We start from the raw sequence: 55,841 nt of genomic DNA, 5'->3' as shown, positions 1-55,841 counted from the left end.
CGTACGACGGGAAATACCGGTCGACGACGGCGTCGATCGCACACTGGTACGCCAGGATCGGCCGCGGGGCAAAGGGATCGGCGGTGTTGGGCAACAGCACGGTGGTCACCGCGGCGTCGGGCTGCCGGTTCAAATCACTACTGCGGTACAACAACTGCCACGCCGACACCTTCTGCAGGACCAGGCCGAACAGGGCCAGTTCCACTTCGCGGGCGCGCAGCACTGTGCCCGGGGGCAGAGATTCGAACCCGGCGGGCGGGCGGTGGAACGGATCAGCTCCGGGCAGCAGCGGCCGGCCGCGCATCCTCACCGGAACTGGCCGTTTTCGTAGTCGTCTCGAGACCGCTTGTCGACGCTGGCGACCTGATTGGGCACCATGCGGGCCAGCAGGAAATCGCGGGCCGCCTGGGGCAGCAGCTCGACGATGGCCGTGAGCGGGCCGATGAAACGCGGCACCGTCACCTCGAAGCGCGGGCGCTCGATCACCGAGACGACCACGCGAGCCACGTCGGCGGGCTGCAGCAGCCGGGCCGCTCCGGCCGCCGTGCCGCGGGCCAGTTCGGTGTCGACCACGCCGGGCATGATCACCGACAACTCGACTCCGCTGCCGGCAAGTTCGGTCCGCACGGCCCGCAGGTACCCGAGGACACCGTGCTTGGTGGCGGCGTAGGTGGCCTCCCCGGGCGGGGCCACCTTCGACGCCGCCGAGGCGATCGTGACGATGTGCCCGTTGCCGCGGGCCCGCATCAGGGGCGCAGCCGCCTTCACACCACGGATGACGCCATGCAGGTTCACATCGAGTTGACGCCGGGCGGCTTCCTCGGGTTCCGCGTCGAACGGACCGACCCACATCACACCCGCGTTGTTCACCAACACATCGACGCGGCCCCATTTCGCTTGCACCGCATCGAGAAACGCGGTGAACGCGGCGGTATCGGTGACGTCGAGATCGAATCCCGCCACCTCGCCGGCGATCTCGGCGGCCGCCCGGCGGGCACCGATGCCGTCGCGATCACCGATGGCCACTTTCGCGCCGGCCGCCGCCAACTGCTCGGCGATGGCGCGCCCGATTCCGGCGGCTCCGCCGGTGACCGCGACAACACGGCCCCGCATCGGCCGGCTCACCGGGCGCCGGCCTGCAGTGTGCGGTGGGTGAATGTCGGTGCGGTGCCCGGCGTGAAGGGGCTCGCGGTCAGCTCGCTGGTCGGGAAGAACTGCAGGAACCGTTCGTCGGCCTGGCTGCGATCAACCAACGTCTTCTCCAGGACACACGAGGTGTATTGGGTTGCGGTGGCTTCGATCGTGTTGGCGTTGAGGATGAGTTCCTGGCCCCACCGACGGGACCAGCCGGCGACGCCGGGGATGCGGCTGTGTTCGGGGGTCAGCAACTCGGTGGCGACGACGTTCTCCGACATGGCCCAGATACCGGTCTCGGTGTTGAGCACCAACGTCTGGTTGCCGGTCGCGTGCCCGGGGGTGCGCACGATCGCGACCCCGGGGCCCAACAGCCGATCGCCGTCGATCGGCGCGATCCTGGCCGGGTCGAGATCGACCATCGTCTCCGGTTGGTACCAGGGCCGCTGCAGGGGATGCAGATCGCGCATCGCCTCCAGTTCTTCGCGCTGCACCACCAGCTTGGCATTGGGGAACAGCGCGGCGATCGCCGACGGTGAGATGTCGGCCTGCGGTTTCACGGTGCCGATCAGCCGCCGCACATCCTGGGTGTGCAGGTGGTCGAAGCCGATGTAGTCGACATCTGCCGGCACGATCCCGGCCTCGGCCAACCGCTCGGCCACGGTCGCGTACTCGCGCACCATACGGTTGCGCACGACAGTGGGCGAGGACCGGTCCAGCGCCGCGAAATACGGTGTGTTGGCGTCGAGTTCGACATCGCTGGGCTCCCACAGCAGCGTGCGCCGACGGCCGTCGGCGTCGTCCCACTGCACGATCACCAGGCGGTTGGTGATCAACAGGAACGGCGCGGGCGTCACTGCGGCCCGCCACAGTCCGAACCTGGTCGGGTACGGCAACGTCACCAAGTCGTGGGTCGAGACCCGGGCGGCGCGCCCGGATGCGGCGAATTCTCGCCGGAAATCGGTGCCGGCCGTCCGCGCCATCCGCAGCGCCGCGCCGGGTCCGCCGGCCGCGCGATGGATCCGGTCGAGAGTGTCAATCGGCGCGCCGAGGTCGACGACATCGGGGATCGGGATGTCGAACGGCCCGGCGGCGGTGACCAGGGAACTCGAATCCAGGGCGGGGATCAGCCGGATCGCGGCGTCTTTGACAGTGGACAACACCATGGTGGCTCCTGACTTACCTGGGGCGATACCCGAACCCTAGGTTTGCCGACGCCCAACCAACAGTCGATGCGGGGCCAGGAATATAGGATTTTCGGACAGGAGGTGGCCCCGGCCAGATGCCCGATCTCGACTTGCCTCGCCCGTCCGCGAGCGCGCTGCTGCTGACCACTCTCGGGTCCGAGCACGGGCTGCCGGCCGACGTGGTCCTGCAGGGAACCGGACTGGAGGCCGGACCGCTGGCCGATCCGCAGACGTCGGTGTCCGGCCGGCAAGAACTGCGTATCGTCCAGAATCTCATTGCCGGGCTGGGTGATCGACCGGCACTGGGCGTCGAGGCCGGCATGCGTTATCACCTGACGACTCACGGCATCTGGGGTTTTGCGCTCTCGAGTTGCCCGACCGTGCGCTCGGCGATCGAGGTCGGACTTCGCTACGTGGACCTGACGTTCGCCTTCACCGAGATGTCTCTGGTCCCCGGGGACGATCACGTCCGCCTGGTACTGGATGCATCACGCCTACCGGTCGACGTGCGCCGGTTCTTCGTCGAACGGGAAACCGCGTCGATCGCCAATCTCGGCCGGCAGGTCACCGGCGATCCGGCGCCGCTGGGCCGGGTGCACTTCGCCTTTCCGACACCGGTCTCGCTCGAGCCCTACCGGGTATTCGGGCAGCCCCCGGTGTTCGATGCCGAGGCGAATTTCATCGAGGTACACCGCGACGCCCTCGACCTCCCCATACCGCAGGCCGACCCGCACGCGGCAGCCGCCACCGAGGAACAGTGCCGGCAGCTGCTGGCCGAGCGTCTGGCCCGGTCGGGCTACGCCGGCCGGGTCCGCGACCGGCTGGTCCAAACACCAAGTCAGCCACCGGCTCTGGAGGTCATCGCTCACGAGCTGCACATGAGCTCGCGCACGCTGCGCCGCCACCTCGAACGCGAGGGAACGTCCTATCGGAGCCTGCTGGACGAGGTACGGGAACGTCTGGCCGAAGAACTCCTGGCGATCGGCGCGCTCAGCGTCGCCGAGATCGGCCAACGGCTGGGTTACGCCGACACTCCCACCTTCACCGCCGCGTTCAAGCGGTGGAAGGACGGGACGCCGCCGAGCACCTATGCCGCACAGCGACGAGCCGACTAACCGCCCGCGGCGGCCAGGCGAGCCCGCTCCCGCATCGAGGCGACGACGCCGCCGTCGTTGAGAATGTCGGTGCCGGTGAGGTAACCCGCCCGGTCACTCGCGCAATAGGCCAGCAGATCGGCCATCTCCTCGGGCTTGCCCCAACGCGGCACCGCGGCGTCGGCGACCATGGCGCCCGCTCCGGCCTGTTCCTCCAGCCGGCCCATCTCGGTGTCGATCGACCCCGGGGACACCGAGACGATCCGCATGCCGCGGGCGTTGAACCGCTCGGCCTGCGACGAGCTGTACCACTTCACGAAGGCCTTGCTGATGGCATAGGACAGGCCCGAGCGCATCTCCTCCGGGGCCAGCTCGCAGGCCGCCAACATTTCGGTGAGGAAGCGGTCCTGATCCTGCAACGCCAACGGAAAGTGTTGCGCCGGAATGATTTCCTCGGGCAGGAGGTGCGCCGCCATCGAGGCCACGTTGACGATCGCCGAGCCTTCGCCGCCGGCGGCGAAAAACGCCTCGTTGACGTGCAGCGTGCCCAGCGCGTTCGTCCGCATGACGTATTCGGCGTCCCCCATGCTCGGGCTGACCCCGGCCGCGTGGATGACGGCGCGCACCGTGCCCACCTCCGCCGCCGTCTTCAACAACCGGTCGACAGCGTCGGGATCGGTGACGTCGGCGTTCACGATCGTGGCCGCGATACCCAGCTCGCTCAGCGCGGCGGCCGCGCCGTCAAGCCGCTCCTGCCGCACATCGGCCAGCACCACCGCCTGGTCGCGGCCGACAACCTTGGCCGTGGCCAACCCCATGCCACCGGCACCACCCGTGATCACCGTCACTCGAGTCATATTCCGCACGGTAGCGGTGAACGATCGGCAGCGTCCGGGTGGGGGTGGTGCGGGTGCTCAGCACCTCACCACGGCGACGGCTCGTGGTGACGAATCCTGGTGATCTCGGCCCGGGCGAACTGCACCCGGCCGGTCTCCGCACCGCGCGCCCGGGCCAGCTCCTGCGCCAGATCGTAGGCAGCGTCGATGATCTGCCTGGCATGGCGACGTTGCCGTCGCGGGCGCCGATTGGCCTTGCGGTACGCCCGACGAGCTTTCCGGTTCCCGGTCATGGCATCGAGTTCGGCCTCGGTGAGGACGCCCGCGGCCGCCTCGGGGGCCATGACGTCACGCAACAGGGCCCGTTCGCGCGGCACCGCCCACGCGAAAACCCGGCCGAACACGGTCAGGGTGACAGCCACGATGAGCAACCAGAACACGAGCAGCAGCAGTACGTTTCCACCGACGAGCGTTCCGGCTGAATCCCACAACCCATGCAGCACAGGTGCTGTCACGACAAGGGCCAACCCCCGCCGGATGTTGCGCGGTTCAGCCGGGCGGCCGATCAGATAGACCAGACCCGCGCAGAAGATCGCACTGTAGGCGAAATGACCGCTGACCCCGGTGACCATGCGCAGCACGATCGTCGCTCCCATCGCCGGCGCATCCCGCAGCGCGTAGGAGACATCTTCGAGCACCTGAAAGCCCAGACCGATCAGCAACCCGACGATGAACCCGTCGAACGCGGTACGAATGATCCGCCGCGCCAACGCGATCAACAGCAGCAGGCCGGCCCCTTTCGCCAACTCCTCGGTGACGGGTGCCGACAATCCGGCAGACCAGTCCAGGGCCCAGCGCTGGCCGAGCTCCTTTCCATAGAGGTCACCCAGCGCGGAATTGGCGACCGCCGCCATCGCCCACGTCGCGGCGAACCCGCCCCACAACAGGGCTGCGACCATCAGCTTGCCGGGTAGTTCGGTGTACCGGTCGGCCCGCTGGGTCAGCCACCAGAACACCGCTGCGTAGATGCTGAACACCACCACCGCACTGACCACCGATGCCGAGTCGTAACCGCCGACCAGATCGATGAAGCCGGCGATGCCGCCGCCGACCAACAGGGCGTACACCCAGAATGCGAGGTTGCGCGGCTGGAACAGCACAAAGGGTCGTTGCCATCCGGACAGGTCGATCGCCCGGGTCCGGGCGGCCAGCAGATCGCGCTGCGCCGCCTGAGTTTCAGTCATTGCCGACCGCCTCTCGCCGGACGCTTCGGATCATGCGGCCCACGGCGTCGCGGTCATCGTTGGTGGCGTCGGGCGGTGCGATCGCCAGCACCCTGATCCCGATTCCGTCGATGACGAAGGCACCCAGCACCTGCCGAGAGACCGCGTCGGTGAGCTCCACCGTGACGCCCGTGCGGCCCTGGTCGGTGATCACGGTGCTACGCGGTCCGCTGCCGATGTCCGCATCGTCGGACGTGCGGGCCGCTTCCATGTGGGTCAGCAGATCGTCCTCGTCCCCGTCGAATTCCTTGGCGACCACCGTCATCGACGTGTCACCGTCGACGACGGTTGCCGTGTCCGGATAGCCGGTCGCCGGTGCGTCGCCGCGGCGCACGCCGGCGGTGATGCCCCAGCCGGGCTCCGGCACGAACGTGACGTCGTCGGAGAGTTGGATGACGTCCCCGGCGGTGACCTGCTCGGTGTACTCGGCCGAGTCGTTGACGACGGGGATCACGACCGCCATCAGCACCCAGAGAGCGAGCACTGCGACGGCCGGCGCGAGGGTCACCCGATCCAGACCACACCAGCGGCGGTCGACGGGGACCCATCGGGGATCCGGCTCATAGCCCGCGGTGGGCCCACCGGTCGGGGTTGTCATCGGTGTCGACACCTCTCGCCTCACATTCGAAAGACCTACATTGTCTTTTCGAATGCAAATTATCGGCAAACGGACCGCTTCGCGCCCGAAAGACGCTCTGACTTGAGGCGAAAGCCCGATAATCCAGTTCTGTACCGAGGACGGTGGTGACAAGAAATGGCGCGCGGATGACGTGCCCGTATTGCGGCTCAGATCTCGACGCAGCCGGCACCTGTAGTCGTTGTGGCCAGGTGCACGGCTCGGTGTCCACCGGATGGCGCCCCGACCCCACGGCCCGGCACGAGGGCCGCTACTTCGTCACCGGGCATCCGACGAACCGGGTTCGCGATGGCCGGGCCACGACGACCGATCCGGTCGGCGGTCGGATGCTGCCGGACTATCTCGAACTGCCCAGATCGAGCATCCGCTCAACGTGGCTCGGCACCGGCGCGGCGACCGCGATCATCGTGATGACCGCCGCGGTGGTCTGGGTCCTGTTGGTGGCAGGCCGGCGCCCACCCCCGCCACCGGAGGCCGGTTACCTCTCGGCGCTCAAAGATGCCGGGCTGAGCGATCAGTTCAACTCCGACGCCAACGCCGTCGCCCACGGGCGGCAGGTCTGCCGGCACCTCGAGGACGGCGACCCCCAACAAGGGCCGATGGCCGACAAGATCGCCGTCGACACCTTCTGTCCACATTTCTCACAGGGCTTTCGCGTGCTCGAAAAGGTCACGGTCAACGGGACTTTCATACTGCTGGACAACGCCGGCCTGGACGGCATCGCGGTGGACGGAACATCGTGCCAGGGCGCCAACGGCTATTCCGACGTCAACCCCACCACCCCCGTCACCGTCAAGAGCGGCAAGGGCGAAGTCCTGGCGGCCACCACCCTGGGGCCCGGCAAGGCCGGCCCGGCCAACTGCACCTTCTCCTTCACTGTCGGGCTGACGGAAGGCCAGGACCACTACGTGTTGACCGTCGGACATCGTGGCGAGTTCACCTACACGTTCGAACAGCTTGTGGCCAAAGGTATTCAGGTTCGGCTCGGACAGTGAGGTTTGCGAGAGCGACCCGTCTTTGCAGTTCGGACGGTCGGTCCGGGTGATCGCGCCGTGACGGAGCTCACCGGTTGAAAACGGACCGGTCACGAGTCCGGCTCGCTCACATGTCAACCCGGCAACCATCTCACAACATGCATGGACACCGATTCCGGGCAGCTCTACGGTTCAGCTCTGCACAATTTTCACCGCTGTAATTTTCCAGCCCGATCAAGGGAGCTCGTCGGGGATGACTACATTTGCTCGAATCCCGGTCAAAACAGTTGTCAGTGCCGGCCTGTGCGCGACGGCATTGGCGGCTGCAGTCGCAATGAGCCCGCATGCGGCAGCTCTGAACTTCAACACAGGCGGTTACAAGTGCCTCGAGGGCGCTGCCGGTGCCGCTCCCGGCGGGCCGGTGTGCGCGGCGGCGGCAGTCGAAGCCGCCGGCGCCGTCCCCGCCGCACCGGTGGCCGTGCCGCCGGTGCCGGTGGTCCCACCCGCCGCGGTGCCGCCGGTGCCGTTGGCCCCACCCCCGGTCGGCCTTCCCCCGGTCCCGTTGGCACCCCCGGTGCCCGTGGTGCCCGCCGCTCCGGTCCCCGCCGCGCCCATCGTCCCGGCCGCGGCCCCTGCCGCGCCGATCGCCGTCGCCGCGGGTACCGGCAAGGGCGTGCCGACGGTTTCCCCCGGAGGCGGACCGGTCGCCGGTGCACCGACCCTGCCCGGACCCGAAGCTGGGGCCACCGGATAGGCGGCTCCCACAGATAGCGTCGATTAAGGCGCCTGGCTCGTGAGCCAGGCGCCTTAATTGTTGTCCGAACCGTCTTCTGTTGTCGAACCCTTCAGACCCGTTAACCCGTTGCCCCACAGCGGGGTTCGTTACTCCGGGTTCGTTACTCCTGCACGATGACCGGGTCGCCGATGTTGACGGTGTTGAAGTACCACTCGGCGGCTGCCGGAATGAGGCTGATGCAACCGTGGCTGGTGTTCTCCAGGCCCATCGACGGCACCGCCCACGGCGCCGAGTGCACGAAAATGCCCCGCCGGGTGATCCGAACGGCGTAATCCACCTTCAACAGGTACCCGTCGGACGCGTCGACGGGAATGCCGACGCTGCTGGAATCCATGGTCACCGTGCGGTCTTTCGCCAACACGGTGTAGGTGCCCACCGGCGTCGGGTACTCCGGGCGGCCCATGGAGGCCAGCAGGACCCCGTCCTCGCCCGCGTGCGGTAGGTGGTGTGGGGCCGGCAGCGGAATCGGTGGTTCCTCGCCGATCCCGTCGATCGTCACCGTGAACGTGTGATCGGAGATGTCGGCGACCCCGATGACGGCTGGGCCGGTTTGGAATTGCGTCCGCATACCGCCGACCGACAGCATCACGGTGCTGTGCGCCGGCCAGAACTCAGCCGGCGTCCACTGCACGACCTTGTTGTCGAGCCATTCGTAGGTGCCGGTGCGCGCCGGTGTGGTCTTGAGGCCGATGGCCCGTTCGACCGCTGCGCGGTTGCTCACCGGATTCTTGAAGGTCACCACCACGGGATGGCCCACCCCGACGGCGCCACCTTCGGTCGGCGCGATCGATTCGATGGTTGACGTCAGCGGCAGGCTGACTGCCGCGGTGTCGACCCTGTCGGCACCACCAGAGAAGTAGGTCATGGCGACCACGACCACTACGAGAACACCTTGAACAGCCGCGCGCATCCAACCGATTCCCTCTGCGATGCCCCCATGGTCTTGAACGTTGTCATGGTATGGGGCCGCAGGCGCCCGAATGTGTAGTTACACGGGGCAATTCGGTCAAGTGTTCATCACGGTTCGGCCACGGCACGGACGGCCTTCAGCCGTGCACCGCGCGCACACGCAAGCGTGATCACCCGCGCACCGGCCCGCTGGCTCGACGACAGCTGCGAATCGAGCCCGTCGGCTTCGGTGTCGTGGGTTTCCGTATCGAGTCGATACGACGAGGGGTGGCGGCGACGGGCTTCGGCGAGCTCGCGGGAGTACTGCTGCGACGAACACCAGACGGGGTGCGTTGCCAACTCGATGACAGTCGAGCCGACAGCATTAGTCGTCATTTTCGATGACCTCCAGCAGAGCTTCACGAAACATCGCCTCTGTGCCCAGCATGTCCGGCCAAACTGAGGCGGCGCTTCGAGTTGGCCGTGGACACATTAAGGATCACTCTTAGAGAGCTTTTCCACATCGAATGTGCTTCAACAGAGACGCAATTCACATTTCTCACATGAGGCCATTCTTTGCTGTGCCCGTCGTGGCCACCCCCGGAAGACAGGTTGGATCAGGCCAAGATCAGTCCGTCGATCTGGTTGATCGCCGATGAGGCGCCCTCGACGACGCCCATGTCCAGCACTTGCTGGAGTGCTTCGGCGGTTGCGTAGGTGCTGACGTAGACCGCGCGCGTACCGCCGTCGTGCTCGGTGAACGTGAAGACGTTTTTGGACACCGGCATGTCGGGATTCGCATTGAAGTCCAGGTCGGCGAATCCGTCGTCGAAAGCGAAGCTTCTCGGCTCGTCGACCGCCGTGACATTCCAATATCCGGCGTGCTTGTCACCCTCCGGTCCGGTCATGAAATAGGTGATTCGGCCGCCGGGGGTGAGGCTGTGGTCAACCACCGTCGCCGGGTAGCTCGGCGGGCCCCACACCCTCTCCAACTGCCGGGGATCGGCATAGATTTGCCAGATCCGCTGCACCGGTGCCGCGAACTCGGCGGTGATGGTCAGGGTCAGGGCGTCGATGTCGTGTTTGACGTCGGTCACGGGCATGGTGGGTTCTCCTTGTTCGGATCAGATGCGATGAGTTCGTCGATACGTGCGATGCGTCCACGCCAAACCTGTTCCAGCTCAGTCAGCATGGCCGCCACCGACCGCACCGCCTCGACGTCGCCGCTGGCCAACTGCTCACGACCATTGCGCCGCTTGGTGATCAGGCCGGCCTTCTCCAATACGGCGACGTGCTTTTGCACCGCGGCGAAGCTCATGTCGTACTTCGCCGCGAGTCCCGAGACCGAATGCTCCCCGGCCAGGACCCGGCGCATGATGTCGCGCCTGGTCCGGTCGGCGAGCGCGTGGAACAGGGCGTCGGCCCGGTCCTCGTCGCTTTCGGTCACCACTCCAACATACAACCATTTGGTTGTATGTTGTCAAACGCTTCGCCTATGAGCGGACCCGTGTCCGGGCGTAGCCTTCTCAAGAAGTGGCCCTGGAGGTGCAGCGTGACGGGATTGGCCGAATTGCCCCGTGACCTGGTGACGCTCGAACAGTGGGACGCACTCGAACTCGACGAGTCGCGGCGCTGGGAGCTCGTCGAGGGGGGCATCGTCATGACACCGCGGCCACGTCCGCTTCACCAGATCGTGTCCAAGAACCTCACTCGACTGCTCGACGAACACCGACCAGACTCACTCGTAGTCCTGCAGGAAGTCGAGATCACCGTGGAGGCGCGTTTCCCGCCGACGGTGCGCGATCCTGACCTCGTCGTGGTGAACCGCAGCGTCATGGACCGCAATCCCGTGCGAGTAGATGCGGCGGATGTCGCGCTTGTCATCGAGATCGTCTCACCCGGGTCGCGCCGTACCGACCGGGTGATGAAGCTCTACGAGTATGCGAAGGCCGGAATCGAGCACTATTGGATCGTCGACCTCGACGCGGACGCAGATGAGCGCTTCCTTGCCCACGTGCTGTCCGATGACACCTATCAGCGCACCGAAAGCCTTGTGGCCGAACGGGTACGAACCACCGAGCCGGTGGCACTCGACTTCACGCTCGACGAGCTCACCCAACCCTGAGCGAGCGGATCGCTAACCCAGCGCTAACCCTGCCGCGCGATCTCGTCCGCGGCTTCCTGCTGAATCCGTTCGAACTGAGCACCCATGGCCTCGGCCAACGCGGTCGCGCCCGACAGCGGCCGCACCATCACCATGAAATCGTCGATCTTGCCGTCGTCGTCGAGATGCAGGAAGTCGCAGCCGGTGATCTTCTTGCCGGCCACCGTCGCCTGGAAGACCAGCGCGTGGTCGCGCCCTGAGGCGTCGGCAATCTCACGGACGTACTGGAAATCCTCGAAGACCCGCATGACCCCGCGCAGGATCGCCGCGGTGATCGGCTTGCCGGCGTACGGCTTGAACGCGACCGGGCTGGTGAAGACCACGTCGTCAGCCAGGAGCGCTTCGATCGCCGCCTCGTCACGGGCCTCCACGGCCTCTCGGAACGGATGCACGCGCTGATGCTAGGCCCGGCCCGTCGCGATAGTCAATCTTTTGATTATTAACTTCGCTGATAGCATCCACGCATGGCGCTTCGTGACGCGGTGCTGGCCGCGCTCCTCGACGGCGAGGCCTCCGGCTATGACCTGGCCAAGGGGTTCGACGCGTCGGTCGCCAACTTCTGGATGGCCACGCCGCAACAGCTCTACCGCGAACTCGAACGCATGGCGGCCGAGGGACTCATCGCCGCACGGCTCGTCGAACAAGACCGGCGACCGAACAAGCGCCTGTACTCGTTGACCGACGAAGGCCGCCAGGCCCTGCTCACGTTCACCGAAGTACCGCCGAAACCCGGCGCGATCCGCGAAGACCTCCTGGTTCAGATCCAGGCCGTCGATTCGGGCAACATCGAGGCGGTTCGCACGTCGCTCACCGAACGCCTGCACTGGGCGACGGCCAAGCTGGACCGGTACCGGCGCGTGCAGGAACATCTGCTCGCCGGGCGCACCGAAACCGACTACCTCACCGAGGCCGAGCGCATCGGCCCCTACCTGACGTTGCTGCGCGGAATCCGGTTCGAGGAAGAGAACATCGACTGGGCCCGCCGTGCGCTCGATGTCATCGAGCAACGAATGGCGGTGGGCCGGCCGCGTCGGTGACTGCCGAAACGTTCCCGGGCCGGATTCGCGGGCAACACCCACCGACGTGGATTGTCGCGTGGTGCAGACGTTAGTGTGCATGCGTCGGCCTCAGCGACCAAGCCGATAGAAAAGTTGAGCAGATTCATGACCGCAGCAGCAGAAACGTCGACACTCGAATCCCGGGTCGGCCACTACTACCAGATGAAGGACACCTATCTGGTGGGCCGCGAGAAGGTGCGCGAGTTCGCCCGGGCCGTGCAGGACTACCACCCCGCACACTGGGACCTCGCCGCTGCTGCCGAGCTCGGCTATCCCGACCTGGTCGCGCCGCTGACGTTCACCTCCGGCCCGGCGATGGCGTGCAACCAGCGCATGTTCGAATCGGTCGTCGTCGGTTACGACATGTACCTGCAGACCGAGGAAGTCTTCGAGCAGCACCGCCCGATCGTCAGTGGCGATGAACTGCGCATCGACGTCGAGCTGACCTCCGTACGCCGGGTCGCCGGGCGCGATCTGATCACGGTCACCAACACGTTCACCGACACCGCCGGCGAGCGCGTCCACACGCTGCACACCACCGTCGTCGGCGTCACCGGCGACGAGGTCGATCCGGCCATCAGGCAGGCCGTGCAGGGCGTGATGATGCACGACGTGAACCTCCTCGGCGTCGAGGAATCCGGCTCGTACCACAAGACGGTTCGCCCCGAGGACGAGGCGCACATCGCCCAGGACGGGACGACCCGCACACCCAAGTCACCGTCCTTCGACGACGTCAAGGTCGGCGACGAACTGCCGGTGCATCACACCCGGTTGTCCCGCGGAGACCTGGTGAACTATGCCGGTGTCGCCGGCGACGCCAACCCGCTGCACTGGGACGAGAACATCGCCAAACTGGCCGGGCAACCGGACGTGATCGCCCACGGCATGCTGACCATGGGGTTGGGCGCGTCGTTCGCGTCCTCCTGGTCGGGCGACCCCGCCGCGGTGACCCGCTACGCGGTCCGGCTCTCGCAACCCGCGGTGGTGCCGGCCGCCGAGGGTGCCGACATCGAGTACAGCGGACGGATCAAATCCCTGGACCCCGAGACCCGCAGCGGCGTCGTCATCGTCGGCGCAAAAGCCGGTGGCCGCAAGATCTTCGGGCTCGCGACGCTGAACGTCCGCTTCAGCTGACCCTCGCCGCCCGGTCCGGCTCACGCGTCGCCGCCCGGGCCACGAAGTGCAACACCACACCGACCGCGAGCAGGATGGCACCGAAGAGCCACACCTTGGCGGTCTGCTGGGTCAGCAGCATCACGCACGACGCCACCCCGAGCACCGGCACGGCCGTCCACACCTGAAAATGACTGTGCTCCACCCGGTCTCGGCGTAGCACCAGCACGGCGACGTTGGTGGACACGAACACGAACAACAACAGCAGCACCACCGTCTCGGCCAAGGTGGACAGATCGCCCACCACCGTGAGCAGCATCGCGACCGCCGTGGTGGCGACGATCGCCACCCACGGGGTGCGCCGCCGGGGCAGCACCCGCGCGAGAACCGTTGGCAGCAGCCCGTGTTCGGCCATCCCGAAGGCCAGCCGGCTGGACATGATCATGGTCAACAATGCGCCGTTGGCGACGGCGACGAGCGCGATCGCGCTGAAGACGCGCGGGGGTACGGCCAGCCCGGAGGCCGACACGACCTCCAGCAACGGCCCTGACGATCGGCGCAGCTCATCGGCCGGCAACGCCACCGCACTGGCGATGCCGACGAGCACGTAGACGACACCGGCGGTGATGAGCGCGCCGAACAACGCCGCGGGGTAGACCTTGCCCGGATCACGGATCTCCTCGGCCACATTCGCCGACGTCTCGAATCCCACGAACGAGTAGTAGGCGATGATCGCACCGGCCAGAATCGCCAGGGCCGGGGCCGATCCCTCGGGGAACTGGGTCAGCCGGCCGGCATCGCCACCGCCGCTGCCGAGCAGGACCGCGCCGGCGATGATGACGATGAGCAGACCGCTGAGCTCGATGACCGTCATGACGACGTTGCTCTTGACCGACTCGCTGATCCCCCGGGCGTTGAGGGCAGCGACCAGCGCGAGGAAGACGATGGCCGCAGGCACCATGGGCACGTCGACGAACGTCGCGAGGTAATCGCCGGCGAACGCGAGCGCCAAGCCGGCCGCGCTCGTCATCCCCGCGGCGAGCATTGCGAACCCGACCAAAAAGGACAGCAGCGGTGTGCCGAAGGCACGTTCGGCGAACACGGCCGCGCCGCCGGCCTTGGGGTACTTGGTGACCAACTCGGCGTACGACCCGGCGGTCAGCATGGCCAGCACCAGCGCCATCAGCAGCGGCGCCCACAGCACCCCGCCGACTTTTCCGGCCAGCACCCCCATCAACGCATAGACACCGGCTCCCAGGACGTCGCCGAGGATGAACAAGAACAGCAGCGGCCCGGTGATCTTGCGTTTGAGCTTGCCCTCAGCCTGCTCATCTTGTTGTCGGCTGGCGCCGGCCTCCGCGGTCATGCCGTGCGTCATACCCCCCGGGGCTTGGTGCGCAAACTCAATCCGGCACTGCGGCGACGTCGGGGACGACGACGGCGAACAGGTCGGCGACGGCGGCCAGGCTCGCGGCCTGCACGGCGGACGACGGCACCGGCCCGTCCACTCCCGGCAGTGATCGGGTGGCGGTGGTGGACGCGACGATGGTCGGCGCGTAGCCCAGGTTGAACGCCCCGCGTGCGGTCGAGTTCACGCACATGTGCGTCATGAATCCGGCCAGCAGCAGGTTCTTGGCGTCGAGCCCCTTGAGCTGCTCGTCAAGATTGGTGGCCACGAAGGAATTCGGATAACCCTTGACCACGACAGGCTCGTCGCCGCGAGGCGCCACCCGATCGACGATGGCGCCGGACTCACCCCGGATGTCGTAAGCCGATCCCGGGCCCATGTCGTGCTGGATGTGGATCACCGGAATGCCTGCGCTACGGGAACGGTCGAGCAGTGATGCGGCCTCGTCGAGTGCCGCCTGCACTCCGTCGAGCTCCATCACACCTTTGGTGTAGGTGACCTGGCAGTCGATCAGGATCAATGCAGACTCTCGAAGGCTCGGCGGTTGTGCGGGTAATCCGGCCAGAGCGCGCAACGTTTCACTCATCCGACCATCGTGGCGGTGTGGGCGGTCTTTTGCCAGTGGTATCGCGGCCGAATTTCGTGGCCACCCGGCGACCCGGTCATCGCTTTCTACCGCAGGGCTGCGATATGGCGGCGACCACGACCCAGGCGTGGAAATCGGCGTAGGGACACGATGCCCTGAACGTCACAGCAGGCAGAGCGTGAAGGCCAGACCGGGGGTGGCAAGCGTGGCGACGAGAACAGCCGACGTCGCCAACGCCTGGAAATGCCAACGGTTCTCACCCGCTGGTTGCGTCAGTCGCAGCGCCCGCTGCACCACCGCCGTTCCGGCTGCCGCCAACGCCCCGTCGGGAAGGCGGTGTCGGGTGCTGAGCGCCACCAGGCTCGTCAGCAGTGGCGCCCGGCCGTAGCTGCGGGTCGCCGCGTCGTCGGCGCACATCTCCAGTAGCGGCGGGACGGCGTGCGCGGCGGCGCGGAGCAGAGGTAACCGCGGGAGGGCCGCGGACAGCGCGCCCAGCAGCGCCACAATGTGGTGGTGCCGCCCGCGCAGGTGCGCCCGCTCATGGGCCAGCACCGCGGCCACCTGGGGCGGATTCAGCAGTTCCAGTGCCGCTGAGGTGACGACGATCGTGCTCCGCGCACCGCCGGACACACAGTATGCGGTCGGCTGATCGGCGGTGATGACGACGACGTCCTTGTCCCCGGTGGCTCGCCCGACGATCCGGACCGCTTCTGCGTGTTCACAATTGGAGCGTCGCACCCTGCGCAACGTGCCGACGACGCGTCGCCCGGTCTGGATCGTGGCGGCACCGGTGAGCATCAGCAGGCCGAGCACCACAACCGTGGCGGCGGTGGGCGGTAACGTCACCGCGTCGGCGATGCCCAACGTCTCGACGCAGAAGGTCAGCTCGGTGTGGGTGAGCAGGCTGCGGGTCGCGCCCACTACGAGGATCACCAGGGCCCCGGCCCAGGCGATCAACGCCGTGGCGACGGCCGTCAGCCACGCCGACACCGCCAGCCGAGGGCTGATGCCGGTCGGCAAGTAGCCGGTGAGCAGCCCCGGTGCCAGCCAACTCAACGCGACCGCATACGCCAGCAGGAACGTCACCGCGTTCATCGTGACTTCTCCTCGGTGAACCGCTGAAGCATCTGCCGCAACTTCACCGAGTCGTCGTCGGTGATCTGCTCGAGGAAGAAGTTGAGGATCAGCTCGCTGTCTCCACCGGATTCGAACACCGTGCGCATCAGCTGCGCGGAGTGTTCCTCCCGGGTCATCACCGGCCGGTAATGGTAGGCCAGGCCGACCTTGTCCCGGAGCAGCCATCCTTTGCGGAACAAGTTGTCCATGGTCGACATCACGGTGGTGTAGGCGATCTGGCGGCGGCTGACGAGCTCATCGTGGACACTACGCACCGTCGACGGCTCCGACCGTGACCAGAGCACATCCATCACCACGGCCTCGAGATCACCAAATCCTTTTATTCCCACGCCCATTACCGCCTGTCGAGGCACGTCGCCACACGTACCGTCGTCTCGTTGGTCAACCTATGTAGCGCGATAGTAGCTTCTTCTCCGCTCGAGGCGTGTCGGCCCGCCGTCGCATCCTGACCAACCGCCACCCGATCAGCGCGAGCACGAGGCCCAGGACCACAGCGACGTCGCTTACGTGCGCTGACAGCGTGCTGAGCCAGACCTGCACGTCGTACTGCTCATCGACGGTCAGCACACCGCCGAGGCTCGCGGTGCCGTCCGTGAGCAGGAACACCGCGCCGAGAACGATGAAGACCGTCCCGGTGAGCAGTGAGGTGGTGTGAGTCTGCAACGGCCCCAGGCGGATCGGCCGTCCCCGCAACCAGGACCGTCGGGACAGATCGAAGCGCTCCCACAACCAGGCGAGGACGAACAACGGCGCGGCCATACCGAGGGCGTAGACCGCCATCAACATGGCCCCGTAGATCGGATCGGCTCCCATCGCCGACATGGTGAGGACAGCCCCCAGCAGCGGGCCGGCGCAGAAGCCGGCCAGCCCGTACACCGCGCCGAGCGCCAACACCGAAACGGTGCCGGAGATGTTGATCCGGGCGGTGATCCGTTGCACGGCCGGTATCCGAAATCCCTTGCCCACCAGCGTCATCAACCCGAATCCGATCAAGACCAGCCCGCCGATCACGGTGACTTCACTTCGGTAACGCGTCACCACGGTGCCCACCGCCCCGACCCCGGCACCCAACGGAACCAGCACCAAGCACAGTCCGACCCAGAAGGCCACCGTCCGAACGATCAGCAACTGCACCCGGTCGAAGGCGTAGGCGAAGAACGACGGCAACAGTAAGGCCGAACACGGGCTGAGTAAGGACGCCAGACCCCCGAGAAAGGCACCGAGAAGGCCGATGCCGCTCACCGGCCGGCCAACGCTGCGTCGATGGCACGGACGAATTCTTCGGTGGGCTGCGCGCCGAGCAGGGGTACGTCGTCGATCAGGAACGCCGGTGTGCTCGGTACGCCGATGCCGGTGCCCTGGGCCAGGTCCGCATTGATGACGGCGTCATAGCTGCTCCCCCGCATCCCGGCGGTGAACTTCTCGATGTCGGGCACCTCTGCCTGCTCGGCGAAACCGATCAGGGCTTGCTCGGTCAGGTTGGCTTTCGTGCGCTCCGGCGCGGCGGCATAGACCGCGCGGTTGAATTCCCAGAACCGGCCCTGATCAGCGGCGGCCCGTCCGGCGCGAGCGGCTAGCATCGACTGTTCACCGAAGATCGGAAAGTCCCGCCACTCGATGCGCAGCTTGCCTGCCTCGACGTATCGCCGGATGAGTTCAGGTTCGGTGTCGCGGCTGAACTTGGCGCAGAACGGACAGCGGTAGTCGGAGAACACCACCACTCCGACCGGTGCATCCGGGTCACCCAGGGCGAGCGGGTCCCCTGGCACGCGGCGCTCCATTCCGCGCGCGCCGGTCTGCTCACCGCCACCGGCGGTGGCACTTGCCGATGCCTCCGGTTGCGACGCCGGGGCGGCGGACGCCGCATCGTTGCCTGAACCCGTCGTCAAGTACAGGACCAGCGCGGCCGCAACCAGCACCAGGCCCCCGATGAAGACGATGTCCCGGCGGAGACTTTCGCGTCGACCACTCATCGTCACCTCCGTGCTAGCCTCGTACGTATCTACGGCGTAGGTACGTAGCTCTGTTGTAGCACACCTGACGGCCGGATCACGAGCGCCAGATAAGCGCCAGATGAGGAGGACCGTGTTGACTGGCTGGCCGGAAAGATGCTCTGCGCCAAGGCACTTTGCGTCCGCGTCACGGTTACGTGCGGGGCTGACCGTCGGCCTGGTGCTTGTCCTCACCATCGCGGCCGCTTTCAGTTGGCTGCTGACCCGGGAGTCCGTGGCCCACGCCGCAGCAGCACCGTCGGCAGGTCCACCGGCCACGCCCGTGCCCACGTTCATCGGGTCGAGCCAGGGTCACACCGGGATACCCCATACGCAGCCGTCGACCTTCACCACACTCACCACCCGCGAGCAGACGCGCGTCACCTTCACGTCGACCTCAGGTGCCGCACTCGTCGACGGTGGCACGTACGGTGTGGGCACCGTCATCGTGGCCAGCTTCGACGAACCGATCTCCGACCGTGCCGCAGCCGAACGGCGACTCTCGGTCAAAACCACTCCACCGGTTGATGGTTCGTGGTTCTGGATGGACAGTCAGCACGCCCACTGGCGCCCACAAAGCTATTACCGCCCGGGCACCCAGGTGGTCGCGAAGGCGGACAGCTCCGTCGCGTTCCGCATCGGCGACGCGCACGTGTCCATCGCCGACGACACCACCAAGACGATCAGCGTCTACCGCAACGGTGAGCTGGTGCGGACGATCCCCACGTCGATGGGCATGGGCGGCTCGGAAACTGTTGGTGGAACGAAGATTTCGTTCTGGACGCAGCCCGGGGTCTACACCGTGATGGACAAGGCCAATCCCGTCATCATGGACTCCTCCAGCTATGGGCTGCCCGTGGATTCCCGGTTGGGATACAAGCTGTCGGTCAACTACGCCGTCCGCCTGACGAACAGCGGGATCTACGTCCACCAGCTCGACAGCACGGTCTGGGCACAAGGCAACACCAACACGAGCCACGGATGCCTCAACGTCAACGCCGACAACGCGCGCTGGTTCTACGAGTTCTCCCAACCCGGGGATGTGTTCGAAGTCCGCAACACCGGGGGCGAGCCCCTGCCGATCTGGCAGAACGGCGATTGGGGTGCGTCATGGGATCAGTGGCTCGCCGGAAGCGCACTGCGTTAGGTCTTCTCGCGCGGAGTGGGTATCCCTGCCCCATGACGAACACTGATGCCGTCGTGATCTTCGCCCCGCTGCCCGTGTTGACCGTGACCGTCGAGGACCGCTCCGGCGAAGCCGACATCCACGTCCACGCCGGTGGCCAGGGTGTCTGGCAGTCGCGGATGATGTCCTCGCTCGGCGTGCCGGTGGTGCTGTGCTCGGCCCTCGGCGGCGAGACGGGCGACGTCCTCGGCCACCTGCTGCCCATCCAGGACGTCACCGTGCGCACCGTGCGGGTCAGCTCCCGCAACGGGGCCTACGTGCACGATCGCCGCAACGGAAACCGGGAGGTGATCGCCGAGAGCGCAGGCAATCCGCTGGACCGCCATGAACTGGACTCGCTTTACGAGCTCACCTTGACCGAAGGCCTCACCCACGGCCGGGTGCTGTTGTCCGGGCCGCAGGATGACCGGGTATTGCCCGCCGACCTCTACCGGCGGCTGTCCACCGACCTCGGCTCCAACGGCTGCGACGTGGCGGCCGACCTGGCCGGCGAGCGGCTTGAGGCCGTGCTCGCCGGACGGCCACGCCTGGTCAAGGTCAGCCACGAAGAGCTCCTCGCCGATGGTCGGGCGAAATCCGACGATGCCGAGGATCTGGTAGCGGCCATGCACGCGCTGCGCGAAGAGGGCGCGGGCACCATCGTCGTGTCACGCTCGGGTGCCGCCCCGGCCCTGGCCCTGCTCGACGAGCAGGCACCCGGCGGCGACGGGACGCGCGGCGGTGACATCGTCGAGATCGGCATGCCGAAGTTGCAACCGGCCGACCCGGCCGGCGCCGGGGATTCCATGACGGCGGGCATCGTCGCCGCCCTGGCCAAGGGCCGCCCGCTGCGCCGGGCGTTGCAGATCGGCGCGGCGTGTGGCGCGCTCAACGTCGTCCGGCACGGACTGGGCACCGGTGGGGCGCGGGCGGTGGAGACACTCGCCGAACGCGTCGAGCTACAACCGTGGCAGGCAGAGAAAGGCGCCCACGCATGAGACGTGCCCTGATCACCAACGACGACGGAATCGACTCCCCCGGCCTGCATGCGCTGGCCGCGGCCGCTCGGGATACCGGCCTGGACGTGATCGTGGCGGCACCCGCGGAACAGTCCAGCGGTGCCAGTGCGGCGTTGAGTGCGGTCCGGAAACAGGGCCGCACGATCGTCGAGCGCCGGGAGCTGCCCGGGCTCGACGGCGTCGAGGCCTGGGCGGTGCATGCGCAGCCCGGACACATCGTGGTCGCCGCGCTCAACGGCTGGCTGGATCCGCGGCCGGACCTGGTGCTGTCCGGTATCAACCACGGCGCGAATGTCGGTCGGGCCGTGCTGCATTCGGGCACCGTCGGCGCTGCGCTGACCGCCATGATCAGCCATACCAGCGCGCTGGCGGTGTCCTTGGACGTGGCACTGCACCCTACCGGTGAACGGCACTGGAACACCGCCGCGGACCTCCTGGCACCGGTGCTGGAGCTCCTGCTCGACGCACCCGAGGCCACCGTCCTGTCCCTCAACGTCCCCGACCGGCCGGCCGCACAGGTGGGTCCGTTGCGCCATGCGCGGCTCGCACGCGGCGGGACGGTGCAGGCGCGTGTCGACGACGTCGGCGGCAGTGACCTGCGTTTGGGCGAAGTCGAGGTGACCGACGAGCCGGAGCCGGGCACCGACAGTGCCCTGCTGGCCGCGGGTCATCCAACCCTGACGTCACTGCGATCCGTGGAAGCCGACGACGGGAAACTGGTTCAGGATTGGCTGGATTCGCTGGATCGCTGACCGGGCGCCGCACCCACGCGGATGCCCTCCTCGGCGAGAAATTCGCGGGCGCGGCCGAATTGACGGTCAGCGGCGAAGGCGTGCCATCGATCGACAAGTCCCTCCCGATGGACAAGATCGCGAAACTGGCGGAACGCGCCCTTCCCCGTGATCGCCGTCTCCAACCGCTCCCGCAGCGCCCTATCACGTTGGCGCGCTGCGAAGTCCGCCATATCGAGCCAGCCGTCACGGGAACCCACACGATCGAGCCGAAGCCAACGGTCGGGATCGTCGTCCACGTCGACGGCGGCGTCCTCCCCGACCATCATCGGATCCGTGCTCTCCTCGTCAATGACCTCCCCCGTCTGCAGGTCGAGGTAGCCACCGCCCGACATGCCCTGATCCCCCTCCAATTCGAGACCGAGCGACTCAAGATCGACCGGCACCGCACGACCGGCCAGCGGCTCATCGCGTAGACATGCGAGCAGGTCCTCGATCAGCACCTCGTCGCCGGCGCCGGCGCGCTGCGTCAAACGGGTGATGATCGACACTGTCACCGGTTCGGCCTGATCTCGTCGTTGTTTCAGCGCCATCGGCAGACCCGCGCCCACCTGTTGCAGGACGTCGTCGACATCCTTTCCCCGCACCGCGGCGAGGAAGCGGTCCGCGTCGTCGGTCGCGATGGCGGCGCGAAGCTCGGTCAGGTCGATCGGAGCCACATCCACCGGCGCCGGCCAGGTGTGCAACAGCATGGGGTGCCGCTGGGCTGGTCTACTCGGGACACCTCCCCGCCCGTCGTCGTCGGCCCACCGGCGTCCGTACTGATCGGGGATGTTGCCCCACCCCCAATACGGCAGCGGCTTTCGTGGCGTCACCCCCAACACGTGGAGGGGATCGACCTTCTCGGCACCGACCACACAGCGGTGGACCCAGTCATCACCCAAGTCAAAGGTGAACTGGAACTCCGCCCCCGCCCCCACGATTCGAGCGACCTTGGCCACCTCGATGTCGACTGCCTCCGCGATCGGTCCACTGAACGATCCAACGATCTCGGCACCCGTCTCCGCATCTGTGACGACTCGTCCGTCGGCAAGGGTGAACAGCGACAGGTGGGCTCTGTCCCAGCGGGCGAACGCGTCGTTGATCGCGTCCGCGAGGTCGGCGAAGGTGTGCGACGGTCCGACGGCAAAGACCCGCCCCGGCCAGGGCCACAGATCCCCACCACGCCCGCCGAGCAACTCCACCGTCACCGACAACCATGTCCGCGCCATGTCGTGAGGATGACACGAACGCTCAGCGTCGTGCAGGAGTTGGCTTCGACCTCGCCGCCGGCATCGGGTGATCTGTGAATCGACTCACTGCCGTGAAAGCCCGACCAGCGTGTCTGTGGTTCCAGGAGCTGCGGTTGCGGGCTTGGAGCCGTGGCGATAGCGGTGACTGTCGGCGGCTCAGGAGACAATGCGTACGCTACCCGCGCGATCGGGTGGCCGCCGATTGCTGCGGCATCGGCCGTGACGGGAAAGGACCAGCAGTGAGTTACAACGCCGCCGACATCACCGAGCTCGACGATGTCCAGCACACACGGCTGCGGCCGGCGGTGAATCTCGGCCTCGACGTGCTCAACACGGCGCTGCGCGAGCTGGTCGACAACGCGATCGAAGAGGTCGCCGACCCCAGTCACGGCGGGTCCACCGTGACGATCACCCTGCACGACGACGGCTCGGTCAGCGTGGCCGACGACGGCCGCGGCCTGCCCGTCGACTCCGACCCGGTGACCGGAAAGAACGGCATCGTCAAGACGCTGGGCACCGCGCGCGCCGGTGGCAAGTTCTCGGCGCACGCCGACGCGACGAGCACCGGAGCCGGTCTGAACGGAATCGGCGCCGCCGCAGCGGTCTTCATCTCGGCGCGTACCGATGTGACGGTGCGCCGGGCCGGGAACACCTACCTGCAGAGTTTCGGTCGGGGCTATCCCGGAGTGTTCGACGGTAAGGAGTTCGATCCGGACGCACCCTTCACCCGCTCCGACACCCAGAAGCTTCGCGGCGCCGGCAACCGTAAGCCCGATGCGCACGGCACTACGGTGCGCATCCTGTTCGACCCGGCCGTCGTCCCCGATTCCAGCGTCGACATCGGCGAGGTGCTGCTGCGGGCGCACGCTGCCGCGCGGATGTCTCCCGGGGTGCACCTGGTGGTCGTGGACGAGGGTTGGCCCGGCGAAGAGATTCCATCCGCGTTGTTGGAGCCGTTCAGCGGTCCGTGGGGCACCGACACCCTGCTGGATCTGATGTGCACCGCCGCGGGCACCCCGCTGCCCGAGGTACGCGCCGTGGTGGAGGGACGCGGTGAGTACACCACCGGCCGCGGCCCGACCCCGTTCCGGTGGTCGCTGACCGCCGGGCCCGCCGAGCCCACGACCGTGGCGGCGTTCTGCAACACGGTGCGCACCCCGGGCGGGGGCTCACATCTGACGGCCGCGCTGAAGGGGTTGTCCGAGGCCTTGGCCGACCGCGCCTCGCGCATGCGCGACCTCGGGCTGGCCAAGGGCGAAGAAGGCCCGGAGCCACAGGATTTCGTCGCGGTCACCGCCCTGGCGGTGGACACCCGCGCACCCGACGTGGCGTGGGACTCACAGGCCAAGACCGCCGTGTCGTCGCGGTCGTTGAACCTGGCGATGGCCCCGGACGTGGCGCGCAGCGTCACCATCTGGGCGGCCAACCCGACCAACGGCGACACCGTATCGCTGTGGACCAAGCTGGCATTGGAATCGGCCCGCGCCCGGCGCAGTGCCGAGGGCGCGAAGGCACGATCCCGCGCGGCGTCGAAAGCCAAGGGCCTGGGGACCAACCTGTCGTTGCCGCCGAAACTGCTGCCCAGCCGGGAGACCGGACGTGGCTCGGGCGCCGAGCTGTTCCTGTGCGAGGGTGACTCGGCGCTGGGCACCATCAAAGCCGCCCGCGATGCCACCTTCCAGGCCGCGTTCCCGTTGAAAGGCAAGCCGCCCAACGTCTATGGCTTCGCCCTGAACAAGGCCCGGGCCAAAGACGAGTTCGACTCGATCGAACGCATCTTGGGCTGCGGTGTGCGCGACAGCTGCGATCCCGAGCAGTGCCGGTATGACCGCATCCTGTTCGCCTCCGACGCCGACCCCGACGGCGGCAACATCAACTCCAGTCTCATCTCGATGTTCCTGGATTTCTACCGGCCGCTGGTCGAGGCCGGGATGGTCTACGTGACGCTGCCGCCGCTGTTCGTCGTCAAGGCCGGTGATGAGCGCGTCTACTGCCAAGACGAGTCCGAGCGCGACGCCGCGGTGGCCGAGATGCGCGCCACCTCCAAACGCAAGGTCGAGGTGCAGCGCAACAAGGGTCTGGGCGAGATGGACGCCGACGACTTCTGGAACACCGTGCTGGATCCGCAGCGGCGCACCGTGATTCGGGTCCATCTCGACGACGGCGAGAGCAAGCTGCACCACACGTTGTTCGGCGGGCCACCCGAGGGTCGGCGCACGTGGATGGCCGATGTGGCCGCCCGCGTCGACACCGCTTCCCTCGACCTGGACTAGGAGTACCCGATGACCGCCACCCTGGACGTTCCCGAGCAGAACGCCGACCTGGTGCTCGACCAGAGCGCCGACGACTACTGGAACCGTTACCAGCTGACCTTCGCGCTCTACAGCGTCAGCGACCGCGCCATCCCGTCGGCGTTCGACGGGCTCAAGCCGGGTCAGCGCCGCCTGCTCTACCAGATGCACGATTCGCGGCTGCTGCCCGGCAACAAACCGCAAAAGTCCTCGAAGGTCTGCTCCGCAGTGACCGGCAACCTGCACCCGCACGGCGGCGCGTCGATGTACGGTGCCGCCGCGCTGATGGCCGCCGAGTTCCAGCGGGTGAAAGTCATTGACGGCCAAGGTGCTTTCCCACGCATCCAGGGCGACATCCCGGCCGCGGACCGCTACACCGAGATGCGGTTGTCGGCGCCCGGTGCGGCACTGACCGCCGAACTCGAGGACCACGCGGTGCCGATGGTGCCGACGTTCGACGGCGAGTGGATGGAGCCGACGGTCCTGCCGGCCCGCTGGCCGGTGCTGCTGTGCAACGGCGCCGTCGGCATCGCCGAAGGGTGGGCCACCAAGGTGCCCGCACACAACCCCCGCGAGGTCATGGCGGCCTGCCGAGCCCTGCTCAAAACGCCGAACATGACCGACGACAGGCTGGTGAAGCTCATCCCCGGCCCGGACTGGGGCTGCGGGGCCACCGTGGTCGGCACGGCCGGGCTGCGGGACTACATCACCACCGGCAAGGGCACGTTGACGGTGCGCGGCACAGTGTCCGTCGACGGGAAGAACTGCGTCATCACCGAGCTGCCGCCGGGGGTCGCGAGTAACACGGTGCAGGACCGGATTCGGGCCCTGGTCGAGTCCGGCGAGATGTCCGGTGTGGCGGACATGTCGGACCTCACCGACCGCCGCAACGGGCTGCGCATCGTCGTCACCGCCAAACGCGGCCACAGTGCCGAGCAGATCCGTGAGCAACTGCTGGCCCTGACCCCGCTGGAGTCGACCTTCGCCGCCAGCCTGGTCGCGCTCGACGAGAACCGGGTGCCGCGCTGGTGGTCGGTACGCGAATTGATCTCCGCGTTCCTGCATCTGCGGGATTCGGTGGTGCTGCACCGCAGCGAGTACCGGCTGGAGAAGGTCACCGCCCGCCGCCATCTGGTGGCCGGCTTGATGAAGATCCACCTCGACATCGACGCCGCCGTCGCGGTCATCCGTGGCTCCGACACCGTCGACGATGCCCGGCGCGGCCTGCAGGAGCACTTCGCGATCGACGAAGAGCAGGCCAATTACGTTCTGGCGCTGCAACTTCGACGCCTGACCAAGCTCGACGTCATCGAGCTGCAGGCCGAGGCCGACAAGCTGGACGCCGAGTTCGCCGAGCTCACCGAGCTGGTGTCCAATCCAGATGCGCGCCGCAAGGTGATCGACGAGGAACTCGTCGAGACGGCAAAACTGTTCAAAGGCCCCGAGTTCGACCGTCGCACCGTGTTGGATGCCGAGGCCACACCCGTGACGTCGGGTACGGACGACGACGGGCCGCGGGAGCGGAAGGTCAACACCGCCTGGCGCCTCGACGACCGCGGCGTGTTCTCCGACAGCCACGGCGAACTGCTCACCTCAGGTCTGGGGTGGGCGGTGTGGACCGACGGGCGCGTGAAGTTCACCACCGGTGGCGGGCTGCCGTTCAAGATCCGCGACATCCCCGTGGCCCCGGACATCACCGGGCTGCTGGCCTCGGGCGTGCTCGCCGAGGGGTACCACCTGGCCCTGGTGACGCGACGCGGGAAGGTGTTGCGCATCGACCCGGCCGCAGTGAATCCGCAAGGCGTGGCCGGCAATGGCGTGGCCGGGGTGAAGCTGGTGGCCGGCGACCCGGAAGACGCCGTGATCGCCGCACTGCCGCTGACCTGTGGCAACGGGGAAGCTCTCCTTTCGATCTCCGAGAAGGGTTGGAAGGTCACCGAAGTCGCCGATATCCCGGTGAAGGGCCGCGGCGGTGCCGGCGTCGGTTTCCATCCGTTCGTCAACGGTGAGGATGCGTTGCTCTCGGCGACTGTGTCGACAACGGGCTTCGTGCGCGGCAAGAAGACGGTGCGGGCCGAGAACCGGGCGAAGGCCTCGGTGAAGGGATCGGGGGCGGACGTCACGCCGGCGCCGTAGCCTGACCACAACACTTCGAGGAGGCTCCATGGTCAGCGCGGAACCACACATCTACGTCACCGTGCCGTCGGTGCGGATCTGGGCCAAAAACAACCGTGGGGCGGCAGTCGGCCTGGCGTTCCTTGCCGTGGTGGTGCTGGTAGTGGTGGTTGCGGTCTTCTTGCTGTCCTGATCGGCCGGGTAACGGTTCGACATCCGACGCGGTTCGCCCCGCGAGGCACCATCGTTAACAGCCGCCACATTGTTAACATCGCGCCGTGCAGGTATCCCGACGTGACGCGCTGCGCTATGCCGCCACGGCGTCGGCGTTGGCAGGCCTCGGTGCGGCCGCCGCAGCCATCGGTGCGCCGCCGGCGTTGGCCGCCGCTCCCACCCTCATCGACTTCGCCATGCGCCAGATCCCGGCCGGCGACATCCGGGCGGCCGGGCACTCCGGGGTGATCAACTACGTCTCGACCTCGCGTCCCGGCTCGTCCTTCGGCGCCAAGCCGATCACCCTGCCCTACGCCCGCCAGTTGACGGCGGCCGGACTGGTGATCGTCAGCAACTTTCAGTACGGCAAACCCGGCGGGACAGCGCCATCGGACTTCACCCGCGGGTACGCCGGCGGTGTCGCCGACGCGCGCACCGCCTGGCAACTGCACACCGCGGCAGGAGGCGGCCAGAGCGCGCCGGTCTTCTTCAGCGTCGATGACGACATCGACCGCAACACCTGGAACTCCGTTGCACTGCCCTGGTTTCGCGGAATCAACTCGGTCATCGGTGTCCAACGCACCGGCATCTATGCGGGCGTCAACCCATGCCAGTGGGCCATCGAGGACGGCGTCATCGGCAGATCTGGTACGCCCGGCCGTGCGTGGATCTGGCAGACCCGGTCCTGGTCTGGTGGAAAGATCCACCCAGCCGCAGTGCTCTACCAGCGCGTCATCGACACCGCGTCCAATCCCGGACCGGTGGTCGGGGGCATCCGCGTCGACGTCAACGATGTCCTGGCCCAGGATTGCGGCCAGTGGAACATGCATCCCTGAGCGAGATCCTCAGCTCGCCGAAGGTGTCGGCGACAACGCGGCCAGTGCGGCAACCGATTTACGCACATCGGATTTCAACACGCCGGCGACCACCCGACCGACCGGACCGTTGAGCAGGCCGCCAGACAGCGTGGCGACCACATGGAACAACGATCCGGGTGACTTCTCCCGCACACGCAAGTCAAGGCAGATGTGCACACCACCGCGGCCCTTGCCGCGCAGTTCGATCCGGTTGGGCTCGTCGTATTCGGTGACTTCCCAATGGATCACATTGCGAAAGCCCTTCACCTTGATCAGGGACGAAACAGTAGTGCCCTTCTGAAGCTTTTCGGGAAGCCTGCTGCGCCATCCGCCGAAGATCGTCAGCCATTCGTCGAACCGCGACAGGTCCGACGCGAGGGCCCACGCATCTTTCGGTGAAGCTGGGGAGGATTCGGTTACGTCGATACTCGCCATGGCGGACCTATACCCGAATCTCTACAGCCCGAACAGTGGTGGGAGCGCGAGCACCATCACCAGCCCCCACACCAGGTGGGTCAGCACCGGCGCCAGCACGCCGCCGGTCACGCGGCGCTCCCACGCGCACACCGTTCCGAGGATGACGGCAGCGAACCCCAGCATCGGATTCCCGGACGCCGAGGTGGCGACGATGTAGAGCAGCGTCGAGATCAGCACCGGACGGTGGCCTGACAGCGCGGAGTAGAGCGCACCGCGGAAGAACAGTTCCTCGGCCACGCCGTTGACCAGGGTGATCGTCACGATCAACAGCAACGAGCCGTGGTGGGCGAAGGCGAGGACCCGGGTGATCAACGCTGCGACGACGTCGATCTCGCGCGCCACCAGAGCGCCGACGACAAACGCCGCACCGAGGAGCACACCGGTCGCGATCCCGAGTAACGCCGGCCGCCGATACGGCGGGCCCCAAGACTCGGTGCCCAGGTGCAGCGGGCCCGACAGAAAGGCACCGCCCGCCCACGCCGCGGCCAGGCCGAAGGTTAACCAATAGAAGGTCGGGTCACCGGGGCGGCGAGTCAGCGACACACCGAGTAGAACGGCTCCGAGAATCAGGACAGCCACCACGAAGCGCCGACGTCGGCGGATCACCGACGGCGGTTCCGGCGGGGCTGTCGCGCTGGTGCGCATGAGGTCGAGCAGGTTCGTCATGACGCATGCATCCCGGGTTTGAGAGCGCCGAGAACGCCCAGGCCGGTCCGGACCGCACCGACCACCGGTTTGGGGATGGCCGCCAGCACACCCAATACCCGTCGGGTCTGGCGCGGCGTGACGGCGCCTGCCAGGCGCCGCAACCACAACGCGTCACCACCGGCCCACCTGGGGTCGGTCGTGGCCAGGCGGTGCGGATCCCCCAGAACATCGACCGGCGTCGGCGCGGAATACGCGACGGATCGGGCGAGGGCGTCGTCGACAGCCACCAGGCCTCCGGGCGGGTCGGCCACCGTCGCACTCAGTCTCCGGCCCGAGGTCGTCATCGGATATTCCAGGGAGGCAACAAGATCAGCGGACAATCCACCCGGCAGCGGCAGCACGGCTGCGGTCAGTCGACCGACCAGTCCGATCGGCACACCTGGCAGCGGAAGCGACACCCGGGGGCGGCGACAAATCCGAGCGTAACGCTGTAACAACTCGCCGTAGGTGGTGCGCTCCGGTCCGGCGACGTCGTAGGAGCCGGCCGGAACCTGCTCGGCGTCCGCGGCGGCCACCAGGTAGTACAGGAGGTCACGAATGGAAATCGGGTCGATCGGATTACCGGCCCAGCCCGGCATGGGGAGCGCGACGAAGCGGTCCGCGACATAACGCATCATTTCGAACGAGGTGGACCCGGCACCGATGATCATCGCTGCACCCAGCCAGACGAGCTCGGGACCATCGGGCACCTGCAGTGCCGCGGCCACCTCTGCGCGGCCTTTCAAGTGCTCCGACAAATTTCGCGCGTCGGGGACGAAACCGCCGAGGTAGACGATGCGCGACACTCCCGCCGCCGCGGCAGCCCGGGCGACGTTTCCCGCCGCCTGATTGTCGGCTTCGCGAAAATCGGGTTCGCCGATGCCGTGCAGCAGGTAGTAGAGGACATCGATACCGTCCTTCCGCGATGCGGCCGTCAGCGCGCGGCCCACCGAGTCTGCATCGCCGGCGTCCATGACGACGCACCGGACGTCATCCACCCAGCCGAACCGCGCGACTTTGTCGGCGTCGCGCGCAGCCACGGTGACCTGGTGACCCTCCGCCAGCAATGCCGAGACCAGGCGGGAGCCGACATACCCGGTGGCGCCGGTGACCAGAATGCGCATAGCCGGTTCGATACCCGGCGAGCTCCGAACCCACACCAGGAGTTCCCTGGGTGCGACATCGTGTGGCCGGATCGACCGCGGCTAGGCTGGGACGACCGCCGGGCGCAGAGTCCATCGCAGCTCCCCTGGCCCCGGATGATGTGGAGGATGTATGCGCAGGCGGCTGTCGAAGGCGGCGGTGACCGGCACGGCGATCGTCAGTGTGGCGATGCTCGTCGGTTGTGAGGCACAGGTCTCGGCCACGCCGATCCAGGACATCGCCCAGGATCCGGTAGTTCAAGAGCCGACCGGCCCGGCGGCGGCGCCCTTCGACGGTCTCGACGCCCGCACCCGCCAAGCCACCGCCGACGCAGCCAAATCCGGCGCCGACATCACGGTGTCCGTGCTGGACCGCAACACCGGCGCGGTGGTCTCCAGCGCCGCCAACCAACCGTTCCCGATCGCCTCGGTGGTGAAGCTGTTCATCGCCGACGATCTGCTGCTGCGGGAATCGACCGGCGAGACGAAACTGACTGCGGCCGATCGCAAGTCGCTCGACATCATGCTGCGCTCCTCCGATGACGGTGCGGCCCAGACGTTCTGGGACCGCAGCGGAGGCAACGCCGTCATCTCACGCATCGTGGCGCGGTACGGGTTGACGGGCACCACCGCGCCCTACAACGGGCACTGGGACGTCACGCAAAGCACCGCAAGCGACCTGGTTCGCTACTACGACATGCTGTTGGACGGCAGCGGCGGGCTGCCTCCCGAGCAGGCCAACGTGATCATGAGCAACCTCGCCCAATCCACCCCGACGGGCACCGACGGATACCCGCAACGCTTCGGCATCCCCGAGGGGCTGTACGCGGAGCCCGTCGCCGTCAAGCAAGGTTGGTTCTGCTGCTGGAACGGTGGCAATCAACTTCACGTGTCCACCGGCGCGATCGGGCCGGACCGCCGCTACGTCATGGCGATGAGCTCCCTGGAACCCGGTGATGCCGCATCTGCCCGCAACACCATGACCCAGGCCGTCAAGACCATGTTCCCCGGCGGGCACGTCTAACGGGTCAACGACGTGGCGTCGTGGTGATGTGCACGTGGTCGTAATGGCCGTAACCGGTGGCCTGCGGTCCGGACGGCGTGTAGTAGGTGCCGCGCCAGATCACATCCTGCAACCCGAACCGGGCGGCATTGCTCAAGGCGAAGGCGAGAATCTCATCGCCGAGCGCGATGCCCTCGGGGCTGCCCGAATTGGGGATCATGATGTCGATCGCCAGGCCGCTGGGATGCCATGGCTTGGAGTCTGGCCGCACCCCGCCGATCTCGGCGATCTGGGGGAACGTGGCGCTGACCGCCCGCGCCGCCAAGATCGAATTGGGCTGCAGCCCAACCTCGGAGGCAACGCCCACGGGTAACGCCTCCGGGATGTCGACCCGGGCAGCGGCCAGTGACGCATCTTTTCCCGGTGGTGCGCTTGGTGGGGCGTTGTCGATGATCGCCTGCTGTTGGGGTGTCAGCGCACCGTACTGCGCCTCCGCGGCGGAGATCTGTCGCAGCAGCTCCGTCCACTTGCGCTGCAGGTCGGCGCGCACCGCGGCGGCCTGCTCGGCCTTGGTCCGGGCGTCGGCGGCCGACTTCTCCGACGCCGCCGCGGCCGCGGCGGCGCGCTCCCGGGCTACGCGTGCCCCCTCCAGTTGGTCGGCGATCCGGCCGGCGACCGCCCGATCCAACGACAGTCGATCGATCAGCTGTCGTGGGGACGTCGCGGTCATCACCGCCGCCAACTGACCCCGGCCACCGCTCATGTACGTCATCGCCGCCACTTTGTCGGCCGCCGCCTGATGAGGACCGAGTTCGGTGGTAGCCACCGTGAGGGCTTCCTCGTCGGCACGGTGGCGGTCCACGGCGGTGGCGTGCTGGGCCTGGGTGGCGTCGACGTCGCGTTGGGCTGCGGTGACGGCCTCACGAGTTTCGACCGCCTGGCGGGACAGCTCGTCGAGCTTGGAGAGCGCGTCGGCCGCCGGGTCGGCATGGACGTTGGTTACCGAGGCGGCCAGAACCAGGGCTGCGACTGCCGAGCCGTGCGCCGTTCGCCGAAGTAAACGGCGCACTCCGGTCATACGGATTCTCACGGTCCTTCACTGCAAGGACCGATCTTGGTCCGGCTGTCGATGTTCTCGGACAGGCTACGAACTGGGTCGGACGATGTCCACCTGTCCGCGGTGGGCGCCGGTCTGAATGAGGTAGCTGCCTACGCTACGGCTCCATAGCGTCCGTCAATAGCATCTCCTTCAGCTGCCGACAGAGGAGCGGACATGGCCAGAAGCGAAGACGACAGCTGGGACATCGCCGGAAAGGTCGGCAGCACCGCGCTGGCCACAGCCATGGTCCGGGCCGCCGAAACACTGCGCGACGACCGACTGTTCACCGACCCGTTTGCACAGCATTTCATCGATTCCGCCGTCGCCAAGGGCTGGCAGAACCCCTACGGCACCCAGGACTGGCACTCTGCGGACTACGACGATCCCGCAGTCGCACAATTTCGGCAGGCCTCGACCAACGGGGCCGCTTGCCGGACCCGATTCATCGATGACTTTCTCCGGGACGGTTCGGCAAACCAGGTCGTCCTGCTGGCCGCCGGACTGGATGCCCGAGCCTGGCGGCTCCCTTGGCGCACCGGCGTCGTCGTCTACGAACTCGACCAACCGGGCGTGCTCGAGTTCAAGTCCGACACCATGCAGGGCGAGCGGCCGTCAGCCCGACGATGCCCGGTGCCTATCGACCTGCGGCAAGACTGGCCGGCCGCACTGAGTGCAGCCGGCTTCGAACCCGACGAACCCACCGACTGGGTGGCCGAAGGACTCCTGCCGTATCTGCCACCTAACAGTCAGGACCAACTGTTCGAGCGAGTTCACCGGCTCAGCGCGCCGGGCAGCCGACTGGTGGTCGACATCTATCCGCCCGACTTCTATAACCAGGAGAATCTGCGCGCAATGTTTGCGCGGATGAACGAGACGACCCGCGCAGAGGTCTATTCCAGTGACGAACTGTTCTTCACCGAGGGCCACCGTGCCGACATTGCCGAGTGGCTGACCGAACGTGGATGGACTACCTCCGGCAAGGTCACCGCCGAGGTGATGGCCGAGTTGGGCCGCCGACCACCTGAGAACCTTCCCGTCGGCACGCTGAGTTACCAATACCTGTCGGCCCACCGCGGGTGACGCCGCACGGCATACGCCTGGTTGGCCGTTGCGTCGACGAAACCTAGTGTGGGGTCTGAGATTCCGTGACATCTGCCGATCCTCTGACCTGCGGCGATGCACGTTGTCTCACGTGATGTCACCAGGATTCTGTCTCAGAATTTCGGCATTTCTTCAACACGTACCTCAACCGAATCGAGCGCTCAAGCCGGCAGGCCATCTCCGTGGCAGCGCCCCACTTGTGTCCTGCGACGGGGACGATCCCCACCGCCGATTGCTAGTCAGCCCCCAAGCGATTGATGCCAGCAATCGCTAACACGGGTCTGCTGCACGATCATGTGACAGTTTCGGTCGCGCGTCCTGACTGGCGGGTGTGGTTACGGTGGCTTCGATTTCGACCGGCTCGTCTGCCCGAGGACGGCCTGGTGGCAGCGCCTATATGGCGGTGTAGCGCCACTGCGACATATGGCGATCAAACGTCACGCGCAGCACGGTTTCGGTGGGGTAGCGCTCGGCGACGACTCTCATGTCTTCGATGAGGTCGGCGGCCATCGTCGCCAATTCACTCGGGTGCTCGACGACGGCCGCCCACTGGGTGAAACCGAGGTGTGATCGGCAGGCCACAATCAGATCCTCCGGCGAGGCGGCAACGTCACGTACCTCGGCCTCGGTTGAGTACCCATGCGAGACGATGCCCTGGTGTACGTGATCGCAATCGCAGCCGTTGTCATGGCACACAAATGGGGCGACGACGATCTCGCCGTGCATTGCTGACCAGACATCGCTCTCCCCGCGCGGCGGTGAAGGCCGCCTGGCAACAAGAACATTCACCCGACGCCACCTTTCCCCGCGCTGGCAGGTCCGCCCACATCGAGCATCTCGGGCGAACATCGTTGTAGACGTTGCACAGCCCGATCTGTCCGCCGGCGCGCCGCGTTGGAGATCATTCGACGAGGTCGTCGGCTGGAGGTCGTAAGCCGCCGTTGGTGAAAGCAGGAAGCACGTCGGCGAAGAGGGGCATTAAGTTCGTCGGATCGCCGCCCCACGGGAGTGCCAGCAGTTGCCGGACGCTGCGTCGACCACCGAACGAACGCAAAGCCTCAAAATCCGAGATGCCGAGTGCGACGTTACCGCGGGCAGTGTGTGGGTCACCGAGTTGTACGGAGCCGATGGTGGGAGTGCGCAACCACAGCGCGGGCAGTTGCGCTTGCCGGATGAATTGGTCACCCATCGTCGTCACGAACCCCAGGGCCGCCTTGAACGCGAGATCGCCGTCACGAGAACCCGGCTCCCTAAGTGCACCGCGGATGTCGTGCTCATGGGTCAGGGTGTCGAAGACGAGCTGGCATACCCCCGTATTCGATGAAAAGGCCAGGTTCGCCGCCACCTCGTCGAGCGACTGTCGCCACAGGTCGAGTAAGTCATCGACGCTGCGTCCACCCAGGCGCGCGACCTGGGCGTCCACCCACGGGCTGGTGCCCTTCTTCTCCAAATTCAGCGCAACGATGTCCTGGGCAACACCGGCCAAGTGCGCCACCACCTGTTGGATATTCCAACCGGGACACGCCGGTACGGCCAGCTCAGCGATCCCCGCACGCCCGCGAACCAGCGCATCGACACGTTCGAAGACCAAACGATATGCCGCGCCCGCGTCGCCGATCGGCAGGAGCTGAGGCGTTTTGTCACACTGCTTCCTGTCGTCGCCCTCTCCATTGCTTGAGTCCATGACCAGCGACCCTACACAAAATATAAGAGAAATAAGAGATTCTTAAGATTAAAGTAGGGCGCTCTAGACTGCGCGGTCCGTCCTCACGCCACCCGGACACGCGATCTCATTACAAGCGAAACGAGGCTGTTCACATCCTGTCTCCCGGCGGAAATGCGTTTGAAGCCTGCACACTCGTGCTGCCACGATCAGCCCATGCCCGTCAAAGAATCGTTATATGTAAGGCCGGCTGCGGCCGAGGACTCGATGGCCGTTGCGCACGCGCATGTCCGGTCGTGGCAAGTGGGCTACCTCGGCTTGCTTCCGAGCGACTATCTAGATGCCTTACGGCCTGAAGACAGGGCTAGCCGATATGGGTTCGACCAGATGAACCCGGATGGTCCCTTCACCCAGGTCGCCATCGACGGGGTGACGATCTGCGGGCACGTGACGACGGGGCGGTGCCGCGACGCCGACTTGCAGGGCAGTGGGGAAATCTGGGCGCTATATGTCGATCCTGCCAGGTGGGGCTCCGGAATCGGGCGCTGCCTGATCACCGCTGGTTGCACACAGCTGAGCAGTCAGGGTTATGCCATGGCGTCTCTGTGGGTGCTGTCGGGTAACGATCGCGCTCGACACTTCTACGAACGTGCCGGGTGGCACTGCGACGGCACCGAGCGAACTGACTCAATCGGCCACTATGCCGTCCACGAAGTCCGCTATCAGCGGTCACTCCTGACCTCGCAGTCTCATTCTTAAGATTCGAGGGCGATCAGATCCCGTCTCGATTCTTCGCGGCTGCGCTGGGTTGGGCCGCCGGTAGCGTGGTTGGTCGTGTCTGAACTCCAACCGTTTCCGGAACCGCACGTGTATGACCACGGGCTGCTCGACGTGAGTGACGGCAATCTCGTGTACTGGGAGACCAGGGGCAATCCCAATGGCCGGCCAGCGCTCGTCGTGCACGGCGGGCCTGGATCTGGCAGGACACGGGGCGCCCACAAGGGGTTCGACCCCGAAGCTTTTCAGGTCGTGTTGTTCGACCAACGTGGATGCGGTGACAGCAAGCCTCATGCCAGCAACCCGGCAACGGTCATGGCGCACAACACCACCGAACACTTGCTCGCCGACATGGAAGCACTACGCGAGCACTTGGGCATCGACAGTTGGCTGCTCTACGGCGGTTCCTGGGCGTCGACGCTGATCCTGGCTTACGCGCAACGTCACCCCGACCGGGTGATCGGCATCGTCCTGGTCGGAGTGACCATGACCCGCCCCCAAGAGATCGACTGGCTCTACGGCGGGGTGCGTCTGCTCTTCCCGGTCGAATGGGAGCGGTTCCGCGCGGGGGCTTCCCACCGAGGCCGCGGCGGGAACCTCGTCGAGGCCTACCGGCAGCTGATGGAAAACCCCGACATCGCCGTGCGGGAGCAGGCTGCTCGCGACTGGTGCGCATGGGAGGACGCCGTCATCTCCCACGAAACCTTGGGCAGCCCCGGTCAGTACAGTGCAAAACCCGACGCCGCGAGACTGGCATTCGTGCGGATATGTACGCACTACTTCGCCCATCGCGCGTGGCTCGAGGACGGTCAGTTGCTGCGGGACGCGCACCACCTCAAGGGAATCCCCGGAGTCCTGATCCACGGACGTCTCGACCTGTCAGGACCGCTGCTCACCGCTTGGGAACTCGCTCAGGCTTGGCCAGACGCCGACCTAAGAATCATTGAGGACTCCGGTCACACCGGCAGCCCTGCCATGAAGGCCGCAGTCACTGACGCCATCGCTCGGTTTCACCCGTCGCGTTCTCATCACTAGAGAAACGAGAGCGATCAGATCTCGTCTCGGTTGGTAGTCGCCTCGCTGCTGGCTACTCGGCGCGAGGTTTCCAGCTTTCTGACCAATCCCACACAGGTGTCAGGGCCGCACCGAGTGCGTGCCCGGTGAAGGTGAGTTCCCAAGCGCCCGTGTCGGACTTGGCGGTGACATTGGCAGCGGAGAGTTGTTGCAGCCGCTCGGACAGCATGCTCGATGAGCAATTTCCCATCCGTCGGCGCAATTCGAGAAACCCCAGAGGGCCGGGTTCGAGTTCCCACACGATGCGCATCATCCAGCGCTGTCCCAGTAGGTCCATCGCCGCCAGCATGGGGGCGTTAGCGGGATCCTCGGCACGCTGGGCAAACTCAGGACCATTTGCACTTCTCATTTAGAAGCAGCATAGTTGATGCTAAATCAGAAGTGACCGAAGGAGGGGCTGGATGCGGAAAAGCGAACCGGGGCGGCGGATCGCGCTCGTCACTGGCGCCTCGCGCGGCATCGGCGCCGAAGCGGCTGTCCAGCTGGCAGCGCTGGGATTTCACGTCGTCGTCAACTACCGCGAGAAAGCGAAAAGGGCTGACGCAGTCGTGGAGGCGGTACGAGCCGCTGGCGGGTCAGCGTCGAGCGTGCGGGCCGACCTGGTTGATGAGTCGGCGGTAGTCGAGATGTTTGCCGGCATCGAAGCGCAGTTTGGCCGGCTAGATGCTCTCGTGCTCAACGCATCCGGTGGCCTAGAACGGGGCGCAGACCCGGGATATGCCCAGCGGCTCAACTGTGACGCCCAGGTGCGCCTAGCGCATCTAGCGTTGCCATTGATGCCGGTACGCGGTCGTCTGGTCTTCGTCACCAGTCACCAAGCCCACTTCCACGGCGAGAAGCCAGTTCCTCCTGATTACGTCCCCATCGCTGCAAGCAAACGCGCCGGAGAAGACGCCCTGCGGCGCATGCGTCCATTACTCACTGAGCGCGGGATCAAACTCGTAGTCGTCTCTGGGGACATGATCGAGGGAACAATCATTGTCCGCCTACTCGAACGCCGCAATCCCGCAGCGGTCATCTCCCGTCGAGCGGCGGCGGACGGGCTGCCGACAATCAACGAATTCGCATACGCAGTCGCACGAGCGGTCGACGACCCGTCCCCCAGCGAGACCATCTACGTTGGCGGCCACGACTACCTAGCCGACTGCTCAAACCCTCTGATGTCCGGCGGGTAGTTGGCACTTGGTTGATGACATCAACGTGAGACAGCTGGCAAGCGCATGACATCAGCGCTGAAAATATGACACGCGGCGTGAGAACCTACAAAGTGCATGTAGGTTCTCAAGTTTCGCTGCATATGGCCGTGGCTGTGACCTGCGGTTGTCAGATTTGTCTCACGCCGTCTGCACCGAAGTTTGTCTCACGAAACACTGCATTTCCTACGCGCAGGTTTGAGTGAGCTCAGCCTTACCTAGTGGCGATACGCCTCCGAAGATGCGTGGCATCTTGATATTTCGTCACTGTGACGATGAATCGTCTCGGTCAGAGCATTGTCATAGGGTTGCCCATGGCACCGATCGAGGCACCCGATGCCGGTCGCGAGAAGCCGGTCGGCGATGTCCGGTGCCACGGTATTTGAGGTTTGCCAACCGATCTGATGCGACAACGTGATTTTCCCATGTGATTGAGATCGTATTAGAGACCGCCAAGACTCGGGCACAGAGGGGCGAGACACCGCGAGATTAGACGACGGTGTGCACCGCTTCCTTTCAGGCGGCCCGCGGAGGTTGCCAGGACCGTAGGCTCAGGCGATGCGGTCGTATCCCACTCTCTACCGGGGCGTGGAGTATCGTTCCCGGCTCGAAGCTCGTTGGGCAGCGTTCTTCACCGAGATCGGGTGGCGAACCACGCGAATCCACTGCCAAGCCAACTCCGACCCGTCTTCCGCCGCAGATAGTCAGTTCCATCCTCCCGCAGGCGTTCTCGGCGAATTCTGGCACGATTCCGGGACAGGTTGGAATGACGGCGAGAAGTTCGGCGCCAACTCGAGGTGGTCTTGGGACACCGGTCTGTAGTTCGTTTGCGAAGAGTGCAACGGCATCAGCGTCTACCAGCAGATCCACTCGTGGACAGGCCGCCCATGCAGGCACTACGACGGGGACCGGCTTCTCGGCCACATCAGCACCGACGTGCTCGATCAGCACTGGGCGCGTACCTGTAACGAGGTTAAGTGGCACGGCAGACTTATCTAGCTTGCTAGATCCGGCGAAGCCGGATTATTGAGTCAAGTTTTGTGGTGCGTGGGTCAGGTTTAGTCGAATGGTCTTGTGGAGGTTGGTGTTTCGTTTCGTGATTATGGCGCCGTGGTGAGGTTTTCGACTGCGGCGCGGTATGCGGTGGCGGCGGACCTATTTCTGCCTCTTGCCACGCGGTGACGACGAATTGCGCACTGGCGCTTGGCGCACACGCTCCGGAACACCTTGTCAGAGTCGAAACATTTCGCGAGCCATCGCAGCATCGGCGATGAAATCAGGACGCTGCGGACATCCCGGCTGTTCCGGTTGCTTGCGATTGTCACGTTTGGGTGCGTGTTCGATCGTGCGGTGATCTGTTCGGTGGAACATGTCGGCGATTCGTGCCCATATGGAGGTGCGTTGCGTGCACTCCGGGGCGTTCAGGTGGGTGGCGTCTGGACCGAGGGCCGCCTGACTGCGGGACGATGGCGCATGTGGCGGCAGCGCTTCGAGTCGATGTTCCACCGGCCCAGTAATTTTCGCGGTCGGGGTGTTGACCGTGGGGGCAGTCTCACGCGCCGGCGCAGTCACCGTGTCACGCTCGGCGGAGGCCACGGTAGCGGAGGCAATCCGTGCGTTCATAAATCGGACGCTACTACTTCTTATTTTTGAAGTCCATACTCTTTTTGAAGTCGATGATTCAGATGTTATATTCAGATCACCATGGCGAAGAGGTCGTACGACGAGTACTGCGGACTCGCGGTTGCGCTCGACCTGCTGGGCGAGCGCTGGACGATGCTGGTCATCCGCGAGCTGCTGATGGGCCCGAAACGCTTCACCGACCTGCTGGGCGGACTGTCCGGCATCGGCACCGGTTTGCTTACTCAGCGACTGCGGCAGCTCGAAGAAGCACATGTCATCGAGAAAGCCGTCCTCCCGCCGCCGGCCGCCTCGGCGGTCTATCAACTCACCGCCGATGGCGAGATGCTGCGACCAACTCTTCTCGGACTGACCCGATGGGGATTGCGGCGGCTGGGAACGCCGACCGAAAGCCAAACGCCCAACGCTAACCTGCTCGCTTTCGCGATGGCGGCTCGCTTCAACCCTGCCAGCTCACCAGCCGCCGACGGCGAGCACGAATTGCATGTCGAGGGTTCGATGTTCCAGATCATCATCGAGAACGGCGCCATCCAGATTCATCCAGGACCTGCGGAGCGCGCCCAGGCGACCATCACCACCGACATGGCCACGCTGATCGCCATCAACAATGGCTCGTTAACACTGGCTGAGGCGATCAGCGCCCAGACGCTGGTCGTCGACGGCGACGCGGAGGTGATCACGGCACTTGCTGACGCGTTCGAGCTGGACGCACAGGTCGCATAGCAGAGCCGAATCTCACCCGCGTCGAAGCGGCTGGGTGGCCTTACGCCCAGGGCTTAAGTCAACGCGGAAAATTAGCGGTCGGCGTCGGTGTAGCGGATGACGCCGCGGATGTTGCGGCCCTCGAGCATGTCGGCGTAACCGTCGTTGATCTGCTCGAGCTTGTACTGCCGGGTGACCATGTCATCGAGGTTCAACCGGCCGACTTTGTACATGCTCAGCAGCTGCGGGATGTCGTGGTGCGGGTTGCCGCCGCCGAAGATGGTGCCCTGCAGGCGCTTCTGCAGCAGCGTCAGCATCGACAGGTTGAGCTTGACGTCGTTGCTGGCCATGTTGGCGACGGCGGTGGCCACCACGGTGCCGCCCTTGGCGGTGATGTTCATGTAGTGGTCGATGTCCTCGCCCTTGAGCTCGCCGACGGTGACGATCGTCTTGTGCGCCATCCGACCCTGGGTGACCTCGACGACGCCGGCCATCGCGGAGAAGATGTCCGGGTAGGCGTGCGTGGCACCGAATTTCAGCGCGTTGTCGCGCTTGAACTCGACCGGATCCACCGCGAATACGTTCCGTGCGCCTGCGGCCAGCGCGCCCTGCAGCGCACCGGTGCCCAAGCCGCCGACACCGACGATGACGACATCCTCACCGGGGCGCACATCGGCGCTACGCACCGCCGAACCATAACCGCTTGTGACGCCGCAGCCAACGAGGCAGGCCACCTCGAACGGGATGGACGGATCGATCTTCACGACCGAGCTCTTGTGCACCACCATGTACGGGCTGAACGTGCCCAGCAGGGTCATCGGGATGACGGGCTGACCGTTCTTGACCGCATGGATGCGATGGGTGCCGTCAGACACCGACGTTCCGGATAGTAATAGGGCGCCGAGGTCGCACAGGTTGCGCAGACCTTCCTGGCAAGCCGGACACTCACCACACGACGGGATGAACGACAGCACTACGTGATCGCCGGGGGCGAGGTGCTCGACACCGGGGCCGACCTCGGTCACGACGCCGGCGCCTTCGTGGCCACCGAGGACCGGGAAGCCCGCCGCTGGGATGTCGCCGGTCACCAGGTGGTGATCGGAATGGCACATGCCCGAGGCTTCCATCTGAATCTTGACCTCATCCTTGACGGGGTCACCGATCTCGATCTCCTCGATCGACCACGGTTGATTGAACTCCCAGATCAGAGCGCCTTTGGTCTTCATATCTCCCTCTTCCTGGATGTCGTTGGCTGTAGATGGGTCGTTATGCGCCAAATGGATTAGCACGTACCAGCAGCCGCTGATAGCTCGGCCCCATCAACCGAACGAGTGCATCCAACGCGTGTGCCTCCGAGCCGACGAGGACTCGGGTACGGCGCTTGGACACTCCGTTGAGGATTGTTTCGGCTGCATTGTCTGCGGTGTGTCGAGCCAGTTTGGTATCGAATATTTGTGCAATGGCTGCAGAGTCGACGTCGCGGGCGGTAACGGCGTTGCGCGCGACTGCGGTCTTGATCCCACCTGGATGAACGCAAGTGACGCGCACCGGTATTCGCGCAGCGTACATTTCCTGAGCTAGGGCTTCGGTGAAGCCTCGCACTGCGAATTTAGCGGCGTTGTAGGCACTTTGGCCGCTTACAGACAGGAGCCCGAAGAGGCTGGAGATGTTGATGACGTGTCCGTCGCCAGAGGTGATCAGGTGCGGTAAGAATGCTTTCGTACCATGTACCACGCCCCAGTAATTGACGTCCATGACGCGTGCGACGTCGGCGATCTCGCTTTGAAGCACGGTGCCGAAGTAGGCTACGCCTGCATTGTTGTAGATCTGGTTCACGCCGCCGAATTCTTCGGCCACCTCTTCCGCGTGTGCCAACATAGCCGCATAGTCGGTGACGTCGACTTTGTCTTCGCGCACGCCGACGCCGTACGCCAGGCATGTACTCGTCGTCTCAGCAAGGCCCGCTGTGTCGATGTCAGATAGCGCGAGTGAAGCTCCTTGTCGCGCGAGCCCTTCTGCTAGAGCACGGCCCAGGCCCGAGCCTGCACCCGTGACGACGCAGACCTTGCCGTCGAATGTCGATGTTGTCATGTGTGGTCCTTCTTGCTGTCGGAGCGGCGCGTTGCGATGATTCGGCCTCCGCGTGCTGGCACGGTGATGATGTTCTTGGCTTTTCTCGTTTCCGGTGCACGGCGATGGGGCCTGAGATCGTAGGTCTGCAGGACCGTCTTCAAGACGATCGTCATCTCCATCACGGCAAAGAGTGCCCCGATACAACGGCGAGCTCCGCCGCCAAACGGTATCCAGGTGTTGGCTTCGGGTTGTTGGCCCAGGAATCTGGACGGCTCAAACTCGGTGGGTGCGGTGTGTCGTGCCGGATCGGCATGCACCAGAGCAATGGCTGGCAAGACAGTGATCCCTGCGGGCAAGTGGTACTCGCCGATACGGACCGGTTCCGTCAATTGCCTTGCCACATCGTTGATTACTGGCTTGATCCTCAAGGTCTCTTTGGCAACCGCAGCCAGGTAGTCGTCGTCATTATCGAGTGCGGCCTGCTGGGCGGCGGCGAGTTGCTCTGGGTTACGAACCAGTTCGTGTAGAGCCCAGGCCAGTCCGGCTGCGGTGGTGTCATGTCCGGCGAGCAACACCGAGATGATGTTGTCCCGCAATTCGACATCATCGAGGCCGCGGCCACTGTCGCCATCGGAGACCTGCATCAGCCGGGACAGCACGTCGTGGCGAGTGCGGTAGCTGCCGCTGGCGCGGCGCTCCGCGATCTCGGCGTAGGTGATCTCGTCGAACTTTCGCTGATGCCGCAAGTGTGTACGCCAGGGCGGTAGCCGGTGGAGGCGCGGGTAATGCAGTCCCATCAGCGTGACAGGGTCGATGCCGGTGATGTGGTGAATTGCTGGCCTCAGCTGCGTAAGCCGCTCCCTGGACGTCACACCCAGCACGACGGACACGATGACTTCGAGCATCAACTCTTGCATGCGGTCGAGGGCGCTAAGTGGCTGTCCGACAGGCCATCTAGAAACCGCATGGCGGGTCCGCTCGGTGACCATCTCGCGATATCCGTCCAATGCGCGACCAGTGAAGGCCGGGGCGAGTAGACGGCGGGTGCGTTTGTGCTCGTCTTCGTCGGTGAGCAGTACCGAGTGATCGCCCATCGCGGGCCTCATGATCGAGTTTCCCTCACCCGCATGATAAACATCGGGAGCCCCCGCGAAGACCGTCTTGATGTCCTCCGGTCTTCCCAACACCACCATGTGGCGGTACGGCGCAGTCGGTTTCAGCAGGAACGTATCGCCGTACTTGCGCCTCATCGCAGGGTAGAGTCGATGCCGCGCCAGCGTGAACAGCAGCGTCTGCAACCAGGCTGGCAGACGTGGGCCCGGCGGCAGCCTTAACTCTTGCCCCCGGCTTGCGGAGAGGTCGGTGACGGTCATCGGCGGCCTCGCTCGATAGTGCAGCCCAGGCCGGCGGCTTCGTAGATGCGGTTGGCCCGCAGCGTTTCTTCCTCGGACTCCTGCGACTTGCGCATTGCGCGGCGAAGAATGGGTGGCGCCATGATGGAAGTCACCACTGCCATCAGCACCAGGATTGTGTACGCCTCCGGCCCGAGTACACCGAGCTGCAACCCTACTGTTGCGACGATCACTTCGACGACGCCGCGCGCGTTCATGCCCGCGCCCAACGCAAAGGAATCGTGGCGGCTCAGTCCACTGAGTTTGCCTCCGAGGAACGCGCCGAGGAACTTGCCGATGATCGCTGTACCGATAACACCGATCGCGGCGAGCAGCACAGGCCATTTGACCAGTGCCGATAGGTCCATTCGCAGGCCGGCAGTGGCGAAGAACACTGGTGCGAGGACGGATAGGACGACCGTGTTCAGCGGAGCGATCGCCTTGGGTTCGAGCCGAGTACGTCCCAGGACGATGCCGATCACAAAAGCGCCGAGCAGAGCTTCCAGCTTCATCGCCTGGGTCACCGCCGAGCTCGCGATGATCAGGACGACGACAGTGGCTCCGATCGTCCCGGAATCTCCGGAGCGACTTACCCAGTCCACGATGCGCTGCGCAAGGAATCGCCCGATCGTCATCGCGAACAGGACGACCGCGGCCAGCGCGGCCAGAGGTAGCAGGATCGCTGTGGCGTGAAGGACTCCAGCGGTGGCCACGGCGGACACCAGTGCAAGCAGGAACCACGCCAAGAGGTCGTCGATCATCGCTGCGGTCATGATGAGCTGCCCGACGTTGCGGTGAGTCATCTTCAGTTCCATGAGCGTCTTGGCGATTACGGGGATCGCGGTCACGCAGACCGCGACCCCCAGAAACAGGGCAAACACGCTAGGGCTGATGTGCTCGGGACGAATGGGTTCCGGCAGCGCGAACCCGATCGCCAATCCTGCTGCAAACGGGATGACTACCCCGAAGAAACTGACCATGCCTGCGCTGCGCGCCTTGCGACCAAAGCCGCGGGTCTCGAGCTGGATGCCGGCGAGGCCGACCAGCAACAGGACGCCGAGTTGCCCAACGGCGTCAAGCAGGTGCGTTTGTATGCCGTCGGCCCGAAACAGCCAGTTCCACAGCCCCGGGAGGGCGTGGGCCAGAACTGTCGGGCCAACGACTATGCCGGCCAGAAGCTCGCCGGTCAACGCGGGAAATCCCCATCGCAGCGCTAATCCACCCAACAATCGCGCAGCCGTGAGAACCACCGCAAGCTGGATGAGGAAGACAAGCAACGCGTGCGCGGTCAGGGGGGCGATGAGGTTGACCGAGGAAGTCATCTGCGCGCCTACAGGATTCCGCCGACGTGTCGCCAGTCCTTATTGCGGTAGGTCAGCATATCGCGAACAGGTTGGGCGGCCACAGACGCGCCTGCCCGCACTTCGGCCAGGGTCAACCGTGCGGCCTCCTTACTGACATCGGCGAATCCGCCGGTGAAGTAGGTACCCCGAACATGGCTGGGGCTTCCATAGCGCCCCCAAAGCAGAACGCGTGTCATGCTCAGCAGGGTGAACGTGCCTGTGGGAAGCCGACTATCGGGGTCCAGAGCGCGCCACCCTGTCCAGGTCGACGAGGGCACCAGCCCGCTTTCCCGCAATGCTGCGTGGATGCGGTGGACAGCTTCCGGGGAGTCGATCTCCTTGTCTTTGACGGCCTGAACTGCGGCGCACGCTCGGGTGAACAGCGCCTCGAAACGCGGGTTGTCGATCGCCTGCAGGCCACGGTAAGGCGCCTGTTCGAGTCTGTTGAAGACCTGCGTGTCCTTGGACTTCTCGAATTCGATGATTCTCTGCAGTTGCGCATTGGCGCCGTACATGGTGCCCAGGCACCACACCCGAAACCATGCGTTCCACAGGTCGAAGTCCTGGAATGCGGTGTAGGAATTGGCCACCAGGCTGTCGTAGTAGTCGAACGACTTCTTGGTCCAGGTCTGCAGATACTCGAATCGATCGGTGGAGAAGTCATCTTCGCGGACAGCATCAATCAAGCGGTGCCCGAGCGCATTGAGGATCATGACGGTCACCGCGAGCCCGCTGGAGAACAGCGGGTCGATGAAGTCGGAGGCGTGGGGCAGCAAGCACCATCGGTCACCGATGATCTGCTTTGAGGCGAATTGGCTGCGGTTGGACGACATGTAGGCCCGCACCGCTGAGGCTTTGCGCATCTGCTTCTGGAACGTGGGAAATCTGTTGATGTGAGCCCAGAATTCCTGTTCGGCCGACTCACCGTCACGTTGCGGGTACATGTCGATATCGAGGTTGATACCGACGCTGCACAGTTGGCTGGTGGTTCCGACATGGTTGTCGAAAGGAATCACCCAGGCCCAGCCGCCCTCGAACAGATGGTGCAGTGTTCCCTGGGAGAAGGGGCTGGGCATGCGATGCTCGCGCCGCGGGGCGATCACCCGGTCGAAAGGTTCGACCCCGACGAAATGGTTGAAAATGGTGCGAGAGCGGGTTTGGTAGGGCGCCGGGTCGATCCGAAGACCGAGTTGCTCACCGAGCAGGCTGCGCATGCCGCCAGCATCGACGACATAGAGTGCGCGGTATTCCCCTGCGGTGGCTGTACGAATGGTGGCGCCGTCATCGTCGAAGTCGACGGCGACCACTGGGGTGTGGGTCAATCCGGTGGCGCCGTAGGACAATGCGACTTGATAGAGGTACGCATCAACGTCCTGGCGGAAGAAATGTGAGTCGGGCCCGATCGGCGGAGCCCAGGTGGGGTGCTGATTGCATTCCTCGGGCCGGAACGGCTCCCCTTCACGATGGTAAGCAAATCCGAAGTTGCGTTTGACACCTGAACTAGCACTCACCTTGCGTCGCAGGGTGTGATGACCGGCGAGAAATCCGAGCTCCGGCACGTCGTATCGGCGAGCTAGGACGCGCAGCCCCACGATCGTCTCGGGTACCGTCGATTCCCCGATCGCAAATCGCGGATGCCCCCCGGCCTCGATGATGGCCACCCGCACACCGTGGCGAGCCAGAATGGTCGCCAAAGTGCTGCCCCCGATGCCACCGCCGACGATGACGACGTCGAACTCCCGGCTGCCCTCTACGTCGAGCCTCGATGCCTTAAGCATGGGTGTTCACCTCTTCTTTCAAAAATTGTGTGATGAGCTCGGCGAGCTCGAACGGCTTGTCCTCAGGCAGCAGTGAGCACGAGTTCGGTATCCAGCGAAGTTGAGAGTTCGGAAAGTCTGCCGCCAGCCGCTCGGCATGGGCTGCGGGAAACGTCCGGTCCTGAGGTGACCAGACCACCAGAACCTGTCCGTGAAATTCCTTGAAACGCGTTGCTGCGGAAAGAACGTCCTGACTGTCGAGGCTTCGCAGCATACGTTGAAGGTCGGTAAAGATCTCACCGTCGACGATGGCGGGTAAGGCCCATGAGTCCGAGGTCGCCGGTTCAATCGGGCGCCGGGTCAGCCATCCATAGGAGAACGGCAGCGCGCGCAACGCCCGGATGCGCAACGGCCCCAACATCAACAGTTGCGCGCCGGGAGAATGCGCGATGACCTTCAGTACGGGGCGGTAGCGCTTAGGTGGGGCGTTGTCGTAAGCCCCGCCGGACGCCAGCACCAGTCGTGCCACCAAGTCGGGGCGGGTGACGGCCAGAAGCTGAGCTACCGGCGTGCCCCCGTCGTTTCCGATGACGGTGGCGGCACTTATCCCCAGAGCTTCCAACGTCTCCGCCACCAGGCCGGCCAGCCCAGGGAAGGACAGATCCGCCTCCGGCATGGGCGTCTGATGAGCCCCATACGGTAGGTCGATGCAGATGCAGCGATACCGCCCGGCTAGCGTGGCGACGACCTTGCGCCAGACGTTGCTGTTCATCAGCGGGCCGTGCAGGAAAATCAGCGGCTCACCAGCTCCTACGTCGAAGTAGGCGATCTCACCAGAGGACAACGTCAGGCGGTGTCGTTCTCCGAGGCTGCGGTGGCGCCACCACGGGCGGGCATCTTCATCAATCACGAGGTGACCTCCAGGGCGTTCGATTCAATGAAATGTGTGACGAGTTCGGCGATTTTGGCTGGCTGGTCTTCTGGAGCGAACGTGTAGGCATCCGAGATCCACTCGAGGTTCGCGTTGGGGAAGTCCCTCTTCAGCCTGTGGGCGTTGGCTATCGGACAGAATCGGTCCTCGCTCGACCACGCGATCAGAACCGGGCGGGTGAACCGTCCGAAATGACGGGCAGCGGCCTCGGTGTAGCGCGACTGCAACCCGTCCAAGACCCGGCGTAGGTCGTTGCGGACAGCCTTATCCAGCACAGCCGGCAATACGTAGGTGTCGGCCGCACGATGGTCGATAGGCCGGCGGGTTAGCAAGCCATGCGCCACGGGCAGCCGCCGAAGAGCACGGAGGCGCAGCGGTGTCAGCAAGGCCAGGAGTCCGCCTGGGACGCGGGCGATCCACTTCATGGGAATGTATTCGCGTGGCGGGCAATCGGTGTAGGCATCACTCGATGTCAACACCAGGCGGCCTATGAGCTCAGGACGTTGGGCCACAACCAATTGCGCCACTGCGCCCCCGGTATCGTTGGCGACGATCGTCGTGCCGATCAACCCAAGCTCATCAATGGCATCAGCGACGAGGCTCGCCAGCCCGGGCAGCGACACATCGGCTGCGGGCAGGCCGTGGTCATGAGAGCCGAACGGTAAGTCGAAGGTGATGCACCGGTATTTCTTGGCGAGGAGGGGCACGACTTTTCGCCAGAGGTTCGCATTGACCAGCGCACCGTGTACGAACACCACGGGTTCGCCCTGCCCGGATTCGAAGAAACGGACCGCCCCCTTCGCAAGTCGCCTCGATCCTTCGGCGCCTAGAGCACTGTCGCGCCACCAGGTGCGTTGCCATCCTTTGGGTGTCATCGTGGTCACCTCGCCTGCTTTCGGCCGAACTGGCGGTACATCGAAGCTTGCGCGTCTGCCAAGACCGTTGAGAAGGAGTTGCCTGGGCGACAGACTGCGCGGGCAAAGGAGACAGCTGCCGGAAGCCCCATCAGGCGCCGTGGGTTGTACTCGTGCCGAAGCATCAAGGTGAGATTCCGGCGGCGCCGTTCAGACCGGCTGATATAGCGGAAGAGTTCGACGTCGATCGAATTTGTCGGCAGCCCCAAACCGATGGAACGGGAGAAGAAGTACATCGGTCGTGCGTCCGCGTCGCGGTGTCCCCACCACCGGGCGGTAGCCGCATCGATAGTGCGTGGGCTTCCGTAAGCCGGTGTCAGATGCGCCGACAGCGACCGCACCTGACGTAACGCGTCGGAGATCCCCTGTCCGGTGATGACGTCCTTGAAGTGCCCGGAGTCGCCGACGAGTACCCAGCCCTCGCCGGCGGCCTCGCGGAAGAAGCCGTCCATCCTGCGCACCGCGCAGACTTCGCCCACCTGTTGCGCGCGGTCAAACAGCCCTTGCAGCGTTGGGATGATGCGCTGGGCGTTCTCTTCGAACACCTTTTTGTCCCGGTAGTCGCGCGGATCATCACGGGGAGGTTGCGCCACGACGAGGGTCATGCCGCTATCGCAGGGCACCATGAAGTAGATCTGGCGGCCGTCACGGACGAGCTGAAACTCATGCGGGACAGGCAAGTTGGCGTAGTACCGCCAGATCGCATCACGGTCGTTGGTCGTCACTGCGTACTTGGCGGCACCGACCAGCCGGGCAATTGTGGAGTTTCGACCGTCGGCGCCGACCACCAGGGGCGCACTTATGTGATGCTGGTTGCCGTCAGGATCCACGGCGACCACGCCGCGCACTCTGCCGTTGTTCTCGGTGAGCAGCCGGGTGACCGACATGCCTGTGCGCACGTTGACCTGCGCGCGTTCCACGCGCTTGCGCAGCATCTCATCGAGCAGAATCCGTCGGACGCACATGCGAGGCCACTGCGGATGGCGGACGGACATGTCCACGCCGTCCATGACGGTTCGGGTGGCGTGCAGCGGCGGCGCTCCGAGAGCGTGAAGCTCGTTAAGGATGTCGAGCTCGTCCCACAGCCGTAGATCTTGCAGGTAATGGGTTGACAGCACATCGGTTTCGCGTTCGCCGCGGTCTAAGAGAATCACCGATTTACCGGCGTCAGCCATGCGGATGGCCAGTGCGCAGCCGGCGATGCGGGCTCCGACGATGATGATGTCTGCGCGCTCGTGTGTGACAGCAGCCGTGGCGCTGCTCGATGTCACAGGCGCCGGTGTCTTTTTGGGTGGCGATTCCGCGCGGTCCTTGCTCGCGTCGACGTCGGGTTCGCGGCTGATCGCTTGTTCGGTCATGACAGGGCGACCTTTCTCGTCGCGGCGGGTTTGTTCGGCGATGGTTGCGGTACGGCGACGGCGATGTCTCGGCCCTCACGTCGATCGGCGAAATCGAGCAGCTTCAGATACGCCTTGGTTCCGAAATACAATGCTGGACGCGGCATCGACAGCGCGCGCCGCCGCGACCATGGCAGCGTCTCAGCAGGGTGCCCGCCGAGCTGTCGGGCGAACCTCCACGCCGCGTCGACAGCGAGGGCAAGCCCATGTCCGCACCACGCACCCGCGTGGTAGACGCCGGTGTATCCGGGAACGGTACTAACCATCGGTAAGCGGTCTTGGGTGCTGGCGCCCAATGCCGACCATCGGGCACTGACCCTGACACCCGCGAGGGCTGGGAATCGCTCTGTCAGCTCGCGATAAAGCCGTTGCTGGACCGCGTCGGCACTTCGTGAATCCGGTACTGGATCCCCGGTGGGCACGATCACCGGACCACCGCCGAATACCAGGCGGCCGTCAGCCGACATCCGGTAGTAATTGAAGAAGTTGCGCTGGTCGATCACTCCGCCCCGGCCGTTCCATTGCAGTTGTTCTTGCTGATCGGCGGTCAAAGGCTCGGTGGCAAGAACGTGCGCGCGGATGGGCACCACGCTGTGTGGGAACGGGTTGAGATCGTGGGCATAGCCGTCCATGGCGAGCAGCACTTTGTCCGCGACGACCGAGCCTGTCGCCGTGCTGACGCGCGTACCGCGTCCGGTGGCCAGTGGCTCCATCGTTAAGGCGCGGCTTTGTTCGAACACGGTGACGCCAAGAGTGATGACGGTGTCGGTCAAGCCCACTAGCAATTGGTAGGGATCGACCAACATCGTGTTGTCGTAGGACAATCCAGCCAAAAATCCTGGCCCGGCCCGTTCAGTGAGTTCGGTGTCGCTGAGGCAGTCGACGCCGCGGTCCAGCTCAGCCAGTGCTTTCAAATGTGTTTGCATGCGGTGTTTTTGGCCGACGGTCGTCGCGGCGAGTGTGTGCGGTTCATCGCGTTGGTCACAGTCGATGTGTTCTGCGTTGACGATCTGACGGAGCAGGTCGACCCCGTGCTGGGATGCGTCAAATGCCGCGCGCGCCCCTTCGTCTCCGTACTTGCGCCGTAACTGGGGCAACGCCATCTTCAAGCCGGGGCTGACGATGCCGGTGCATCCGCCGGTCGCCCCCGCGCCTATCCGCCCAGCTTCCAAGACTGTGATCGACAGTCCTGGTGCATATTTGGACACGTAATACGCTGTCGCCAGTCCTGCCAGGCCGGCGCCGATGATGGCCAGGTCGGTCTCAACAGTGCCGTTGAGCTGCGGCTTGGGGGTGACGAACTCTGATATCTGGAACCAGATCGGTGCGGTGTCGAGGCACCTCGTCGCGTCTACCATTGTGTCCTGTCCTCAGAGTGAATTGGTTGCTCGTGCCAGCCACCACATGTCCCGCAGGCGTATTCGGCCCGGGAAGGCGATGTATTCGGGTTCGATCTGGTGGGGACGCCATTTCAGCTTGAAGGCCAGCTGGCTTTGTGCTGGGTAGAGGAAGGCGCCGCGCTCACGTATCAGCGAGATTGCCTTGCTCAGAATCGGGCTGGAGGCGCCTGGCAGTTCGTGTTCGGGGTCGATTCCCACGAATGGCGTGAGGCCGAGATGGATCCATTCGGCCCCGCCAGCACGAAGCACGTCGGCTGCTTCGACGAAGATGTGCTCGATGACACCCGGCGGAGCATCGGGCAAGCGGCGAGTGAGGTCGTAGAGCCAGCCTGGCTGCGGGCCATAGGCGGGCGAGAACGAGATGTAGGCGACGACGTGGGTGCCGAGCATCGCGACGAAGAGCCGACGATGATCCTGTACGGCGTCGTTGCGTTCGCCAACCATCAGACGTAGTTCCTTGACATGGCGGCCTTTATTGCGTAGCCATTGCTGGTCGATGCGGTCGAGTTGTTCGGCGAATCGCAGGTCTTGCTGCATGTCCGCGGTCGCCTCGACGACATGCACGCCCTCCCGGCGCGAACGCGCCACCATGTTGCGGGTCTTGACGAACTTCTGACCGCGCAGGCTGAACTGGGATAGGTCGATGCTGTAGGTGCACCCGAACTGGTTGACGACCCAACCGTCGTTGGCGGCGCGTTCGGCGTCGTGTCGGGACAGTTGCACGGCGATGATGCGCTTGCGTTGTGACGCAGCCGACTGTGCGAACGCCTCTGTCAGAACGGCGCGGTCAGCGTCGGTCGCTGCACAAGGTCCGGTGAACTGGATCCAGCACTGCCGCCCGACTGGACGGTAGGTGATCATGCCTGCCGCCTCATCGACGGTGAAGTACTTGTTCCCCGCGTTGAGCGACAGGAACGCCGATGCGCTTTGTCCTTGGTTTTCCAGGATGGCCAGTGCGTCGTGCGTCGTCTGAGTCATGCTGCGATGGTCGGGTCGACTTGACGGACCGCGCCGAATAGTCCGCCCAGGATCAGCTCGATGTTCTCGGCCAGCGCGGCAGCGGCGATGGGATCGAGTAGCTCTGCAAGAGAAGGCATTCCGAGGTCGAACTCGGCGGTGAAATACACGATCGTGGCGCCCTGTTCTTCTTCGCGGACCCGCCACGAGCCCTGAAAAGTTTTGAAGTCGCCGCTGACTTGGCAGAAGTCGATCGTGGCAACGTCGCGGCGGATGTCGTCGCGTTCGGTCCACCGGAGCAGGCCCTTGCGGAACCGCACCGTCCATACGGAGATCACCGCGTGCGGGTCATTGTCTTCGATGTCCACCGATACGACCGCTTCGGTGTATCGGGGATAGCTTTCGAAGTCTTGGATCCGGTCGAAGGCGGCGGCCGGGGTGATCGCCTCGCAGTGGAATGCTAGTTCGATGGTGGGCATGAATTGTTCTCCTTCACAGAGTCGTTCACAGAACGTCAGTGATCGTGTGTTCGAACGCGGACATGAAGTGGTCGAGGTCAGTGTCGGAGGCGATGGCCGGTGGTGTCAGACGCAGGACGGTTGAGGAGTTGAGCGAGTGGTTGACCAAAACACCGCGCTCGACGAGCCCCAGATAGAGCTCACCGACGACCATGGGGTCGTTGAACTCCATGCCGATCAGCAGCCCGCGCCCGCGCAGGTGTACCCGGCCATCGAGGCCGTGGTTGCGCAGCAGGTCCCCGAGATCGTGCATGAGTCTGGTTCCCAGGGTGGCTGCCTGCTCAACGAGACCGTCCTCGCGCAGCACCTGCACCGTTGCTGCGGCGGCAGCGCATGCCACCGGTGAGGCGGCGAAGGTAGAAGAGTGCAGGTAGGGATCCTCACCAAAAGGTTCATAGACTCGTGCGGTGGCGACCATGGCGGCTACCGGAACCACGCCGCCGGACAACACTTTTCCGACTAACAGGATGTCGGGGATGACGGCTTCAGGGTCCGCCCCCCACCAAGTACCCAGACGCCCGAGGCCTGTTTGGATTTCGTCGAGGATCAGCAGCGCCTGGTGGCGTGCACAGAGTTCGGCGGCGGCCTGCAGGTAGCCACGGGGAGGAATGTTGACCCCGCCCTCGCCCTGGACCGGTTCGACGATGAAGCATCCGCGCCCCCGTGTTTGTGCCAGCGCGGCGTCCAGGCTCTCGATGTCGCCGAACGGGACGCTACGTACGCCCGGCAGCAGAGGTTCGAAGGGTAGCTGGTACTTAGGGTTCGCGGTGACGCTCAGCGCACCCAGCGTCTTGCCGTGGAAGCCCCGGTCGGTGGTGACCAATGCGGTCTTTCCGTGTGCGCGCGCCAGCTTGATCGCCGCTTCGGCTGCCTCAGCACCTGAGTTGACGAAGTGCACGAGGTCAAGCCCGTGGGGCGTGACCGATGACAACGCCGCAGCGGCGCCGATGGCTACCGGATCGAAGAACACACGGGTGGCCATGGGGTGATTGTCGAGCTGGTGTTTCACTGCGGCAACAACTTTGGGATGTCGGTGGCCGAGCAGGTAGACGCCGTGGCCGCCGAAGTTCAGGTAGCGGCCACCGTTGGACATCGTCAACCAGGCACCCTCGGAGGCCACCTCTTGCATGCCGCCGAGCAGGCGTCCCAACGTGGCCTTCCCCGAACCTTGATGCGCGCGGCACAGATCCTCGGTGTGGGTGGTGACGATGGTTGTGGCGGTCATGCGACCTGCTCGTCGCGCCCACCAGCGATGAGGCCTTTTGCAGCTGCCCAGTACATCATCGATTTCGTCAACGAGCGCCGCAGGGCGCTGCCGGTGATGCGCTCCTGTAACCCCAGTGCTGCGTGCGAGTTGGGAAGCGGCTCGCTGGTCTGAAACAGCCAGGCGAATTCGAGTAGGTCGCGGAACTTGCTTTGCAGCGACGGCGGCAGCGAGTCCTCGAGCAGCGGTAGAATCAGTCTGTCCACGGCTTCCCCCGGGATGAATCGCGGTGTGGGCGGGGAGAGTCCGATGTCGGAGGCGATCCCCATGCACATCTCCCGGATCTCGAGAGCATGTAACGCATGGTGGCCGGCAGTCAGCCAGTATTCGCCTTGATCGGTTCCCTCTCGCAGCATCTGGCCCAGGGCTCCAGCCAGCAGATCTTGTGGCACGAAGTCGATCAGCGCATCTTCGGGCATCGGCAGCATGGGTGCGCTGCCCCGCACGATGGCGCCCAGCACAGCATGAAGCCCCTGAAATCCGGCCATTCGGCCGCTCTGCGAGTCCCCGGATACGATGGACGGTCGCACAATCACGGTGCGGGCAGGGTGCTCCCGAACGAGCTGCTCGGCATCGATTTTCGACCGTACGTAGGCCGCCGCGCCCGGTGAATGTCCATTGGGTGCCGGCGGGTTGGCCACGAACGCGGTGCTCAAGAAGTACAGCGGAGCATCGGCTACCGTGGCCAACTGAAGCAATGCACGCGGCCCGCCGAGGTTCACTTCGCGGATCCGCGCCGGGTCTTCCTTCCAACTGGTCGCGGCTGCTACGTGGACAATGGCGTCGGCACGCCTGGCCAGTAATGCATAGTCGCTTGAGGACATGCCCAGCATGGGCTGTTCGAAGGACCCTACGAATTCGCTGACCCGCACGTCGGCGACCGGTGTCCGGTTGCGCATGCAGACGATGTCGAAATCGCCTGCCAGCTCGTCGATCAAAGCTCTTCCCACCACGCCGGAGGCGCCGGTGACCAGGATCGTCTTTTTCCGCCAAGTCATTCGTGAACTCCTTAACTGATCTGAAGGGGGGCCCCGGCGAAGTACCGGGCTAGCGGACCGGTCATACGCGCTCGTGACGGCGGATGGAATCCCAGGCCGTTGACCGCTGCTGCGAGGTACCCGATGTCGTCCGAACCCATGAATTTCAGACCGCCCAGCAGTTCAGTGGCATAGGGCACCACCGCCGCGATAACGTCTTGAACGGCGTACCTCGCTAGCAATGTGGCGACGAGAAGTTCCTGTGTGCGTGCGGATTCGGGCACCTGCCGGGCAATGTTCTCGATGGCAGCCATCGCGGTCGTCGAAGGGGCGATGACCTGCCCGACTGCATCTGATACAGACCAGCTGGCGTTAACGTCGCGGGTCGAGA

Annotated in this window: 57 protein-coding genes and 1 pseudogene (1 of these 58 running past the window's edge); 19 read left to right on the top strand and 39 right to left on the bottom strand. The window is 65.3% G+C overall.

Annotated features, from left to right (window positions below; all coding sequences use genetic code 11):
- The 3 genes in view from A5699_RS18555 to A5699_RS18545 are tightly spaced (at most 8 nt apart) and all read right to left on the bottom strand, a layout consistent with a single transcriptional unit that may run on beyond the window.
- Window positions 1-304, bottom strand: partial view of a lipase family protein gene (locus A5699_RS18555; RefSeq protein ID WP_067771939.1) — the start only. The gene continues 998 nt to the left of window position 1, outside the view; only the first 304 of its 1,302 coding nucleotides appear in the window; its start codon is at window positions 302-304; its stop codon lies beyond the left edge, outside the window.
- A gap of 2 nt (window positions 305-306) precedes the next feature.
- A complete protein-coding gene (locus A5699_RS18550) occupies window positions 307-1,113 on the bottom strand; it encodes an SDR family oxidoreductase (RefSeq protein ID WP_067771986.1) in 807 nt (268 codons plus the stop codon).
- Between the two features lie 8 nt (window positions 1,114-1,121).
- Window positions 1,122-2,300: a hypothetical protein gene (locus A5699_RS18545; protein WP_157561329.1), complete on the bottom strand. Its 1,179-nt coding sequence runs from the start codon at window positions 2,298-2,300 to the stop codon at window positions 1,122-1,124.
- Window positions 2,301-2,416: 116 nt separating this feature from the next.
- On the opposite strand from A5699_RS18545, the gene A5699_RS18540 reads away from it, so the two are divergent.
- Window positions 2,417-3,436, top strand: a complete 1,020-nt coding sequence (locus A5699_RS18540) for an AraC family transcriptional regulator (RefSeq protein ID WP_067771936.1) — start codon at window positions 2,417-2,419, stop codon at window positions 3,434-3,436.
- On the opposite strand, the gene A5699_RS18535 is transcribed toward A5699_RS18540, so the two are convergent.
- The 3 genes from A5699_RS18535 to A5699_RS18525 form a co-directional block, all read right to left on the bottom strand.
- Window positions 3,433-4,272 (bottom strand): SDR family oxidoreductase, encoded by an 840-nt coding sequence (locus A5699_RS18535; RefSeq protein ID WP_067771933.1) that lies wholly within the window; start codon window positions 4,270-4,272, stop codon window positions 3,433-3,435. The two genes, A5699_RS18540 and A5699_RS18535, sit on opposite strands and share 4 nt — an antisense overlap.
- Window positions 4,273-4,337: 65 nt before the next feature.
- Window positions 4,338-5,495 carry a PrsW family glutamic-type intramembrane protease gene (locus A5699_RS18530; RefSeq protein ID WP_067771930.1) on the bottom strand — a complete coding sequence of 386 codons (1,158 nt, stop codon included), beginning with the start codon at window positions 5,493-5,495 and terminating at the stop codon, window positions 4,338-4,340.
- Window positions 5,488-6,132, bottom strand: a complete 645-nt coding sequence (locus A5699_RS18525) for a hypothetical protein (RefSeq protein ID WP_067771926.1) — start codon at window positions 6,130-6,132, stop codon at window positions 5,488-5,490. The genes A5699_RS18530 and A5699_RS18525 overlap by 8 nt, the downstream gene beginning before the upstream one ends.
- 242 nt (window positions 6,133-6,374) lie before the next feature.
- Between A5699_RS18525 and A5699_RS18520 the strand changes: the two genes are divergently transcribed.
- Together A5699_RS18520 and A5699_RS18515 are read left to right on the top strand one after the other, a co-directional pair.
- Window positions 6,375-7,166, top strand: a complete 792-nt coding sequence (locus A5699_RS18520) for a DUF732 domain-containing protein (protein ID WP_231965757.1) — start codon at window positions 6,375-6,377, stop codon at window positions 7,164-7,166.
- Window positions 7,167-7,398: 232 nt separating this feature from the next.
- Complete coding sequence (locus tag A5699_RS18515; protein WP_076241053.1) at window positions 7,399-7,899, top strand: hypothetical protein; 501 nt, start codon at window positions 7,399-7,401, stop codon at window positions 7,897-7,899.
- A 142-nt stretch (window positions 7,900-8,041) separates the two neighbouring features.
- On the opposite strand, the gene A5699_RS18510 is transcribed toward A5699_RS18515, so the two are convergent.
- The 4 genes from A5699_RS18510 to A5699_RS18495 form a co-directional block, all read right to left on the bottom strand.
- The gene (locus A5699_RS18510) at window positions 8,042-8,851 is read right to left on the bottom strand and encodes an Ig-like domain-containing protein (protein WP_067771915.1); all 810 of its coding nucleotides are present in this window, start codon (window positions 8,849-8,851) and stop codon (window positions 8,042-8,044) included.
- Window positions 8,852-8,958: 107 nt separating this feature from the next.
- Window positions 8,959-9,225: a hypothetical protein gene (locus A5699_RS18505; RefSeq protein WP_067771912.1), complete on the bottom strand. Its 267-nt coding sequence runs from the start codon at window positions 9,223-9,225 to the stop codon at window positions 8,959-8,961.
- Between the two features lie 221 nt (window positions 9,226-9,446).
- Window positions 9,447-9,932, bottom strand: a complete 486-nt coding sequence (locus tag A5699_RS18500) for an SRPBCC domain-containing protein (RefSeq protein WP_067771910.1) — start codon at window positions 9,930-9,932, stop codon at window positions 9,447-9,449.
- Window positions 9,923-10,276, bottom strand: a complete 354-nt coding sequence (locus A5699_RS18495; RefSeq protein WP_157561328.1) for a helix-turn-helix transcriptional regulator — start codon at window positions 10,274-10,276, stop codon at window positions 9,923-9,925. The genes A5699_RS18500 and A5699_RS18495 overlap by 10 nt, the downstream gene beginning before the upstream one ends.
- Window positions 10,277-10,381: 105 nt before the next feature.
- Between A5699_RS18495 and A5699_RS18490 the strand changes: the two genes are divergently transcribed.
- Window positions 10,382-10,954, top strand: a complete 573-nt coding sequence (locus A5699_RS18490) for a Uma2 family endonuclease (RefSeq protein ID WP_067771904.1) — start codon at window positions 10,382-10,384, stop codon at window positions 10,952-10,954.
- A 23-nt stretch (window positions 10,955-10,977) separates the two neighbouring features.
- Here the strand turns inward: A5699_RS18490 and A5699_RS18485 are convergent, their stop codons facing one another.
- Window positions 10,978-11,385 (bottom strand): nuclear transport factor 2 family protein, encoded by a 408-nt coding sequence (locus A5699_RS18485; RefSeq protein ID WP_067771901.1) that lies wholly within the window; start codon window positions 11,383-11,385, stop codon window positions 10,978-10,980.
- Window positions 11,386-11,457: 72 nt separating this feature from the next.
- Between A5699_RS18485 and A5699_RS18480 the strand changes: the two genes are divergently transcribed.
- Together A5699_RS18480 and A5699_RS18475 are read left to right on the top strand one after the other, a co-directional pair.
- Window positions 11,458-12,030: a PadR family transcriptional regulator gene (locus A5699_RS18480; protein ID WP_067771898.1), complete on the top strand. Its 573-nt coding sequence runs from the start codon at window positions 11,458-11,460 to the stop codon at window positions 12,028-12,030.
- Window positions 12,031-12,156: 126 nt separating this feature from the next.
- Window positions 12,157-13,185, top strand: coding sequence for a fused (3R)-hydroxyacyl-ACP dehydratase subunits HadA/HadB (locus A5699_RS18475; RefSeq protein ID WP_067771895.1), 1,029 nt, complete (start codon window positions 12,157-12,159; stop codon window positions 13,183-13,185).
- On the opposite strand, the gene A5699_RS18470 is transcribed toward A5699_RS18475, so the two are convergent.
- The 6 genes from A5699_RS18470 to A5699_RS18445 form a co-directional block, all read right to left on the bottom strand.
- The gene (locus tag A5699_RS18470) at window positions 13,178-14,530 is read right to left on the bottom strand and encodes an APC family permease (protein WP_067771983.1); all 1,353 of its coding nucleotides are present in this window, start codon (window positions 14,528-14,530) and stop codon (window positions 13,178-13,180) included. The genes A5699_RS18475 and A5699_RS18470 overlap by 8 nt on opposite strands.
- Window positions 14,531-14,567: 37 nt before the next feature.
- Window positions 14,568-15,158 carry a cysteine hydrolase family protein gene (locus A5699_RS18465; RefSeq protein ID WP_067771892.1) on the bottom strand — a complete coding sequence of 197 codons (591 nt, stop codon included), beginning with the start codon at window positions 15,156-15,158 and terminating at the stop codon, window positions 14,568-14,570.
- A gap of 162 nt (window positions 15,159-15,320) precedes the next feature.
- Window positions 15,321-16,253, bottom strand: coding sequence for a M56 family metallopeptidase (locus A5699_RS18460; protein WP_067771888.1), 933 nt, complete (start codon window positions 16,251-16,253; stop codon window positions 15,321-15,323).
- Window positions 16,250-16,630, bottom strand: a complete 381-nt coding sequence (locus A5699_RS18455) for a BlaI/MecI/CopY family transcriptional regulator (RefSeq protein ID WP_067771887.1) — start codon at window positions 16,628-16,630, stop codon at window positions 16,250-16,252. The genes A5699_RS18460 and A5699_RS18455 overlap by 4 nt, the downstream gene beginning before the upstream one ends.
- A gap of 46 nt (window positions 16,631-16,676) precedes the next feature.
- The gene (locus tag A5699_RS18450) at window positions 16,677-17,537 is read right to left on the bottom strand and encodes a cytochrome c biogenesis CcdA family protein (protein WP_067771885.1); all 861 of its coding nucleotides are present in this window, start codon (window positions 17,535-17,537) and stop codon (window positions 16,677-16,679) included.
- On the bottom strand, window positions 17,534-18,268 hold the full coding sequence (locus A5699_RS18445; protein ID WP_067771881.1) for a thioredoxin domain-containing protein: 735 nt from the start codon (window positions 18,266-18,268) through the stop codon (window positions 17,534-17,536). Before A5699_RS18445 ends, A5699_RS18450 begins: the two co-directional genes overlap by 4 nt.
- 253 nt (window positions 18,269-18,521) lie before the next feature.
- Here A5699_RS18445 and A5699_RS18440 point away from each other — a divergent pair, with 253 nt between their 5' ends.
- From A5699_RS18440 to surE, 3 genes are read left to right on the top strand one after another with little or no spacing between them, the layout of a single operon-like run.
- Window positions 18,522-19,433, top strand: coding sequence for a L,D-transpeptidase (locus A5699_RS18440; protein ID WP_369806723.1), 912 nt, complete (start codon window positions 18,522-18,524; stop codon window positions 19,431-19,433).
- Window positions 19,434-19,465: 32 nt separating this feature from the next.
- Complete coding sequence (locus A5699_RS18435; RefSeq protein WP_067771878.1) at window positions 19,466-20,449, top strand: 1-phosphofructokinase family hexose kinase; 984 nt, start codon at window positions 19,466-19,468, stop codon at window positions 20,447-20,449.
- Entirely contained in the window at window positions 20,446-21,222 is a 777-nt protein-coding gene (gene surE / locus A5699_RS18430) for a 5'/3'-nucleotidase SurE (RefSeq protein ID WP_067771875.1), read from the top strand. The genes A5699_RS18435 and surE overlap by 4 nt, the downstream gene beginning before the upstream one ends.
- On the opposite strand, the gene A5699_RS18425 is transcribed toward surE, so the two are convergent.
- Window positions 21,192-22,472 carry a UPF0158 family protein gene (locus tag A5699_RS18425; protein ID WP_067771872.1) on the bottom strand — a complete coding sequence of 427 codons (1,281 nt, stop codon included), beginning with the start codon at window positions 22,470-22,472 and terminating at the stop codon, window positions 21,192-21,194. The genes surE and A5699_RS18425 overlap by 31 nt on opposite strands.
- A 260-nt stretch (window positions 22,473-22,732) precedes the next feature.
- Between A5699_RS18425 and A5699_RS18420 the strand changes: the two genes are divergently transcribed.
- The 4 genes from A5699_RS18420 to A5699_RS18410 all read left to right on the top strand — a co-directional run bounded on the left by A5699_RS18420 (window position 22,733) and on the right by A5699_RS18410 (window position 27,948).
- A complete protein-coding gene (locus tag A5699_RS18420) occupies window positions 22,733-24,766 on the top strand; it encodes a toprim domain-containing protein (RefSeq protein ID WP_067771869.1) in 2,034 nt (677 codons plus the stop codon).
- A 9-nt stretch (window positions 24,767-24,775) separates the two neighbouring features.
- Window positions 24,776-26,920, top strand: coding sequence for a DNA gyrase subunit A (locus A5699_RS18415; protein ID WP_067771867.1), 2,145 nt, complete (start codon window positions 24,776-24,778; stop codon window positions 26,918-26,920).
- A 28-nt stretch (window positions 26,921-26,948) separates the two neighbouring features.
- Window positions 26,949-27,092, top strand: a complete 144-nt coding sequence (locus tag A5699_RS29280) for a hypothetical protein (protein WP_157561327.1) — start codon at window positions 26,949-26,951, stop codon at window positions 27,090-27,092.
- Window positions 27,093-27,177: 85 nt separating this feature from the next.
- Entirely contained in the window at window positions 27,178-27,948 is a 771-nt protein-coding gene (locus A5699_RS18410; protein ID WP_067771864.1) for a DUF1906 domain-containing protein, read from the top strand.
- A gap of 9 nt (window positions 27,949-27,957) precedes the next feature.
- Here the strand turns inward: A5699_RS18410 and A5699_RS18405 are convergent, their stop codons facing one another.
- Genes A5699_RS18405 through A5699_RS18395 form a run of 3 tightly spaced genes read right to left on the bottom strand, consistent with a single transcriptional unit; the run spans window position 27,958 to window position 30,257 of the window.
- Window positions 27,958-28,404 carry an SRPBCC family protein gene (locus A5699_RS18405; RefSeq protein WP_067771861.1) on the bottom strand — a complete coding sequence of 149 codons (447 nt, stop codon included), beginning with the start codon at window positions 28,402-28,404 and terminating at the stop codon, window positions 27,958-27,960.
- 21 nt (window positions 28,405-28,425) lie between these two features.
- A complete protein-coding gene (locus A5699_RS18400) occupies window positions 28,426-29,112 on the bottom strand; it encodes a CPBP family intramembrane glutamic endopeptidase (protein WP_067771858.1) in 687 nt (228 codons plus the stop codon).
- On the bottom strand, window positions 29,109-30,257 hold the full coding sequence (locus tag A5699_RS18395; RefSeq protein WP_067771855.1) for an NAD(P)H-binding protein: 1,149 nt from the start codon (window positions 30,255-30,257) through the stop codon (window positions 29,109-29,111). The genes A5699_RS18400 and A5699_RS18395 overlap by 4 nt, the downstream gene beginning before the upstream one ends.
- Window positions 30,258-30,408: 151 nt before the next feature.
- Between A5699_RS18395 and A5699_RS18390 the strand changes: the two genes are divergently transcribed.
- Entirely contained in the window at window positions 30,409-31,299 is an 891-nt protein-coding gene (locus A5699_RS18390) for a serine hydrolase (RefSeq protein ID WP_067771852.1), read from the top strand.
- 4 nt (window positions 31,300-31,303) lie between these two features.
- Here A5699_RS18390 and A5699_RS18385 read toward each other — a convergent pair whose 3' ends face one another.
- On the bottom strand, window positions 31,304-32,356 hold the full coding sequence (locus A5699_RS18385) for a glycoside hydrolase (protein ID WP_067771849.1): 1,053 nt from the start codon (window positions 32,354-32,356) through the stop codon (window positions 31,304-31,306).
- A gap of 195 nt (window positions 32,357-32,551) precedes the next feature.
- Between A5699_RS18385 and A5699_RS18380 the strand changes: the two genes are divergently transcribed.
- A complete protein-coding gene (locus tag A5699_RS18380; RefSeq protein WP_067771846.1) occupies window positions 32,552-33,457 on the top strand; it encodes an SAM-dependent methyltransferase in 906 nt (301 codons plus the stop codon).
- Between the two features lie 414 nt (window positions 33,458-33,871).
- Here A5699_RS18380 and A5699_RS18375 read toward each other — a convergent pair whose 3' ends face one another.
- Both A5699_RS18375 and A5699_RS18370 read right to left on the bottom strand, forming a co-directional pair.
- On the bottom strand, window positions 33,872-34,267 hold the full coding sequence (locus A5699_RS18375; RefSeq protein ID WP_157561326.1) for a hypothetical protein: 396 nt from the start codon (window positions 34,265-34,267) through the stop codon (window positions 33,872-33,874).
- 112 nt (window positions 34,268-34,379) lie between these two features.
- Entirely contained in the window at window positions 34,380-35,162 is a 783-nt protein-coding gene (locus A5699_RS18370) for a maleylpyruvate isomerase family mycothiol-dependent enzyme (protein ID WP_067771840.1), read from the bottom strand.
- A 195-nt stretch (window positions 35,163-35,357) separates the two neighbouring features.
- Here A5699_RS18370 and A5699_RS18365 point away from each other — a divergent pair, with 195 nt between their 5' ends.
- A complete protein-coding gene (locus tag A5699_RS18365) occupies window positions 35,358-35,900 on the top strand; it encodes a GNAT family N-acetyltransferase (RefSeq protein ID WP_067771837.1) in 543 nt (180 codons plus the stop codon).
- A gap of 75 nt (window positions 35,901-35,975) precedes the next feature.
- The gene (gene pip, locus A5699_RS18360) at window positions 35,976-36,953 is read left to right on the top strand and encodes a prolyl aminopeptidase (protein WP_067771834.1); all 978 of its coding nucleotides are present in this window, start codon (window positions 35,976-35,978) and stop codon (window positions 36,951-36,953) included.
- Between the two features lie 52 nt (window positions 36,954-37,005).
- Here pip and A5699_RS18355 read toward each other — a convergent pair whose 3' ends face one another.
- Entirely contained in the window at window positions 37,006-37,341 is a 336-nt protein-coding gene (locus A5699_RS18355) for a helix-turn-helix domain-containing protein (RefSeq protein ID WP_082957775.1), read from the bottom strand.
- 52 nt (window positions 37,342-37,393) lie between these two features.
- Between A5699_RS18355 and A5699_RS18350 the strand changes: the two genes are divergently transcribed.
- Both A5699_RS18350 and A5699_RS18340 read left to right on the top strand, forming a co-directional pair.
- Window positions 37,394-38,167, top strand: a complete 774-nt coding sequence (locus tag A5699_RS18350) for an SDR family oxidoreductase (protein ID WP_067771828.1) — start codon at window positions 37,394-37,396, stop codon at window positions 38,165-38,167.
- A gap of 1,722 nt (window positions 38,168-39,889) precedes the next feature.
- Window positions 39,890-40,549, top strand: a complete 660-nt coding sequence (locus A5699_RS18340) for a helix-turn-helix domain-containing protein (RefSeq protein WP_067771823.1) — start codon at window positions 39,890-39,892, stop codon at window positions 40,547-40,549.
- 71 nt (window positions 40,550-40,620) lie between these two features.
- Here the strand turns inward: A5699_RS18340 and A5699_RS18335 are convergent, their stop codons facing one another.
- The 14 genes and pseudogenes from A5699_RS18335 to A5699_RS18270 all read right to left on the bottom strand — a co-directional run.
- Window positions 40,621-41,754: an NDMA-dependent alcohol dehydrogenase gene (locus A5699_RS18335; RefSeq protein WP_067771820.1), complete on the bottom strand. Its 1,134-nt coding sequence runs from the start codon at window positions 41,752-41,754 to the stop codon at window positions 40,621-40,623.
- Between the two features lie 40 nt (window positions 41,755-41,794).
- Window positions 41,795-42,619: an SDR family oxidoreductase gene (locus A5699_RS18330; RefSeq protein WP_067771817.1), complete on the bottom strand. Its 825-nt coding sequence runs from the start codon at window positions 42,617-42,619 to the stop codon at window positions 41,795-41,797.
- On the bottom strand, window positions 42,616-43,974 hold the full coding sequence (locus A5699_RS18325; RefSeq protein WP_067771814.1) for a cytochrome P450: 1,359 nt from the start codon (window positions 43,972-43,974) through the stop codon (window positions 42,616-42,618). Before A5699_RS18325 ends, A5699_RS18330 begins: the two co-directional genes overlap by 4 nt.
- Entirely contained in the window at window positions 43,971-45,314 is a 1,344-nt protein-coding gene (locus tag A5699_RS18320; RefSeq protein ID WP_067771810.1) for a cation:proton antiporter, read from the bottom strand. Before A5699_RS18320 ends, A5699_RS18325 begins: the two co-directional genes overlap by 4 nt.
- A gap of 8 nt (window positions 45,315-45,322) precedes the next feature.
- On the bottom strand, window positions 45,323-47,113 hold the full coding sequence (locus A5699_RS18315; protein ID WP_067771807.1) for an NAD(P)/FAD-dependent oxidoreductase: 1,791 nt from the start codon (window positions 47,111-47,113) through the stop codon (window positions 45,323-45,325).
- On the bottom strand, window positions 47,106-48,002 hold the full coding sequence (locus A5699_RS18310; protein WP_231965756.1) for an alpha/beta fold hydrolase: 897 nt from the start codon (window positions 48,000-48,002) through the stop codon (window positions 47,106-47,108). Before A5699_RS18310 ends, A5699_RS18315 begins: the two co-directional genes overlap by 8 nt.
- The gene (locus A5699_RS18305) at window positions 47,999-48,898 is read right to left on the bottom strand and encodes an alpha/beta fold hydrolase (RefSeq protein ID WP_067771974.1); all 900 of its coding nucleotides are present in this window, start codon (window positions 48,896-48,898) and stop codon (window positions 47,999-48,001) included. The genes A5699_RS18310 and A5699_RS18305 overlap by 4 nt, the downstream gene beginning before the upstream one ends.
- Window positions 48,899-48,903: 5 nt before the next feature.
- On the bottom strand, window positions 48,904-50,295 hold the full coding sequence (locus A5699_RS18300) for an NAD(P)/FAD-dependent oxidoreductase (protein ID WP_082957774.1): 1,392 nt from the start codon (window positions 50,293-50,295) through the stop codon (window positions 48,904-48,906).
- Entirely contained in the window at window positions 50,292-51,692 is a 1,401-nt protein-coding gene (locus tag A5699_RS18295; protein WP_082957773.1) for an FAD-binding oxidoreductase, read from the bottom strand. The genes A5699_RS18300 and A5699_RS18295 overlap by 4 nt, the downstream gene beginning before the upstream one ends.
- A gap of 12 nt (window positions 51,693-51,704) precedes the next feature.
- Window positions 51,705-52,712 carry a DUF2156 domain-containing protein gene (locus tag A5699_RS18290; protein WP_067771805.1) on the bottom strand — a complete coding sequence of 336 codons (1,008 nt, stop codon included), beginning with the start codon at window positions 52,710-52,712 and terminating at the stop codon, window positions 51,705-51,707.
- Window positions 52,709-53,170, bottom strand: coding sequence for a type II toxin-antitoxin system RatA family toxin (locus tag A5699_RS18285; protein ID WP_067771802.1), 462 nt, complete (start codon window positions 53,168-53,170; stop codon window positions 52,709-52,711). The genes A5699_RS18290 and A5699_RS18285 overlap by 4 nt, the downstream gene beginning before the upstream one ends.
- Window positions 53,171-53,195: 25 nt before the next feature.
- Complete coding sequence (locus A5699_RS18280) at window positions 53,196-54,434, bottom strand: aspartate aminotransferase family protein (RefSeq protein ID WP_067771799.1); 1,239 nt, start codon at window positions 54,432-54,434, stop codon at window positions 53,196-53,198.
- On the bottom strand, window positions 54,431-55,471 hold the full coding sequence (locus A5699_RS18275) for an SDR family oxidoreductase (protein WP_067771796.1): 1,041 nt from the start codon (window positions 55,469-55,471) through the stop codon (window positions 54,431-54,433). Before A5699_RS18275 ends, A5699_RS18280 begins: the two co-directional genes overlap by 4 nt.
- Window positions 55,472-55,482: 11 nt before the next feature.
- A pseudogene (locus A5699_RS18270) lies at window positions 55,483-55,841 on the bottom strand (hypothetical protein); the annotation flags it as partial.

This window comes from Mycobacterium sp. E802 (genome assembly GCF_001666875.1).
Lineage (GTDB): Bacteria > Actinomycetota > Actinomycetes > Mycobacteriales > Mycobacteriaceae > Mycobacterium.
Note: the sequence above shows the minus strand (reverse complement) of the source record. Positions and strands in the feature narration are given on the sequence as shown.

Bases quoted from the DNA above. Each gene is read 5' to 3' on its own strand.
- A5699_RS18550 (WP_067771986.1), bottom strand. From the start codon at position 1,113: ATGCGGGGCCGTGTTGTCGCGGTCACCGGCGGAGCCGCCGGAATCGGG.
- A5699_RS18545 (WP_157561329.1), bottom strand. From the start codon at position 2,300: ATGGTGTTGTCCACTGTCAAAGACGCCGCGATCCGGCTGATCCCCGCC.
- A5699_RS18540 (WP_067771936.1), top strand. From the start codon at position 2,417: ATGCCCGATCTCGACTTGCCTCGCCCGTCCGCGAGCGCGCTGCTGCTG.
- A5699_RS18535 (WP_067771933.1), bottom strand. From the start codon at position 4,272: ATGACTCGAGTGACGGTGATCACGGGTGGTGCCGGTGGCATGGGGTTG.
- A5699_RS18530 (WP_067771930.1), bottom strand. From the start codon at position 5,495: ATGACTGAAACTCAGGCGGCGCAGCGCGATCTGCTGGCCGCCCGGACC.
- A5699_RS18525 (WP_067771926.1), bottom strand. From the start codon at position 6,132: ATGACAACCCCGACCGGTGGGCCCACCGCGGGCTATGAGCCGGATCCC.
- A5699_RS18515 (WP_076241053.1), top strand. From the start codon at position 7,399: ATGACTACATTTGCTCGAATCCCGGTCAAAACAGTTGTCAGTGCCGGC.
- A5699_RS18510 (WP_067771915.1), bottom strand. From the start codon at position 8,851: ATGCGCGCGGCTGTTCAAGGTGTTCTCGTAGTGGTCGTGGTCGCCATG.
- A5699_RS18505 (WP_067771912.1), bottom strand. From the start codon at position 9,225: ATGACGACTAATGCTGTCGGCTCGACTGTCATCGAGTTGGCAACGCAC.
- A5699_RS18500 (WP_067771910.1), bottom strand. From the start codon at position 9,932: ATGCCCGTGACCGACGTCAAACACGACATCGACGCCCTGACCCTGACC.
- A5699_RS18480 (WP_067771898.1), top strand. From the start codon at position 11,458: ATGGCGCTTCGTGACGCGGTGCTGGCCGCGCTCCTCGACGGCGAGGCC.
- A5699_RS18475 (WP_067771895.1), top strand. From the start codon at position 12,157: ATGACCGCAGCAGCAGAAACGTCGACACTCGAATCCCGGGTCGGCCAC.
- A5699_RS18470 (WP_067771983.1), bottom strand. From the start codon at position 14,530: ATGACCGCGGAGGCCGGCGCCAGCCGACAACAAGATGAGCAGGCTGAG.
- A5699_RS18465 (WP_067771892.1), bottom strand. From the start codon at position 15,158: ATGAGTGAAACGTTGCGCGCTCTGGCCGGATTACCCGCACAACCGCCG.
- A5699_RS18460 (WP_067771888.1), bottom strand. From the start codon at position 16,253: ATGAACGCGGTGACGTTCCTGCTGGCGTATGCGGTCGCGTTGAGTTGG.
- A5699_RS18455 (WP_067771887.1), bottom strand. From the start codon at position 16,630: ATGGGCGTGGGAATAAAAGGATTTGGTGATCTCGAGGCCGTGGTGATG.
- A5699_RS18445 (WP_067771881.1), bottom strand. From the start codon at position 18,268: ATGAGTGGTCGACGCGAAAGTCTCCGCCGGGACATCGTCTTCATCGGG.
- A5699_RS18435 (WP_067771878.1), top strand. From the start codon at position 19,466: ATGACGAACACTGATGCCGTCGTGATCTTCGCCCCGCTGCCCGTGTTG.
- surE (WP_067771875.1), top strand. From the start codon at position 20,446: ATGAGACGTGCCCTGATCACCAACGACGACGGAATCGACTCCCCCGGC.
- A5699_RS18425 (WP_067771872.1), bottom strand. From the start codon at position 22,472: ATGGCGCGGACATGGTTGTCGGTGACGGTGGAGTTGCTCGGCGGGCGT.
- A5699_RS18415 (WP_067771867.1), top strand. From the start codon at position 24,776: ATGACCGCCACCCTGGACGTTCCCGAGCAGAACGCCGACCTGGTGCTC.
- A5699_RS29280 (WP_157561327.1), top strand. From the start codon at position 26,949: ATGGTCAGCGCGGAACCACACATCTACGTCACCGTGCCGTCGGTGCGG.
- A5699_RS18405 (WP_067771861.1), bottom strand. From the start codon at position 28,404: ATGGCGAGTATCGACGTAACCGAATCCTCCCCAGCTTCACCGAAAGAT.
- A5699_RS18400 (WP_067771858.1), bottom strand. From the start codon at position 29,112: ATGACGAACCTGCTCGACCTCATGCGCACCAGCGCGACAGCCCCGCCG.
- A5699_RS18395 (WP_067771855.1), bottom strand. From the start codon at position 30,257: ATGCGCATTCTGGTCACCGGCGCCACCGGGTATGTCGGCTCCCGCCTG.
- A5699_RS18390 (WP_067771852.1), top strand. From the start codon at position 30,409: ATGCGCAGGCGGCTGTCGAAGGCGGCGGTGACCGGCACGGCGATCGTC.
- A5699_RS18385 (WP_067771849.1), bottom strand. From the start codon at position 32,356: ATGACCGGAGTGCGCCGTTTACTTCGGCGAACGGCGCACGGCTCGGCA.
- A5699_RS18380 (WP_067771846.1), top strand. From the start codon at position 32,552: ATGGCCAGAAGCGAAGACGACAGCTGGGACATCGCCGGAAAGGTCGGC.
- A5699_RS18370 (WP_067771840.1), bottom strand. From the start codon at position 35,162: ATGGACTCAAGCAATGGAGAGGGCGACGACAGGAAGCAGTGTGACAAA.
- A5699_RS18365 (WP_067771837.1), top strand. From the start codon at position 35,358: ATGCCCGTCAAAGAATCGTTATATGTAAGGCCGGCTGCGGCCGAGGAC.
- A5699_RS18355 (WP_082957775.1), bottom strand. From the start codon at position 37,341: ATGAGAAGTGCAAATGGTCCTGAGTTTGCCCAGCGTGCCGAGGATCCC.
- A5699_RS18350 (WP_067771828.1), top strand. From the start codon at position 37,394: ATGCGGAAAAGCGAACCGGGGCGGCGGATCGCGCTCGTCACTGGCGCC.
- A5699_RS18340 (WP_067771823.1), top strand. From the start codon at position 39,890: ATGGCGAAGAGGTCGTACGACGAGTACTGCGGACTCGCGGTTGCGCTC.
- A5699_RS18335 (WP_067771820.1), bottom strand. From the start codon at position 41,754: ATGAAGACCAAAGGCGCTCTGATCTGGGAGTTCAATCAACCGTGGTCG.
- A5699_RS18330 (WP_067771817.1), bottom strand. From the start codon at position 42,619: ATGACAACATCGACATTCGACGGCAAGGTCTGCGTCGTCACGGGTGCA.
- A5699_RS18325 (WP_067771814.1), bottom strand. From the start codon at position 43,974: ATGACCGTCACCGACCTCTCCGCAAGCCGGGGGCAAGAGTTAAGGCTG.
- A5699_RS18320 (WP_067771810.1), bottom strand. From the start codon at position 45,314: ATGACTTCCTCGGTCAACCTCATCGCCCCCCTGACCGCGCACGCGTTG.
- A5699_RS18315 (WP_067771807.1), bottom strand. From the start codon at position 47,113: ATGCTTAAGGCATCGAGGCTCGACGTAGAGGGCAGCCGGGAGTTCGAC.
- A5699_RS18305 (WP_067771974.1), bottom strand. From the start codon at position 48,898: ATGACACCCAAAGGATGGCAACGCACCTGGTGGCGCGACAGTGCTCTA.
- A5699_RS18300 (WP_082957774.1), bottom strand. From the start codon at position 50,295: ATGACCGAACAAGCGATCAGCCGCGAACCCGACGTCGACGCGAGCAAG.
- A5699_RS18295 (WP_082957773.1), bottom strand. From the start codon at position 51,692: ATGGTAGACGCGACGAGGTGCCTCGACACCGCACCGATCTGGTTCCAG.
- A5699_RS18290 (WP_067771805.1), bottom strand. From the start codon at position 52,712: ATGACTCAGACGACGCACGACGCACTGGCCATCCTGGAAAACCAAGGA.
- A5699_RS18285 (WP_067771802.1), bottom strand. From the start codon at position 53,170: ATGCCCACCATCGAACTAGCATTCCACTGCGAGGCGATCACCCCGGCC.
- A5699_RS18280 (WP_067771799.1), bottom strand. From the start codon at position 54,434: ATGACCGCCACAACCATCGTCACCACCCACACCGAGGATCTGTGCCGC.
- A5699_RS18275 (WP_067771796.1), bottom strand. From the start codon at position 55,471: ATGACTTGGCGGAAAAAGACGATCCTGGTCACCGGCGCCTCCGGCGTG.